The sequence below is a fragment of the Mycobacterium hackensackense genome (assembly GCF_025822555.1).
In the GTDB taxonomy this organism is placed as follows: domain Bacteria; phylum Actinomycetota; class Actinomycetes; order Mycobacteriales; family Mycobacteriaceae; genus Mycobacterium; species Mycobacterium fluoranthenivorans.
In genome coordinates this window covers 281,783-338,049 of the sequence record NZ_JACKUC010000032.1, presented here as the reverse complement: position 1 = coordinate 338,049, position 56,267 = coordinate 281,783, and the positions used below count along the sequence as shown (strand labels likewise).

Below are 56,267 nucleotides of genomic sequence, written 5' to 3'. Positions count from 1 at the left end.
TCGCATCGATGTCGTGATCGCCTACGCCGTCAGAGATGAGGCGAATACCGCGCACCTTGGTGCCGATCTTGACGACCCCACCACCGGCACCCTTCACCTTCAAACTCTTGACGATGGTCACGGTGTCGCCATCGGCGAGCGGGTTGCCCACCGAGTCGACGACCACACCGCCGGACACATCACCCGACACGCTGGCATCGTCGGCGCCTGGTGCCCACTCGTAGGCACACATCGAGCAGACCAGGAGTGCGCCGGACTCGTAGGCGAACTCACTCGCGCACGCCGGACACGGCGGCAGAACGTCAGACATTGAACCGGAACTCCACCACATCCCCGTCGGCCATCACGTAGTCCTTGCCCTCCATCCGGACCTTGCCCGCCGCCTTGGCCGCGGCCATCGAGCCGGCCTCGATCAGGTCGTCGAACGACACGATCTCGGCCTTGATGAAGCCCTTCTCGAAGTCGGTGTGGATCACGCCGGCCGCCTTGGGGGCGGTGTCGCCGCGGTGGATCGTCCACGCCCGCGCCTCTTTCGGCCCGGCGGTCAGGTAGGTCTGCAGATTCAGCGTGTGAAAACCTGCCCGCGCCAACGCATCCAGGCCGCGCTCGGTCTGCCCGATGGACTCCAGCAGTTCGGCGGCGGACTCGTCGTCGAGCTCGATCAGCTCCGACTCGATCTTGGCGTCCAGGAACACCGCATCGGCCGGGGCCACCAACTCACGCAATTCGGCCTGTTTGGCCGCATCGGTGAGCACCGCCTCATCGGCGTTGAAAACGTAGAGGAACGGCTTGGTGGTCATCAGGTTCAGCTCGCGCAGCAACGAGACATCCGAACCGGCCGCGAACAGCGTCTTACCGGAATCCAGCACGGCCTGCGCCGCCACGGCCGCTTCCAGCACGGCCTTGCGGTCCTTGTTGGTGCGCGCTTCCTTCTCCAGCCGCGGGATCGCCTTCTCCAGCGTCTGCATATCCGCCAGGATCAGTTCGGTCTCGATGACCTCGATATCCGAGCGCGGGTCAACCCGGCCGTCGACGTGCACCACGTCGTCGTCGGCGAACGCCCGCACCACCTGACAGATGGCGTCGCACTCGCGGATGTTGGCCAGGAACTTGTTGCCCAGCCCGGCGCCCTCGGAGGCGCCTTTGACGATGCCTGCGATATCGACGAACGTCACCGGCGCGGGCACGGTCTTCTCCGATCCGAACACCTTGGCCAGCGCATCCAGGCGCGGATCGGGCAGCGCCACGACCCCTTCGTTCGGTTCGATCGTCGCGAACGGATAGTTGGCGGCCAGCACGTCATTCCGGGTCAACGCATTGAAGAGCGTCGACTTGCCCACGTTCGGTAGTCCGACGATTCCCAGGTTCAAGCTCACGGACTCCAGAGTCTAGAGGTTGTGACGGGCACGCCAGCGCGTGCTGGCAGCGCACGGGCAGTAACAGCCGGTACGGTCAACATGTGTCAGGTCAGCCCGCAGAGCCGACGGATGCGGTGATCGACCGCTCCGCGCTCCCCCGCATTCCGGGGTTGCCGTGGTGGAGTGCCGTGGTGATCGCGGTGATCTTCACCGCCATCGGTATCGCCTTCGACGCCGGTACAGGCACCAAAGAGCTCGGCGCCGTCTTCGCGACGTGCTACGTGCTCGGTTGTGTGCTGGCGGTGCTCGCGGTGCGCCAGTCCGCGGTGTTCACCGCCGTCATCCAGCCTCCGCTCATTCTGTTCGTCGCCGTTCCCAGCGCCTACTTCCTGTTCCACAGCGCGGAGATCGGCGGTATCAAGGACATCCTGATCAACTGCGGTTACCCGCTGATCGAGCGGTTCCCGCTGATGTTCTTCACCTCGGCAGCTGTGCTGATCATCGGGATGGTGCGCTGGTACCTCAGTGCGTCGAACAAGCGTCTGTGGCCCGATAAACCGGCGGCGCACGTCACGGCCGCGGCGGCGTCGGCCGCTCCCGCACGCCGGGTTGCCCGCCGCTTCGCCCAGACGTCGGTCACCGACGACGCCGAGCCGGCCGACGAGGTCCCGCCGCGACGCGGTTCGGCCCGCCGGCTCAGCCGGGAGGCCCCGCCGTCGTCCACTGCCCGCCGCAGCGGCCGGCCCAGTGCACCGTCACGGTCCCGCCACACCCGGCCGCCCGAGAACGACATCGCCGCCTCGGCGGCAGCCGCGGACCGCCGCGAGCGGATGGCGGCAACCGAACGTCCGGCACGGAGCCGTCGCGACACCGAGCAGCCGGTCGATCCGGCCCGCCAGCCGCGCCGTCCTCGCCCGTCCGGTCGGGATCCGCGCCGCAGCACGCCGAGTCCCTACGAACCGGCCGAGTACTACGAGCGGCCGCGACGCCCGGAACCTCAGGACACCTACGAGCGATACGGACGCGAGCCGCGGGAGGCGCGTTACGACGAGCGCCAGCGCCCGCCTGCGGGCACCAGCCATCACCCGGTGTCACGAGTGCGGTATCGCAGCAGCGATGAGGACCCCCGCCCGCGAAACTCGCACCGGCGTGACGACGAGCCCTGGGAAGACCGCTAGGAACGCGGCGGACGGATCTCGCGCGGCAACGCGAACACCAGCGTCTCGTTCGCGGTGGTGACGGGCTGCACGGTGCCGTAGCCGTACTCGGCCAGCCGGTCCAGCACGCCCCGCACCAGGATCTCGGGTACCGACGCTCCGGAGGTCACACCGATGGTCGTGACACCGGAGAACCACGCGGGGTCGATATCGTCGGCGTAGTCCACCAGGTAGGCGTTCTGCGAGCCGGCGTTCAGCGCCACCTCGACCAGGCGTACCGAGTTCGACGAGTTCTTCGACCCGACCACGATCACCAGTTCGCATTCCGGCGCCATCGCCTTCACCGCGACCTGGCGGTTCTGGGTGGCGTAGCAGATGTCGTCGCTGGGCGGATCCTGCAGCGTCGGGAACTTCTCCCGCAGCCGGCGCACCGTCTCCATGGTCTCGTCGACGCTCAGCGTGGTCTGGGACAGCCAGATGACCTTGTTCGGATCGCGCACCGTGACCTTGTCGACGGCGTCCGGGTTGTCGACCACCTGCACGTGGTCGGGGGCCTCACCGGCGGTGCCGACCACCTCTTCGTGGCCTTCGTGGCCGACCAGCAGGATGTCGTAGTCGTCGCGGGCGAACCGCTTGGCCTCGTTGTGGACCTTGGTGACCAGCGGGCAGGTGGCGTCGATGGTCCTCAGATTGCGCTCGGCGGCCTCGACGTGCACGGTCGGTGCGACGCCGTGCGCGGAGAACACGACGATGGCACCTTCGGGCACCTCATCGGTCTGCTCGACGAAGATCGCGCCGGCCTTGGCCAGCGTGTCGACGACGTAGCGGTTGTGCACGATCTCGTGTCGCACGTAGATAGGCGCACCATGCTTTTCCAGGGCGCGCTCGACGGTTTCGACGGCGCGGTCGACACCCGCGCAGTAGCCACGCGGTTCGGCCAGCAGGACGCGTTTGCCGGCCACACCCGAACTCACCGAGCTCGTGGCGCCCGGGATACCCATGTTGACAGTTGGCGGCATCCTTCAAGGGTACTTACCTGCCGTGGCGCAGGGCCAGCCGTAGGCTGGCACCCATGTCGACAGCACCGTATGGAGTCCGACTGCTGGTGGGTGTAGCGGTGACCGCCCTGGATGAGACCCGCAAGCTCCCGCAGACCATCCTCGCCTACCCGATGACGGTGGCCAGTCAGCTCGCGCATCTGGTGATGAAGGTGCAGCAGGACGTCGCCGATCTGGTGATCCGCGGTGACGAAACGCTCGAGGAGCTGTTCCCGCCGAAGGACGAGCAGCCCGAGTGGGCCACCTTCGACGAGGACCTGCCCGACGACCCCGATGACCCCGTCTACGACGTTCCCGTCACCCGCGCCACGGGGTCACCGGTCGCCAACCGCTCCGAAGGCCGCTTCGCGCTGTACAGCGAAGGCGAGCCCGAACGTCCCGCCGATACACCTGCACCCCGCACACCTGCACCGGGCACCAACGGCTCGGCCCCGTCCGTCGTCACCGAACTCGGTTACGACGCGCTGACGCTGGCGCAGCTGCGCGCGCGGCTGACCTCGCTGAAGGTCGACGATCTGGAGGCTCTGCTGGCCTACGAGGAAACCACCAAGGCCCGCGCCCCGTTCCAGACGCTGCTCGCCAACAGGATCACCCGCGCGACGGCCAAGTGAGCGATCCGGGCCAGTCACCGGAGAATCCCTGGCCGGTTCGCGCCGTGGCCACCCGGGTGGCCAAATGGATCGACCGCCTCGGCATGGTGTGGGTCGAGGGCCAGATCGCCCAGCTGACCATGCGTCCCGGCTCGGGCACCGCCTTCATCGTGCTGCGGGACCCGGCCGCCGACATGTCGCTGACGATCACGTGCCCGCGGGACCTGGTGGCGAACGCGCCGGTGAAACTCGCCGAGGGCACCCAGGTGATCGTCTACGGCAAGCCGGCGTTCTACACCGGGCGCGGCACGTTCTCCCTACGCGTGACCGATATCCGCGCGGTCGGCATCGGTGAGCTGCTGGCCCGCATCGACCGGTTGCGCCGACTACTGGAGGCCGAGGGCCTGTTCGACCCACGCCTGAAACGCCCGATTCCGTTCCTTCCCAGCACCATTGGGCTCATCACCGGCCGCGCCTCGGCCGCCGAGCACGATGTCATCGCGGTGGCATCGGCCCGCTGGCCCGCCGTGCGGTTCGCGGTACGCAACACCGCCGTCCAGGGACCCAATGCGGTGGCCCAGATCGTCGAGGAACTCAAGGCCCTGGATGCCGACCCCGAGGTGGACGTCATCGTGCTGGCTCGCGGCGGTGGCAGCGTCGAGGACCTCCTGCCGTTCTCCGACGAAACCCTGTGCCGCGCCATCTCGGCGTGCACCACCGCGGTGATCAGCGCGGTAGGCCACGAACCGGACAACCCGCTGTGCGATCTGGTGGCCGACCTGCGCGCCGCGACCCCCACCGACGCCGCCAAACGGGTGGTGCCCGACGCCGTCGCCGAACAGGCACTGGTGAACGAGCTGCGCCGGCGCGGTGCCCACTCGCTGCGGCACTGGGTGCACCGCGAACAGCACCTCATCGACCAGCTGCGCACCCGGCCGGTACTGGCCCAGCCCTGGCTGGCCCTGGATGCGCGGACCGAGGAGGTGCAGCGGGCCCGTTCCGCCGCGCGCCGTGACATCAACCGGATGATCACCGGCGAGAGCGACCGCCTCGAGCACCTGGCCGCGCGGCTGTCGACCCTGGGCCCGGCCGCCACCCTGGCCCGCGGGTACGCGGTGGTTCAGGTGGTCGGCTCCGGCGGGCAGGAGCGCAGCGACTCGGGAAATCACACCGGCGGGACGCACGTTCTACGGTCCATCACCGACGCCCCGGCGGGCTCCCGGCTCCGGGTCCGCGTCGCCGACGGCGCAGTCATCACCATCAGCGAGGGATCAGATGAAGCCCATTAGTCAGTTGGGATATGAAGAGGCACGCGACGAACTGGTCGAGGTGGTGCGCACACTCGAGCAGGGCGGGCTCGACCTCGACGCCTCGCTCAAGCTCTGGGAAAGGGGCGAGGAGCTGGCAAAACGGTGCGAGGAGCATCTGGCCGGAGCCCGCAAACGAGTGGAGGACGCGCTCGGCGCGAATGCCCCTGACGAAGAGTGATCACACCCTAGGTCGACCCCGCCGCGAACGGCGGGGTTTAGAATTGGAACACGTTTCATTTATGCTCGGGGCATGGGTGACGCATCACTGACGACTGATCTCGGCCGCGTTCTGGTGACGGGAGGCTCCGGCTTCGTCGGCGCCAACTTGGTGACCACCCTGCTGGAGCGGGGGCACGAGGTGCGCTCGTTCGACCGGGTGTCCTCTCCCCTACCGGATCATCCGAACCTGCAGACCCTCGTCGGCGACATCACCAACACCGATGACGTCGCCACGGCCGTGGCCGGAATCGACACCGTCATCCACACCGCCGCGATCATCGATCTGATGGGCGGCGCGTCGGTCACCGAGGAATACCGGCAGCGCAGCTTCTCGGTGAACGTCGAAGGCACCAAGAACCTGGTGCGCGCCGGACAAGCCGCGGGCGTGCAGCGGTTCGTCTACACCGCGTCCAACAGTGTGGTGATGGGCGGTCAGGACATCGTCGACGGCGACGAAACCCTGCCCTACACGAACAGGTTCAACGACCTGTACACCGAAACCAAGGTGGTGGCCGAGAAGTTCGTGCTCTCGGAGAGCGGGGCGAACGGCGGCATGCTGACCTGCTCCATCCGGCCGAGCGGGATCTGGGGCCGCGGCGACCAGACCATGTTCCGCAAAGTGTTCGAGAATGTGCTCGCCGGACACGTCAAGGTGCTCGTCGGCAACAAGAACATCAAGTTGGACAACTCATACGTACACAACCTGATTCACGGTTTCATCCTGGCCGGCCAGCACCTGGTGCCCGGTGGCAGCGCACCCGGCCAGGCGTATTTCATCAACGACGCCGAGCCGCTCAACATGTTCGAGTTCGCCCGCCCGGTGCTCGCGGCCTGCGGACGCCCCCTGCCCACCTTCCGGGTGTCCGGCAAGCTGGTGCACAAGGCGATGATGGCCTGGCAGTGGTTGCACTTCAAGTTCGGCATTCCCGAGCCGCTGATCGAACCCCTTGCGGTGGAACGGCTTTACCTCAACAACTACTTCTCGGTGGCCAAGGCCGAGCGCGACCTCGGCTACCGGCCGCTGTTCACCACCGAGCAGGCCATGGCCGAGTGCCTGCCGTACTACACCGACCTGTTCCACCAGATGCAGAGCAAGGCCGGCGAGCCCGCCACGGTGTGACCGCCAGAAACTGGACGAGGCCGGCGACGCTGTAGCGTCCCGGCCTCTGGTTTCTCGCTCGGCATCTACAGAACCGGGGAAACTTGTCTCACAGATTACGGTACGGCCCACCGATTCGGCAAAAACCCGGCCTACTTCTGGCGCGCTCGCCCACCGCCGAGAATGGCCCGCAGCGTCTGCACGCTGGGCGGACTGGCTGCGGTGGCGACGGCGGCCAGCACCAGGCGCGCATCGAGCTCCGTGGCAGCCGGTGGCACCACGAACAGCAAAGAGTGCCGGTTGTGGGTGCCCATCAAATAGAGCGTGTCCCGGGCGATCAGCGAGTACGCATCGACGGGCACTGACGTCGAGCCGCGAATGAGCCGGGCCGGCGCCGTGTCCCACCAGATCGGGTCGTAGAGCACTCGGCGCACCGGCCCGATGCGAAGTCCGAGCACCGCCACCAGATCGGCCAATCCCGTACCGAGTTGACGGTCGCACGGCCACCACGCGCCGGCGACGGTACCTTGCAGTCCCGGGTGGTTGGACAGTGCCAGGCGCGCTATGAGCGCGGCGTGCGCATCGTCATCGGCCATCGGCGATGCTCCCGTCTCTGGAGACCGCAGACGGGAGCCGAGAGGGCGGCGCGCGAGGAACCTACGATGACTCCACCCTAGCAAACGGCGCACACTACCGTCGCGATACGTGCAATACGTTGCTGTGCAACATGATTCACCGGCGCCGGAGAGGCTCCGTAACGGAGCGCCAAAGCTGCCGAAACCCTCGATTGCGCGGCGAGATCCCCTAGCATCGACCGCAGGTCGCCAAGCGAAGGAGTCGCGTCATGCCCGACGGAAAGCCGAACATCCTCGTGATCTGGGGTGACGATATCGGGATCTCCAACCTCAGCTGCTACAGCCGGGGAATGATGGGTTACTTCACGCCCAATATCGACCGGATCGCCGACGAGGGCATGCTGTTCACCGACTCCTACGGGGAGCAGAGCTGCACGGCCGGACGCTCGTCGTTCATCACCGGACAGAGCGTCTACCGCACCGGGATGAGCAAGGTCGGTATGCCCGGCGTGGACATCGGCCTGCAGAAGGAGGATCCGACGATTGCCGAACTGCTCAAACCGCTCGGCTACGCCACCGGCCAGTTCGGCAAGAACCATCTGGGCGATCTCAACAAGTTCCTGCCCACCGCCCACGGCTTCGACGAGTTCTTCGGCAACCTGTACCACCTCAACGCGGAGGAGGAGCCCGAGCACGAGGACTACCCCACCGCCGAGGAGGCCCCGATGCTGCGCAAGGCCCTGCTGCCGCGCGGTGTCATCCACTCCTGGGCCACCGAAGAGGACAGCGGCGAGGTCGACGAACGATACGGCCCGGTGGGCAAACAGCGCATCGAGGACACCGGTCCGCTGAGCGCACTCCGGATGGAGACCATCGACGACGAGACCACCGAGGCATGCGCCGACTTCATCAAACGCCAGCACGCCGCGGACACCCCGTTCTTCGTCTGGATGAACATGACGCACATGCACTTCCGGACGCACACCAAACCGGAGAGCCGCGGTCAGGCCGGGCGCTGGCAGTCTCCGTATCACGACACGATGATCGATCACGACCGCAACGTGGGCACGCTGCTGGACCTGCTCGACGAGTTGGGCCTCACCGAGGACACCATCGTCATCTACTCCACGGACAACGGTCCGCACGCCAACAGCTGGCCGGACGGCGCCACCACCCCATTCCGCAGCGAGAAGGCCACCAACTGGGAGGGCGCCTTCCGGATCCCCGAACTGATCCGCTGGCCCGGAAAGATCAAGGCCGGGTCGGTCTCGAATGAGATTGTGCAGCATCATGACTGGCTGCCCACCTTCCTGGCGGCCGCGGGTGACCCGGACATCGTCGACAAGCTCAAGTCGGGGCATACCGCTGGGGACGAGACCTTCAAGGTGCACATCGACGGCTACAACCTGCTGCCGTATCTGACCGGTGAGGTCGACGAGAGCCCGCGGCGCGGTCTGATCTACTTCTCCGATGACGGCGATGTGCTCGGCATCCGGTTCGACAACTGGAAGATCGTCTTCATGGAGCAGCGCTGCCAGGGCACGCTCCAGCTGTGGTTCGAACCGTTCACCAAGCTGCGCGCACCCAAGTTGTTCAACCTGCGCACCGATCCGTTCGAACACGCCGATGTCACCTCGAATACCTACTGGGACTGGGTGATAGACCGGCTGTATCTGATGTTCTACGGCTCGGCGCTGGTCAACCGGTTCCTTGAGACGTTCAAGGAGTTCCCGCCACGGCAGGAGCCGGCGTCGTTCACGATCAACAACGCGGTCGAGGAACTGGAGAAGTTCCTGGCCAACCGCGGCGGATGAGCCTGCCGTCCTGGAACGACGGTCCCACGAAGTCGGCGATCGTCGACTTCGTGGCGCACGCCGTGACCCTGCCGCCCGAGGACCGCGTCGCGGTGTTCGACAACGACGGCACCCTCTGGGTGGAGAAGCCCGCGTACATCCAGCTGGACTTCCTGGTCCGTCGACTGGCCGTGCAAGCGGCCGCCGATCCGGCGCTGGCGGCGAGGCAACCGTATGCGGCGGCAGCCGCCGGCGATCTCGGTTGGTTCGGCGAGGCCGTCACCAAGCACTACAACGGCGACGATTCCGATCTCAAAGTTCTTGCCGGGGGTCTCCTTTCGGCTTATCAGGGACTGACGGTAGAGGAGCACGCGGCGCGCGTCTCGGCGTTCTTCGCCGAGGCCTCACACCCCACACTGGGGCGGCCATACACCGCGTGCGGGTACGCCCCGATGGTCGAGTTGTTGAGGTATCTGGAGGCGAACGGGTTCACCTGCTACATCGTCTCCGGTGGCGGACGCGATTTCATGCGGCCGGTGACCACCGCCCTGTACGGGATCCCACCCGAGCGTGTGGTGGGTAGCTCGGTGGGCGTCACGTTCACCGGCGGCAGCCTGGTGACGACCGGGCAGCCGGAATTCCTCAACGACGGCCCGGTAAAGCCGGTGCGGATCTGGGACCGGATCGGGCGGCGGCCCATCTTTGCCGCGGGCAATTCCAACGGTGACATCGAAATGCTGCAGTACACCAATGGTTTCCGGCTGCTGGTCCGGCACGACGATGCCGAGCGTGAATTCGACTACATCGCTGGTGCGGAGAAGGCGCTGGATCTGGCCGAGACCGAGAGCTGGACGGTGGCCAGCATCCAGAACGACTGGGCGCACGTCTTTGCCTGATGACCTGGTGTGGATTCCGCCGCAGACGGCGGTGCTCGGCTCGAACGATCACGAGCCCGAAGAAGGACCCGCACACGAGGTCAGCACGGACGGGTTCTGGATCCAGCCCCATCAGGTGACCAATGCGCAGTACGCAGAGTTCGTGGCCGACACCGGCTATGTCACCGTCGCCGAACGCCCGGTGGACCCGGCTGACTTCCCCGGGGCCCCGGCGGAGAATCTGGTGCCGGGTTCCCTGGTGTTCAGGCGCACTGCCGGGCCCGTCGACCTCCGCCACCTCAGCCAGTGGTGGCTGTGGACGCCCGGAGCCTGCTGGAACCATCCGCGGGGGCCGCGGTCCACATTGGCGGGCCGGGACCGGCACCCGGTGGTGCACATCGCTTTCGAGGACGCCCAGACCTACGCCGACTGGGCCGGACTGACGCTGCCCACCGAGGCGCAATGGGAGACCGCCGCGCGCGGCGGTCTCTCTGGCGCGACGTACACCTGGGGTGACGAACCCGAACGGCCCGGGCAGCGGCTGGCCAACTACTGGCACGGCGAGTTCCCCTACCTCCCCGAAACCGGCTACGGCACCACCCAGCCGGTGGGGAGCTTCCCGCCCAATGACTACGGGCTGTTCGATATGGCCGGCAATGTCTGGGAATGGACCGCCGACTTCTACGGCCCTGATCGCGCCGGCACCCCATGCTGCGCGGCCGACAGCTACGATCCCCACGAACCACAGTTCCAGATCGCACGCCGGGTCATCAAAGGCGGATCCTTCCTGTGCGCCGACAGCTACTGCATGCGGTACCGGCCCGCCGCGCGACGACCCCAGCAGATCGATACCGGCATGAGCCATATCGGCTTTCGTTGCATCAAGCGCTGGGGAATCTGGGCACGCCCTAATTGAAACCCGGTGCGATGAACCGCTCAAGCAGTCGCTGCTCGGCAGCCTGGTCGCCGGCCGGCCAGAACAACAACGCCAGCACCACCCGGACTATCCAGCCCGCGGCCTCCGCGTCATCCTCGGCGACACCGGCGAACTCGGCGGCGAAACGCATCACCGCATCCGATGAGGTGAGTGAGCGGGACCCCGGCGTCCCGACCACCGTAGCGGCCAGCGGGTCCGCACGAATCTCGCGAAGAGCCACGGCGATGGCCGTCAGCACCCGATCCGCGCCGGTGCGATCGATCACCGCCGCGCGTACCGTCGCGACGATCCGCTGCGCGGACCGGACCAGGACAGCCTCGCGAATCTGCGCTTTGGTGCCCGCATGCCGGTACACCGTGGCGCGCGAACAGTGCACCGCCGCCGCCAGCGCGTCGATATCGATATCGGCGAATCCGCGACGGCCCATCATGTCGGCGGCCGCGGCGTAGATCCGGTCGGCTGCCGCCGCGCGGCGATCACCACCCACCAGCCAGTCCTCACGTCGCGGCGACATGGATCCTTGTTTATCTCAGTTTGAGACGAATTGACAGTGTCTTCTCACAAATGGATGCAGGTCAGATCACCGCTGTGCGACGCCGCGATCGGCTGCGCTCAGCTGCCCGTATCAACTTCGCCGCGCCCCGTTGACGCCACCTCACGCAGGCCCGAGCCTGGGAAAATGGTTGCGGCCCAAGAATTCTTCGCACTCGATGCGCTACACGACCCGTATCCGCTCTACGACCGGCTGCGGGCACGACCCGTGCAGCGGGTCGGCGACAGCGACTTCTTCCTCGCTTCGACCTGGGACGCGGTCCTCGAAGCCACGGGCCGAACCGGTGACTTCTCCTCGAATCTCACCGCGACCATGATCTATCGGCCCGACGGCACCGTGACGCCCTTCGCGATGGGCAATCCCGGCGACCCGGTGCACGTATTGGCCACCGCCGACGAACCGTCACACGCCGCACACCGCAAGCCGGTGCTGGTGAAACTTGCCGTCAAACACCTGCGGGCACTGGAACCGGTGATCGCCGAGATCTTCGACGAACTGTGGACCGGCACCGAGGGGGACTGGATGTCCGCCGTGGCCAACCGGCTTCCCATGATGGTGGTCGCACATCTGCTCGGCCTGCCCCGCGACGATGTCGACCAGCTGGTGCACCGCGCCTACGCCAGTACCGAACTCATGGACGGACTGGTCGACGAGGACCAGCTGAGCGCCGCCGGGATCGCGGCCATGGAGCTCGGCGGCTACCTGATCGACCGGTTCACCCGCGCAGCCGCCTCACCGGCCGATGACCTGATGGGCCAATTGGCACTCGCATGTGCCGCCGGCGATGTGGATACCTCAGCAGCCGCGGTCATCCTGATCCAACTGGTTTCCGCGGGGGCGGAATCGACCGCCTCCCTGTTGGGCAGCGCGGCGTGGCTGCTGGGCACCCGGCCCGAGGTGCAGCGCCTGGTGCGCAGTGACCCGACATCGATACCGGCCTTCATCGAAGAGGTGCTGCGCTACGAATCACCGTTTCGGGGGCACTACCGCCACGTCATGACCGACACGACCCTTGCCGGTACCGAGCTGCCGGCGGGCGCTCATCTCCTGCTGCTGTGGGGTGCGGCCAATCGCGACCCGGATCGGTTCGACGCTCCGCAGGAATTCCGGCTCGGCCGCGCCGGCGCCCCCTCGCACCTGTCGTTCGGGAAGGGCCTGCATTTCTGCGTCGGCGCGGCACTGGCCCGGCTGGAGGCTCGCATCGTGCTCCGGCAGCTCCTGGACCGGACGACCTGGCTGGCGGCGCCCGAGGATCCCGAATGGCTACCCAGCGTGCTGGTGCGCCGCCCAGCCCGGTTGGATCTACGGATGCAGTGAGCCCAACAGCGCCCATTCGCTAGGGTTGGAACACGTTCTTGTTCCCCCGATGGAGGGCCTATGACCGATACCGTGCTGGTAACCGGCGCTTTCGGACTTGTCGGGTCCGCCACCGTGCACCGCCTCGCCGCGGACGGCCGTCGGGTGGTCGCGACCGACCTCGATACGCCCGGTAACCAGAAGGCGGCCGCGGCCCTGCCGGTCGGTGTCACCGTGCGCTGGGCCGACCTGACCGATCCGTCCGCCGTCGGCGCCCTGGTCGCCGATATCGCGCCGTCGGCAATCATCCACCTGGCCGCCGTCATCCCGCCGTTCATCTACCAGCGCCGCGGACTGGCCGAGAAGGTCAACGTCGGCGCCACCGCAAGCCTGGTGGCCGCGGCCGAGAAGTTGCCTACCCCAGCACGTTTCGTTCTCGCGTCCAGCATCGCGGTGTACGGGTCACGCAATCCGCACACCGTCTCGGGCGTACTCACCGCCGATACCCCGGTCAACCCCGCCGATATCTACGGCGACCACAAGGTCAAGGCCGAAGCCCTGGTGCGGTCCTCGGCGCTGGACTGGGTCATCCTGCGGCTCGGCGGGGTGCTCACCGTCAATCCGGGCTCCTACATGAAGATGGACAACTTCTACTTCGAGGGCATGCTGCCCACCGACGGGCGCCTGCAGACCGTCGACGTCCGGGATGTGGCACGGGCGTTCGCCGCCGCCACCACCGCCGACGCCGTCGGCGAGACCCTGTTGATCGGCGGCGACGACAACACCCACCGACTCCCGCAGGGCGACGTGGCACCCGCCATGGCCGCCGCGCTGGGATTGGTCGGCGGACTGCCCACCGGCCTCAAAGGTGATCCCCACGATGACGCCGGCTGGTTCAACACCGACTGGATGGACACCACCCGGTCCCAGGAAGTTCTTGATTTCCAACGTCATTCGTGGCCGCAGATGCTGATCGAAACGGCCGAGAACGCCGGTATCAAACGTCCGCTGCTGCGGTTGGTCGCACCGCTGGCCAAGCAGGTCCTGCAACGCCGAACGGCGTATTACGGCACCGGTCAACGCTATGCCGACCCGTGGCAGGCGATCAAAGCCAAATGGGGCGATCCTCGCCCGGACGGGAGTCAGGCGTGAGCGCGGCGACGGAGAAGGTAGCGATCGTCGTCGGCGGAGCTTCCGGGATCGGCTGGGCGTCGGCCCAGGCGCTGGCCGCCGAGGGGTATCGCGTCGTCATCGCCGACCGCAACGCCGAGGGCGCGCGGTCCCGCGCCGACGAACTCGGGGCGCCGCACACCGGCACGGGCGCCGATGTCACCGACGAAGCTTCCATCGCAACACTTTTCGCGCAGAATGCGGGTGTGCACGCGGTGGTGAACTGCGCCGGATTCTCCAATATCGGGCTCATCGTGGACATGCCGGCCGAAGACTTCCGGGCGGTCATCGACTGTTGCCTCACCGGGTCGTTCATCGTCGCCAAGCATGCCGGCCGGCACCTGGCCGACGGTGGCTCACTCGTGTCGATCTCGTCGCTCAACGGCCGCCAGCCGGCGGCCGGGATGAGCGCCTACTGCGCGGCCAAGGCTGGACTCTCGATGCTGACCCAAGTCGCCGCGCTGGAATTGGCACCGCGCGGCATCCGGGTGAATGCCGTCGCGCCCGGCTTCGTGCACACCCCGCTCACCGAAGGTGCGGCGCTGGTGCCGGGCGTCGTCGAGGAATACGTGGAGAACACCCCGCTGGGCCGGGCCGGCACCCCCGAGGACATCGCCGAGGCCGTCGTGTTCCTCACCAAGGCCTCCTGGCTCACCGGCGAGGTGCTCGATCTCAACGGCGGATCCCACATGAAGCGCTACCCGGATCTGCTCGGTCACATCATGAAACTCGCGGCCCAGTGATCAGTCCTGTGAAATAGCCGCTGTGGAAACCGAGTTCACCCTCAGTCAGAGGCGGGCGCTGGCGATCGCGACGGTCGCCGCGATCGCCTTCGGCGCGTACTTCCTGCGTGGCTATTTCATCCTGATCGTGGTGGCCGCGGTGGTGGCCTACCTGTTCGATCCGATCTACCAGCGTCTGCACAAGAGGTTCGGCACCGGCCTGTCCGCCACCTTCACCTTGCTCGCCGCGCTGGCCATCGTGATCGTGCCGATCGCCGGGGCCGTCGCCATCGGGGTGGTGCAGATCAGCATCATGGTCCGCAGCGTCGCCGACTGGGTGGGCAAGACCGATCTGAGCTCGCTCGGTGACCGATCACTGCGGGCGGTCAACGAACTGCTGGACCGGCTGCCGTTCCTGCAGAGCACGAACATCACCGCGGAGTCCCTGCAGAAATGGGTGGTCAGCTTCGCGCAGCGGGCCGGCCAGTGGGGTCTGGAGTTCTTGCAGGGCGCCGCGGGCGGCCTGTTCGGGGGTCTGACCGCCGCCGTCATCTTTCTCTACGTCTTCATTTCGATTCTGGTCAAAGGCCATGAGCTGCGCGTGCTCATCGGCCGGCTCAACCCGCTGGGCGAGGAGGTCACCGATCTGTACCTGGCCAAGATGGCGGCCATGGTCCGTGGCACCGTCCAGGGCCAGTTCGTCATCGCCGTGGCCCAGGGGGTGGCCGGTGCCATCTCGATCTACATCGCCGGGTTCCACGACGGGTTCTTCATCTTCGCGATCCTGTTGTCCGCTCTGTCGGTCATCCCTCTCGGCGGCGGGATCGTGACCATCCCGTTCGGGATCGGCATGGCGTTGTTCGGCAATGTCGGGGGTGGCATCTTCGTCGTCGCCTTCCACCTGTTGGTGGTGACCAATATCGACAATGTGCTGCGCCCGATCCTGGTGCCCAAGGAAGCCCGGCTGGACTCCGCACTGATGCTGCTGTCGGTCTTCGCCGGCATCACCATGTTCGGCTTCCTCGGCATCGTCATCGGACCCGTGCTGATGATCGTCATCGTCACCACGATCAGCGTCTACCTGTGGGTCTATCAGGGTGTGCCGATGGACGTCGACACCGAGGATGATGCCGAGCCCAAGCCACCCGGACTTCTCACCCGGCTGATCGCGCACGCCCGGGCGGCCACGCGTCGCCGGACCGAGCCCGCCGTTCCGGCGGCTTCACCGGCGACCTCGGACGACTAGATCGGCAGCGGCGCAGCGCTCTGTACCGCCTTCGCCAGCACCCGGAACTCGTCGTTGTCAGCCGACCCGGTGATCGCCAGTTGCGTGGCCCCGGTCTCGCGGCCCGCGCGTGTCACCCCGGGCAGCCGCGTCGTCCACGCGGGCTCACCCTCGCCGGCCTCGTAGACCACCCATTTCACGCCGTCCACATCCTGGGTGCCGGTGGGTACCAGGTCGGTGTCGAGCGAGGAGATGAGGGCGTCTTCGTCGGCATTGCTCTGGGTCAGCGACAGGTACATCCCGGCGGGCGTCAGGTAGCCCACCCGCGAGCTGACCGCGCGGGCCTTCTGGCCCGTCGCCGGATCGACGCGGCCGCCGTCGATCCCGCCGCGTCCTCCGGAGTTCGCAGTCCAGCCCGGCGGGAGGGCGGGTAGCCGGATGGGGATCTTCAGCGCCGCGGCGTCGGCCGCCAAGGCCGCCGGCGCGTCATAGTTGGGCGCGGGCCCCGCGCCGGGGCCGCTGGGCTGGAACGAGCACATGCCCAAGACCCCCGCCAACACCACGCAGGCCAGCACCAACGGGGCCATCGACCAGAACATATCGCGGCCGTCCTGCAGCAGCCGGTTCTTGGCGGGCGCAGGCACCGGCACGACGATCGGCGTGTCGGCTTCCGGTTCCTGCGGGGCACTCATGTCTGCCAGTATCCCAGTTCCCAAACTGGGAGCCGCTAATGGGACAATTTGCCCCATGACGCCATCGCGCCGGGAAGCCCCCGACCGTAACCTCGCACTGGAACTGGTCCGTGTCACCGAAGCCGGGGCGATGGCCGCCGGCCGCTGGGTGGGGCGTGGCGACAAAGAAGGTGGCGACGGCGCTGCCGTCGACGCCATGCGCGAACTGGTGAACTCCGTCTCGATGCGGGGTGTGGTGGTGATCGGCGAGGGCGAGAAGGACAACGCCCCGATGCTCTACAACGGCGAAGAGGTCGGCAACGGCGACGGTCCGGAGTGCGATTTCGCCGTCGACCCGGTGGACGGCACCACGCTGATGAGCAAGGGCATGCCGAATGCCATCTCGGTGCTCGCGGTGGCCGAGCGGGGCGCCATGTTCGACCCGTCCGCGGTGTTCTACATGCACAAGATCGCCGTCGGCCCGGACGCCGCCGACGTCATCGATATCACCGCCCCCATCGCGGAGAACATCAAGCGCGTCGCCAAGGTGAAGAAGTCCAGCGTCGCCGACCTGACCGTCTGCATCCTGGACCGGCCGCGGCACACGCAGCTGATGGCCGACGTACGCGCGGCGGGCGCCCGGATCCGGCTGATCTCCGACGGTGACGTCGCCGGCGCCATCGCCGCCTGCCGCCCCGGGTCGGGTACCGATCTGCTGGTCGGCATCGGTGGCACCCCCGAGGGCATCATCGCCGCCGCGGCCATCCGCTGTATGGGCGGCGCGATCCAGGCCCGGCTGGCCCCGACCGACGACGACGAGCGCCAGAAGGCGATCGACCGGGGTTACGACCTGGACCGGGTGCTGCACACCGAGGATCTGGTCTCCGGCGAGAACGTGTTCTTCTCGGCCACCGGCGTCACCGACGGTGACCTGCTCAAGGGCGTTCAGTACTCCGGCGGCGGCGCGACCACGCAGTCCATCGTGATGCGGTCGAAGTCCGGCACGGTCCGGATGATCGAGGCCTACCACCGCCTGTCCAAGCTCAACGAATACTCCGCGGTGGACTTCACCGGGGACCTGTCCGCAGCACATCCGCTCCCCTGACCCCTCCTTCATCGAGAAAAGGACACAGATGACCGACAGCGTTGTCGAAAAGAAAGCCGGCGAGCCTGAGTACCGCATCGAGCACGACACCATGGGCGAGGTCCGGGTGCCGATCAATGCCCTGTGGCGGGCCCAGACCCAGCGAGCAGTGGAGAACTTCCCGATCTCCTTCCGCGGTCTGGAGCGCACGCAGATCCGCGCCCTGGGTCTGCTGAAAGGCGCCTGCGCGCAGGTGAACAAGGACCTGGGCCTGCTGGCGCCGGAGAAGGCCGACGCGATCATCGCCGCCGCCGGTGAGATCGCCGACGGCCTGCACGACGACCAGTTCCCCATCGACGTGTTCCAGACCGGTTCGGGCACCAGCTCCAACATGAACGCCAACGAGGTCATCGCGTCCATTGCGGCCGGCTTCAACCCGCCGGTGACGGTGCACCCCAACGACGATGTGAACATGTCGCAGAGCTCCAACGACACCTTCCCCACCGCCACGCATATCGCGGCCACCGAAGCTGCTGTGCGCCACCTGATCCCGGCGCTGGAGATCCTGCACGAGTCGCTCGCGGTGAAGGCCAAGCAGTGGCGCACCGTGGTGAAGTCCGGCCGCACCCACCTGATGGATGCGGTGCCGGTCACCCTGGGCCAGGAGTTCGGCGGCTACGCCCGCCAGATCGAGGCCGGGATCGAACGGGTCAAGGCGACACTGCCCCGCCTGGGTGAGCTGGCCATCGGTGGTACCGCCGTCGGCACCGGCCTCAACGCCCCCGACGGTTTCGGCGCCAAGGTGGTCGAGGTGCTGGTGGCCCAGACCGGTATCGCCGAACTGCGCACCGCCAAGGACTCTTTCGAAGCTCAGGCCGCCCGCGACGGGCTGGTCGAGGCGTCCGGCGCGCTCAAGACCATCGCGGCGTCGCTGACCAAGATCGCCAACGATGTGCGCTGGATGGGCTCCGGCCCGCTGACCGGACTGGGCGAGATCCAGCTGCCGGATCTGCAGCCGGGCAGCTCGATCATGCCGGGCAAGGTGAATCCGGTTCTGCCCGAGGCGGTTACCCAGGTGGCCGCGCAGGTCATCGGTAACGATGCGGCCGTCACGGTGGGCGGCCTGTCCGGCGCCTTCGAGCTGAACGTCTACATCCCGATGATGGCGCGCAACGTGCTGGAGTCGTTCACCCTGCTGTCCAACGTGTCGAAGCTGTTCGCCACCAAGTGCATTGACGGCCTGGTGGCCAACGAGGCGCACCTGCGCGAGCTCGCGGAGTCCTCGCCGTCCATCGTGACGCCGCTGAACTCCGCGATCGGTTACGAAGAAGCGGCCAAGGTCGCCAAGGAAGCCCTGAAGGAACGCAAGACGATTCGCCAGACGGTGATCGACCGCGGCCTGATCGGCGACAAGCTCTCCGAGGCCGAACTGGACAAGCGCCTCGACGTGCTGGCGATGGCGAAGGTCAAGCCAGGCGAGTAGTCCTTGTGACGCGCCCACCTCACCCGAGGACGGCATCCCGGCCAGCGCCGGCTTGCCGGCCCTCGGGCGGGGCGGGCCACATCCGACACCAACCGACATCGGGTGTCGGCTGATCGACCGACATCGGTCAATTGTCGCTCCGAACAACGGAATATCGGCTTACCATCGAGCACCTCGGCGATGCGCGCCGTGACCACGCTCCGTCGAGTTCTGCGATCGGCGAACCATCCGCGGCGGGCCGACCCGGACGAGGAGCACGATGATGGTCCCCAACCTCACCAACTCCGCGACAGGTCGAGCCGACGACGATCTCGGCTTCCGGAGACGCGCGGCAGTCAAGTGGTTCAGTCCCCCGACACTCGCCCGTTCGGCCGCCAAGGTGCTCCTCGCCGCGGCCTTCGGTGACTACCTGGACAAGCGAGAGCTGCAGAGCGCACTCCCCAGCGTCGTCCACGAGATCGACCCAGGAGCCGACGGGATCTGGATCGACTTCGTCGCCGACACCGGCGACGGCTTCGACCCGACGTACTCCGTGGCGTGGTGCATGGCGCAGCACAGCATTCATCCCGAGGGGGCGAAAAGCCCACTGCCGCGAGCCGATCTGGTGATATTCGGTGGCGACGAGGTGTACCCGTATGCGACGCCGATGGAGTACCACGACCGATTCGAAGGCCCGATGACCGCGGCGCTGCCCTGGACCCAGCCGAAGACCCGCCCCGCGGCCGCCGCGCCCACCCAGGATGAGCTGACCCCGGTGCACACCACCAACCCGGTGATGCTCGCGATTCCGGGCAACCACGACTGGTATGACGGCTTGACCGGATTCATGCGCCTGTTCGCACAGAACGGTTGGATCGGCGGGCGCAGGCTGATCCAGCGCCGCAGCTATTTCTCGCTGCTTCTTCCTGGGCGAAACTGGCTGTGGGGTATAGATATTCAGAATGATGCCTATGTCGATGCCGTCCAGCTGGACTACTTCAGGCACGCCGCGACCGAGATGGCCGAAGACGACCGACTGATCATCTGCACCGCAAAACCGAGCTGGATCGACGTGCCCGATGATCCCGCCGTCTACCGAAGCGACCCGCCCTCCTATCGCAATCTGAAGAAGATCGAATCCTTGGTGCCCGAACAGGTCCGCGTGGTGCTCATGTTGAGCGGTGACAGCCACCATTACGCCCGGTACGAGGCCGACGTGCCGGACGAGAACGGTGCACACCGGATGAAGATCACCGCGGGCGGTGGCGGAGCGTTCCTGTCGGCGACCCACACGTTGGACGGACAGCTCGACATACCCCGGCGCACGACATCCGCCGACCCGGTATCGGCCACCGAGCAGTTCACTCTCCGGACGCGCTACCCCAGCGAGCCCACCTCCCGGCGCCTGTCCTTGCGGACGCTCGCACTGCCCGTGCGCAATTGGACGTTCATGCCAATTCCCGGGCTGTTCTATCTGTTGTTGTTCGCCGCGACCAACACGCGGCTCACCTCCGCGACCCGGACCATGTCCCTGGACGGTGCACCGCCCGGTTTCGCCGAAGTCCTGCTCACCTTCGTCACCGGGCCCAGCCCCATCCTGATCCTGCTGCTGTTCGGTGCCATCGCCGGGTTCTATGTCATCCCGAAGCGGTACGGGGTGTGGGCGGCACGCATCGCACGGTGCGTGGTCGGCCTGCTGCAGACCCTCTGTCACCTCCTGGCTCAAGCGTGGCTGGCCACACTCATTCTCGGGACCGTTCTTCCCCGCCTTCCCCGAACGCAGCAGTCAGGGCAGACCTCGATTCAGGCCCTGGCCGAGCCACTGTGCGGCGGCGTGTTGATGTTCATCCTGGGTTCGATCGTGGGGTCTGTCATCTTCGCGTTCTTTCTCTGTGCGGTGTTCCTCAGCGCCGGTTGGAACAAGACTGAGGCCTTTTCCGCTTTCCGGCATACCGGGTACAAGAACTTCTTGCGTATGCACGTGAGCGAGGACGGAATCACCGTCTATCCGATAGGTATCGACAAGACCTGCCGCCGTTGGCAACCCACACCACCCGCCGACCGAATCTCACGCGAGGATTCGCTACTCCGGCCGAAGAACCTGACTGCGTCCATCTCGACTCATCTGATCGAGGAGCCCTACCGGGTTCACTAGATCAGGGTGTCGCCAGCCGGTCGGGCGCGACGAATCGGATACCCGGCCAGGCCGTCAGGCTGTGCAGCAGCAGGCTCAGCGTCACGGTGATCACCACCGCTTCGGTGATGACCGAGGTGTTCTGGATGCTGCCGTGGCCGAGTACCAGCAGACCGAGTACCAGCGTGCCGATCCCGCGCGGACCGAACCAACCGATGAACCACCGGCTGCGCATCGGCACATCGGTGCCGAGCAGGGCGAGCTGGACCGCGACCGGCCGCACCAGCGCCAGTGCGGCCACACAGAACAGCACGGTGCGCCAATCGATCTCGCGCCAGCCCGTGAATATCGCGTAGCCGCCGAAGATGGCGAACACGACGAGCTCGAGCACCTGACCGGCGGCATTGGACACCTGGGTGGGTACCGAGGTGTCCGCATGGCGCGCGATTGCGGCGAAGCCCAGCCCGCCCACGAAAGCTGCGACGAATCCGCTGGCGTGGATTCGTTCCGCCACTCCGAAGCACACCAGCGCCAATGCCAGCGTGGCCAATTGTGCCCAGGTGTCGTTCATCCAGCCCCGCCGCCATGACGCGGCGACCACCACCCCGCCGACCAGTCCGATGACCGCACCCACCAGCACCGCGAACAACTCGGTGTGCACCAGGAACCAGCCCCAGCGTCCGAGATCGCCGTCGGAGTGCTCCGATGCCAGCGCCAGGGCGGCGAGCGCCGCCGCGAGCGCGAACCCGTCATAGCAGCCGCTCTCCACCGACAGCGCGTGCCGCACCCGCTCTGGAATGCGGTGGTCCTCCAAGAGGGCGTCGATAAGCGCGACCTCCGTCGGCGCCACGACGGCCGCCAGACACACCGCCTCCCACAGCGGCAGCACAGGCAGCAGCACGAGCGCGGTCACCGTGCCCAGTAGAAGTGCCAGGGGGATCCCGACCACCAGCAGCCGGAAGGTGGCATGGCCACGGCGCACCGCCCGCACCAGATCGAGCGAGGCCGCCTGGTTGAACAGGATGACGGTCAGGGCCAGCTGTGCCAGCGTCGTGAAGGTGTGGCTGTCATCCGCGGCGACCACGTCGAGTCCGAACGGCCCGAGCATCATTCCCATGATCACGAACACCAGCGCCGGTGCCAGGTACCACTTGTTGACCAGACCGGAGATGACGGCGTAGATCAACACCAGCACGGTGAGGGCGAGCGCGGTGCCGGTGTGCATACCGCGGAATCCTAGGGGTAACAGGGCGAGCGAAGCGACGGGGAATCAAATCGCGGGCGAGCGAAGCGACGGGGACGCCAAGGACCCCCTGCGCGCTATTCCTTCGGCGGTGTGTCGTGGATGCCGTGGGCGGCGGTGTTGATGGCGGTACCGCCGATCCCGGCCGCGGCCGTCGCGATGTCGATACCCGCACTGTGCCTGCCGGTCGACCGCTCCGGAGGCGCCGGCGCGGGCGGCGGTGCCGCGGGCAAGTGGTAGTGCCGGGCCAGCTCGTGTTCCTCTTCGGGGGTGATGCCCTCACGCGCGCGCGGATTCGGCGCCTGCTTGACGCTGTCCTTGTCGACGGCCACCGTCACGGCGTTGCGGTCACAATGCGCGCCGGCGAGCGGGACGAAGGACGACGAAAGCCCGAACAGTCCGCGATTGACCGTCACCCACTTCGGTTGGTGGGTGTACGCGTCGACGAATATCTGGCCGATCTTGCCGATCCGGTGACCGGTCACGTCGTACGCGGTCGCGCCGACGAACCGCTGCACGGGGCTGGCCATGTTGTTCTCCTCCGTTGTGGGGATTCACGCTCTCCACGACTCGGGTAGCCGCCCTGCCCGGGTGGCTAAACATCACCGGCTCAGGCCGTCAGGCTCCGTTGTTGGGGCCGCCGGAGTTGGCCCCGGGGATATCGGTGATGGGAAAGTTCGGCATCGGCGGCGGTGACGGCGTGGGCGGCAACGCGGGTATCTCGGCTGGCGGGATATCGGTGAGATCGTTTGCGGGGGCGCCGTTTTCTCGACTGCCATAGCTGGTTCCCGGCTGCCGTTCCCCGAGCATGTGACTGACCGTGACCAGGTGGTAGCCGTTGGCCTTGAGCACCGGGATGAACTGGTACACCAGATCGACTGTGGAGGAATAGGTGTCGTGGAACAGGACCACCGAATTGGGTTTGATCTGCGTCATGAGCATGTAGCGGGTGGCCGCGATGTTGGCGTCGTTGAACCAGTCGAACGGGATGACATCCCAGTTGATGTCGGCCAGCCCTTGTTTGGCCGCCTCGGCCAGCACGGCGTCGTTGATCAAGCCGCCGGCGGTGCGCAGCAGTTTCGGCCGCTGCCCCGTCGCCGCCTCGATGGCGGCGCTGGCCTTGCTGAGTTGGGTGGGAATCGCCTGCGGCGGGATCGCCGTCATGTTGGGGTGTTCCCACGTGTGACTGCCGATCTCCATACCCGCCTCGGCGATGCGCTTGGCGCCGGCGGGGTTGGCCGCGACCTTGTTGCCGATCAGGAAGAACGTCGCCTTGGAATCGGTGTCCTGCAGGATCTTGAGCAACCTGTCGGTATAGGGACCGGGCCCGTCGTCGAACGTCAGCGCGACGCACTTGACCTCGGCACAGTTCACCGCATCGGGATCGTCGCGGCGGATGTGACCGGACAGGCTGCCGACGATCAGGATCGCGACAGCCGCCACGACCCCGAGGACGGTCCACAGCCAGGCATGTCGTGACACCCACGCAGCCTACCGGCTGGCGATTTCGGCGCGCTCACGCTCGCTGAGCGAGCGTGAGCGCGCCGAAATCACTCAGGTCAGGGCAGCGCCTCGGGGCTGATCTCCTCCAGCATCTCGGTGACCAGCGCGGCAATCGGTGACCGCTCGCTGCGCATCAGGGTGATGTGCGCGAACAGCGGGTGACCCTTGAGCTTCTCGATCACCGCGGCCACACCGTCATGCCGGCCGACCCGCAGGTTGTCGCGCTGGGCGACGTCGTGGGTGAGCACCACCCGCGAACCCGCGCCCAACCGGGACAGCACCGTGAGCAGCACGTTGCGCTCCAGCGACTGCGCCTCGTCGACGATGACGAACGAATCGTGCAGCGAGCGGCCACGAATGTGGGTGAGCGGCAACACTTCCAGCATTCCGCGGCTGAGCACCTCTTCGAGCACCGCGGGGCTGGCCAATCCTTCCAGGGTGTCGAAGACGGCCTGGGCCCACGGCCCCATCTTCTCGCTCTCACTGCCCGGCAGATAGCCCAGGTCCTGGCCGCCGACGGCGTAGAGCGGACGGAAGACCACGACCTTGCGCTGGGTGCGGCGCTCGAGCACCGCTTCCAGGCCCGCACACAGCGCCAGCGCCGACTTACCGGTGCCCGCCTTGCCGCCCAGGGACACGATTCCCACCGACTCATCCAGCAGCAGATCGAGGGCGACGCGTTGTTCGGCTGACCTTCCCCGGAGGCCGAACACTTCGCGGTCACCGCGCACCAGCTGCACGCGCTTGTCGGCGTTCACCCGTCCCAGCGCCGACGAGCTGCCGCCCAGCAGCCGAATTCCGGTGTGGCACGGAAGATCCCGTGCCGCCGCCAGGTCCAGCTCACCATCGGCGAACAGTGTGTCGATCTCCTCGGCGGCCACGTCCAGCTCGGACATCCCGGTCCAGCCGGAGGTGATGACGTCCTGGGCGTGGTACTCGTCGGCGGTCAGGCCCACCGCGCCGGCCTTGACCCGCAGCGGGATGTCCTTGCTCACCAGGGTGACGTTCTTGCCCTCGGCGGCCAGGTTGGCCGCACAGGTCAGGATGCGCGCGTCGTTGGTGTCGGTGCGGAAACCGACCGGAAGCACCGTCGGATCGCTGTGGTTGAGCTCGATGTGCAGACGCCCACCGTGGGTACCCACCGGGATCGGCTGATCCAGCCGGCCATGTTCCAGGCGTAGGTCGTCGAACAAGCGCAAGGCTTGTCGGGCGAACCAACCGAGTTCATGGTGGTGCCGTTTGCCTTCCAATTCACTGATGACCACGAGCGGGACCACTACTTCGTGCTCGGCGAACCGTGTGCACGCCCAAGGATCGGACAGCAACACGGAAGTGTCGAGCACATAGGTCCGGATCTGAGAATCAGTCACGAGGCGCTCCTAAGCCCGCGCGGCCCCGCGAAGGCAGTTCGGCGGGCGCTGCGGTACCAGGACCGGGGCCGGTCCCGTTCTTGTCGAAACGATCGGTACCGCCCGGACAGCAAAGCAAGTTGCTAGCCATCCCTTGCGACGCTACTCCCGGTCCGCACGGTGCGCGCGTCAGGCGCGCCGGGTCAACCGGCACAACAGGTTACGCGGACGTGAACTCTCGTAACTCTGGTTCTTCGGCCAGTCCCCACGCGGCGATCCGATCAGCGACGACGGCCGCCAGCGCGGCCTGGTCGAAGATGCCCGCCGACGCCACCGAGGCCACCTTGTCGGCATAGGCATCGATATCGCTACCGACCACACCGAGTTCGGCCGCTCGGGACACGACAGCCGCCACGGTCTCCGCGCGTGCGGTGGTCGCCACATGGGCGACCAGGTTGGAGAAGAACACCGCGTGCCGCTCTTCGTCGGTCGCGATCTTGCCGACCAGGCCCTTCAGCGTGGGATCGGTGATCTGAGCTTCCAGGTTGCGGCAGAACACCGCGTTCGACTGCTCGAAGAACGCGATATTCACCAGCGTCTCGATCTGGGTCAGCTTGTCTGCGCGGTACCCCTTCATCACGTGTTCGACGCGGACGTCCTCATTGGCCGCCGGGTCGACCTCACGGGTGACGACGAGGTAGTTGCGCAGCGCGATCGCGTGCAGGTGCTCCTCGGCCGTCCAGCGACCGATCCAGCGACCCCACTTCTGGTCCAGGATGAAGTGCTCGACGATTTCGCGGTGGTGCGCGGCGAGGTTGTCCTTGGTGATGAGCAGGATCTCAAGGGCATCCGTGACCGGCTTGGGCAGCGTCACGTCGGACGGGTCCCAGTCCTTGCCGCCGAGGAAGGCGAAGTTCTCGCCCTGGTCGAACGGCACGTAGTCGTGTCCGTACCAGGGCTCCTCGGTCGCCAGATGGCGGGTGAGGTTCTCCGCGACGACAGGCTCCAGCTCGAGGGTCAGCGCATTAGCAACCGGAGGCGTTTTCTGTGCCATGAGATAACTGTAACCCTCATACACATGTTTCTCGAAATTGCCCGCTGCGTGTCGCTCTCCGAGGCTCAGAGCGTCAGGCCCGGGTAGAGCGGGTTGGCGGCCAGCAGCTCGGCTGAGGCGGCCTTCACCCGGTCGGCGGTGCCCTCGGCCAGCTTGTACTTGGCTTTGGAGGTGCCTTCGACGGCGGTGTTCTTCAACACCTCGACCACCAACTCGGCGACCCGGTCGAAGTCCTCGCCGCCGAAGCCGCGGGTGGTCAGTGCCGGAGTGCCGAACCGGATGCCGCTGGAGTACCAGGCGCCGTTCGGATCGTTCGGGATGGAGTTGCGGTTGGTGACGATGCCGGCATCCAGCAGTGCGGACTCGGCCTGGCGGCCGGTCAGCCCGAACGAGGTGACGTCGAGCAGCACCAGATGGTTGTCGGTGCCGCCCGTCACCAGCCGTGCGCCGCGGGTGAGGAAACCGTCGGCCAGGGATTTGGCGTTGTCGGCGATGCGCTGCGCGTACTCGCGGAACGCCGGCTGACGGGCCTCGGCCAGCGCCACGGCCTTGGCCGCCATGACGTGGCTCAGCGGACCGCCGAGCACCATCGGGCAGCCCTTGTCGACGGCGGGGGCGTATTCCTCGGTGGCCAGCACCAGGCCGCCACGGGGGCCGCGCAGCGACTTGTGCGTGGTGGTGGTGGTGACGTGCGCGTGCGGCACCGGATCCTCGTCACCGGTGAACACCTTGCCCGCGACCAGTCCGGCGAAATGGGCCATGTCGACCATGAGGGTGGCGCCCACCTCGTCGGCGATCTCACGCATCTTGGCGAAGTTCACCCGGCGCGGGTACGCCGAGTAGCCGGCCACCAGGATGAGCGGCTTGAACTCGCGGGCCGCGGCGGCGACGGCGGCGTAATCGATCAGACCGGTCTCGGGATCGGTGCCGTAGCTGCGCTGGTGGAACATCTTGCCCGAGATGTTGGGTCGGAAGCCGTGGGTCAGGTGCCCACCGGTGTCCAGCGACATGCCCAGCAGGCGCTGGTTGCCCAGCTTGTTGCGCAGCGTCTCCCAGTCCGCCTCGGACAGGTCGTTGACGTGCTTGGCGCCCAGCTCGGCCAGGGCGGGGGCCTCGATCCGGGTGGCCAGGATGGCCCAGAATGCCACCAGGTTGGCGTCGATACCGGAATGCGGCTGCGCGTAGGCGTAGGGGGCGCCGAACAGTTCACGCGCGTGCTCGGCGGCCAGCGCCTCGACGGTGTCGACGTTCTGGCAGGCGGCGTAGAAGCGGTGCCCGACGGTGCCTTCGGCGTACTTGTCGGAGAACCAGGTACCCATGGTCAGCAGCACGGCCGGGGAGGCGTAATTCTCGCTGGCGATCAGCTTCAGCGAATCCCGTTGATCGGCAAGTTCTTTACGGGTGGCGGCGGCGACCCGGGGCTCGACCTGCTCGATGACCTGCAAGGCGGACCGGTAGGCCTCGCTGGCGGTGGCGGCGTAGTCGGCGCCGAGCGCGCTGACGGTCGAATCTGCAGTCATGACCACCAGCCTATCGCCCCACCACGACGCGGTTTCACCGCGCCGAACCTGCCGCTAGGCGGCCCGCAGCGCGGACGGGATCAGCGGTTCGTCCAGCAGCCGGCCGAACCGCTCGGTGAGCGACACCTCGGCCGGGCGGGCGTCCAGCCAGCCACGCAGCAGCCGGTACCCCTCGACGTAGGTGCTGGTGTAGGCCCGCCACAGCGGCGAAGACAGGAACTTCAGCATCTGCCGGGCCCGGGTCTCCGAGGTCAGCAGCCAGGTGGACAGGTAGGCCACCACCTCGTCGACGTCGCGGTGCTCGTCGTGCAGCATCAGCGCCGCGTCCTGACGCACATCGGCCAGCGCGGCGGAGGCCTCGGAGATGGCGGCGGCCCGCTCCCCGTCGAAGCGCAACCCGAGGTCGGCATAGATCTCGGCGGCCCATGGACCCCAGCCCTGCCCATTTCCCGTCGCTCCGCTCGCCCCGTCGCCGACGACCGCATAGAGCGCCAGGTCGGCGAGGCCCTCGGCCATCAGGCACTGCGGGGTGTTGACCAGGAAGATGGTCTGCTCGGCGTGACCGTCGCGGGCCACCAGACCGGCCTCTTTGCGGCAGTGCTCGGTGTGGTGGCCGGGATAGGACTCGTGGGCCACCAGCCGCGGCAGATTCGACATCTGCTGTTTGAGGTCGGCGTTGACGGCGACGGTCGACTTGTAGTCGCCGAGGTAGTAGTTGAATCCCGACCAGGGCTTGTCGGTGACCACCTCGTAGGTGATGGTCTCGGCTTCGGGCAGCGGATAGGTGGCGCGCACCTTGTCCCGTAGCGCCGAGGAGAACGCGTGGATGGCCTCCTCCAGGCGTGCCGGCGGGATCTCCTCGGCGCTGCGGTAGGCGTGCATCCGTTCGGCCAGCGAGCCGGTGCCGCCGACCACCTCGTCGAGCCGGCGGTGCGCATCGCGGTAGCGCTGCGGATCGCCCTTGACGATGTCGACGTCGAAGTACTCGCGCACCTCCTCGACGAAGCCCACCCCCTCGCCGGCGAACTTGCGTCCCGCGCACGCCAACGCCTTCAGATGTGCCGACAGATAGTCCGCGCGGGGACCGTCCAGGCCGCTTCCGGGCACCTGGCCGAGCAGTCGCTGCGCCTGTCGGGCCAGGTCGGCCGGATCGGGAGTGGCCTCATCGGCCACCTGGCGGCGCAGCTGCGGATCGCCGGTGAAGGAGTCCACATAGCCCTCCTCGACCCGGTCGAAGCGCAGACCGAGAAGGAGATACTCGCGAATCAGGGCCTCTGAATCCGTGCCGGCGTCCATGACGTCAACCGTAGATGCAAGACTGACCGCATGCCGCGGCCGAGTGAGCCGAGCCCATATGTGGAGTTCGACAGAGCCCAGTGGCGCGCATTGCGTATGGCCACCCCCCTTGCGTTGTCCGAAGCGGAACTGCGCAGCCTGCGCGGCCTGGGTGAGCAGATCGACCTGCTTGAGGTGGAAGAGGTCTACCTGCCGTTGGCCCGGTTGATCCACCTGCAGGTCGCCGCGCATCAGTTGCTCTTCGCCGCCACCGCCGAGTTCCTCGGCGAGCAGACACCGGAGAACCCGGTGCCCTTCGTCATCGGAGTGGCCGGCAGCGTCGCCGTCGGGAAGTCCACCACCGCCCGCGTGCTCAAGGCGCTGCTGGCCCGGTGGGAGAACCATCCTCGGGTCGACCTGGTGACCACCGACGGCTTCCTGTACCCGAACGCAGAGCTCGCACGCCGGAACATGATGCATCGCAAGGGCTTTCCGGAGAGCTACGACCGCAGAGCGCTGATGCGCTTCGTCACCGCGGTCAAATCCGGGGCGGAGGTGGCCTGCGCCCCGGTGTATTCGCACCTGCTGTACGACATCGTGCCCGGCGAACAGCAGCTGATCCGCCAGCCAGACATCCTCATCCTGGAGGGCCTCAACGTGCTGCAGACCGGGCCGGCACTCATGGTCTCGGACCTGTTCGACTTCTCGCTGTACGTCGACGCCCGCATCGAGGATATCGAGCAGTGGTACATCTCCCGGTTCCTGTCGATGCGGGCCGGCGCCTTCGCCGACCCGGCCTCCCATTTCCACCACTACTCGACGCTGACCGACGAGCAGGCGGTGTTCGCGGCCCGCGATATCTGGCATTCGATCAACCGGCCCAACCTGATCGACAACATCCTGCCGACCCGGCCCCGGGCAACCCTGGTGCTGCGCAAGGACTCCGATCACTCGATCAACCGGCTGCGGCTGCGCAAGCTCTGAAACGGCGAGCGTTCAGATCCGGCGAAGACCGGCGTACTGCACGCTGCCGATCACCGCGGTGTACAGCGCGCCCCCGAACAGCAGGGCGTAACCCCAGGTGCTCAGCGGCCAGATGCCGGCCTCGGCCAGTCCCACGAAGCCGACGGTGAACAGCGCGTTGGCGGTGATGGTGGCGATCGCACCGGGGCGCACCCGATCCCGGCCCGCGAGCCAGTACACGACCACGCCGTAGGCGAGGAAGAACACACCGAGGCCGTACTCGACGGCGACCGGGACCCCGGTCAGCGAGGACAGCCAGTCTGCGGCGGCGACGAACGGGATGCCGGTGATCCCGACGAGCACCGCGTCCAGGCGCATCGCGAAGCGGACCAGCCCATCCCTGGCCCGGGTGGTGGGGGCGGTGAAAGTGGTCATCGAACATTCCTTCCTGTTGGGGGGTGAGGAGAAGCCGGTGCGGGGGCATCACGCCAACCTCTAGCGGGACGACCCCGCACCGGGTCGGAGGGAGTCACGCCAGACGGCGCACTCCGAGGTACTGCCACCACGCGCAGCCGAGCGTGCACAGGACGACGGCCAGTGTCATCACGACGCCCGCGGTGGTGAGCGGCAGGACGCCCGCGATCAGTACGGCAAGCGTCCCGGCCGCGACGAGGAGGTTGGCGGTGACGACGCCGATCCCGATACGCCGCAGCGCCGGTGCGGCGGCCAGCAGATAGAGCATGGCGCCGTAGCACACCAGGGTCGCGCCGGCGATCCACTCCGAGGCGGCCGACAGTCCGGACAGCCGGGACAGCGGATCGGCCGCCACCGCCACCAGCAGTCCGGTGGCGGCGCATACGGTGGCGTCGGCGCGCATGACGAACCGCAGCAGCGAATCCGAACTGTCGGTCAGCGGTGGCCGGGTGAGGGTGGCGGTCATATCGGGCTCCTCTTCGTCGAGGGTGCGGAACACCACCAACATTGCGAGAAATCCACTGCCAGGTCTGCCCCGGTCGCTGCCAGACACTGCCAAGCCCAGCTCAGCCCGTGTGCGCCACCTGCCCGCCGCGCAGGTCGGCGGCGATGACGCGGGCCGCGGCGTTCTGCCAGTTGTGCAGGGACCGCTGCGGCACCTCGGTGACCAGCCACTGCCAGGCCTGTCGGGCCACCGGGTCGAGTCCGGATGCGGTCGCGTTCTGTGCGTAGGCGCGCACGCCCGCGACGTACGGGAAGTACAGCGAGTTGTAGTGCCGCCATTGCTCGCTGGTGCCGAAGTCGCCGCCGTCGCGTGGTTTCAGCGCGGCGATCCGGTCGGCCAACAGCGCCCTGAGTTCGTTGGCCCGCTCCAGCGGCTGATCGGGTGCGCCCCGGGAAGCGAGCCGGACATCGATGATGGGCAGCGCGGTGAGCGGACTGGCCACCAGCTTGGACAGGTCACCGTAGTGGCCCAGTGCACGCCGGGTCAGGCGTGCGAACGCCTCGTCGTCGACCTGGTCCAGTGGGTGCGCCGAGCGCAGCGGCAGGGCGGACTCGGTGCGGCGCAACGCGGCACGGTCGGCCCGCAGTTCCGGGGAGCGCGAGAACGTGACCCGGTCCAGCAGTCCGGCCAGCGGATCGGCCAGCACGTTGATCGCGACGGCGATCGCGACGCTGGTGAACAGCAGTACCGTCAGCGCCGTCCGCGCCGACGGCCCCGCCACGGCGAGGCCGACCAGGGCCTGCCCGCCGAACACCAGGGCCACCACCGCCGTCGCCGTGAACGACCGCAGCATGTCGGCGCGCAGGGCCTGCCCCTCGTCGAAGGCGTCGGACAGCGCGACGGCCACCCCGAGCAGGGCCACGTCGAACCCGGTGGACGCCAACGCAAGCCAACTGGGCACCAGGCCGAGCGGGATGACCAGGATGGCGTTGCCGAGCGCGAAGAACAGGGTGGCCACCACGACGAAGCGCACCACCGGGACCGGCTGGACGGGTCGCAACGTCGTGGTGGCCATCGCCCCCAGCGAGGACACCGACACCGCGGCGAACATCACCCAGTGGCCGGCGCGCAGCGGACCGTCGACGTTGCCCGCCATGGCGGCGCCGGTGAGCGCCACCGCGGCCACCACCGCGACTGCCACGAACTCGCGCGCCCGGCCGGGCGGGTTGTCCTGGGGGCGGGACAGTTCCAGCAACACCGCGAACCAGAAGATGCCGGGCAGCACGACGAGGTAGACCTCGATCTGACTCAGTAGATGCGTACTGCGCTGCAGCCCGCCGGCCGCCACCCGCACCGCGTCCAGTGCGACCACCGCGGCGAAACTCGTCAGCCCGGCCGCGGCCAGCGCCAGCACGGGCTTACGCGGATTCCGGGCGAGCAGATACAGGCCGAGCCACCAGCTGAGTGCGAAGACGACCGCCGACAGCCAGGCCATGATGGTTACAGGCCGTGGCGCCGGTGGCGCCGGGTGTAGTCGCGCAGCGCGCGCAGGAAGTCGACGCGGCGGAAGGCCGGCCAGTGCGCCTCGGTGAACCACATCTCCGAATATGCGCTCTGCCACAACAGGAATCCGGAGAGACGTTGCTCACCCGAGGTGCGGATGACGAGGTCGGGATCGGGCTGCCCAGAGGTGTAGAGATTCTCCGAGATCGCGTCGACGGTGACCGCATCGATGAGTTGTTCGGCGGTGGCACCGTTGGCGAGTTCTTTGCTCAACAGGGCCCGCACGGCATCGACGATCTCCTGGCGACCGCCGTAGCCGACGGCCACATTGACGTGGAAGGAACCGGGACCTCTGGTGGCCGTTCTCGCCGTGCCGTCGACCGCCTCCCGGAGCCGGCGGGCGGGTTCCTCCCCGAGCAGTTCCAGGTCGCCGACCGTCCGCACGCTCCAGTGATTGGCCGGGGCGCAGATCTCCTCGACGACGTCGGTGATGATCTCGATGAGGGCCGACAACTCGTCCGGATCGCGCCCGAGGTTCTCGGTGGACAACAGGTAGACGGTGGTCAGTTCGATTCCCGCGGCCTGGCACCAGCGCAGCATCTCGGCGATCTTGGCCGCACCCTTGCGGTAGCCGTAGCTGACATCGTCGTAGCCGGCGTCGCGTGCCCAGCGCCGGTTGCCGTCGCACAACACGGCGATGTGGCGAGGGAGTTCGGATTTCGAGCGAACCAGTTCGTTGCGCAACCGCATCTCGTACAGCCGGTACGCCGGCTCCTTGAGACGCGGGGGAATGATCTCCACGAAAATCAGACTACTGTGACAACCAGGCTCCCCCATGCCAGTCAGTGGAGGTGACCCAGTCAGTGGAGGTGACGATGACAACTCCGATCGACGCCAGCCGGCCGTACCGGTCGGCGGCAGCCACCACCCAATCCTCCGACGATCCCGGCGACCTGCCTGCCGCCGTCGTCGACGGGGTGGCCCAGTTCCTGGGCAAGCCGCGCGCCCGCGGCTGGATCCACGTCTACTCGGCGATCGTCGCGTTCATCGCGGGTGCGGCGTTGGTGTCGGTGTCGTGGTCGCTGCAGGGCACCCGTGCCGGCGTGTCGACCCTGATCTACACCTTCACCATCGTCGCGATGTTCACCGTCAGCGGCACCTACCATCGGGTCAACTGGACATCGCCGAACGCCCGCAAGTGGATGAAGCGTCTGGACCACTCGACGATCTTCGTGTTCATCGCGGGCAGTTACACGCCGTTCGCCCTGCTGGCCCTGCCCGATTCCAAGGGCATGGTGCTGTTCTGGATCGTGTGGAGCGGTGCCGCCGCCGGGGTGCTGCTCAAGATGTTCTGGCCGTCCGCGCCAGCCTGGGTCGGCGTTCCGCTCTACCTGTTGTTGGGCTGGGTGGCGGCATGGTTCATCGGCCCGATCATGGACGGCGCGGGTGTCGCGGCAGTGGTGCTGCTGATCGTCGGCGGCGCGCTGTACAGCATCGGCGGTGTGCTCTACGGACTGAAGTGGCCCAACCCGTGGCCGACGACCTTCGGTCACCACGAGTTCTTCCACGCCTGCACCGCGGTCGCGGCGATCTGCCACTACATCGCGATGTGGTTCGCGGTTTTCTAGTGGTTGGTGACGTTGTCCGGCCCCCAGTAGGCCTTCATCGACGTGATCTTGGCGTCCGCGTCGAACGTCATGACGCTGATGATCTCGATGCTCATCCCGACGCCGTTGCCGAAGTCCAGCGATAGCTGCCAGTAGAAGGCCGCCTCGTGGCCGAGCGCGCGCAGGGTGTGGATCTCGGTCGTGCCCTTGACGTTCTCGATATTGGCGTAGAAACCGCGGATGGCCTGCCGACCGATGTGCACCTCGCCGCCGACCGGGTCCTCCAACGTGGCATCGGAGGCGTACAGCTCGACGACCTCGTCGGGTGCGCCCTTGGCGACCAGCTCGAGATAACGGTGAACGGTGGCGGTGATCTGCTCGGGAGTGGGCATGCGCCGCACGCTACACGGCGCGACTCAGCGCCGCGGCGAGTTCCTCCGCCGTCGTCACCGGCAGATCGCAGGTCCGGCCGCGGCACACATACGCAGCGTCGCGCCCGGCGATGCGGTCCCTGCCGATCAGCAGTTCGCTGCTGTCCGCCGGGCCGCCGACGACGATCGCTCCACCGGGTGCCAACATCCTTGCCGCGGTGAGCAGTTCGGAGTGGTCCGGATCGCAGGCGACGGCGATCTGGAGGGGGCCGCGGACCGCCGCTTCGGCCACCGCCAGCCAATGCCCACCGGAGCGCGCCGCCTTGCCCAGGATCGGGGTCGCCGTGGCCAGGGCGGCGCCCGCGGCCGTCGCGTAACGCTGCGTGGCGGTCAGGTGCGCGGCCAGTTGCAGCGCCTCGGCGACCAACGACGCCCCCGACGGGGTCGCCCCGTCGAGTGGATCGGCCGGGCGCAGCACCAGGGTCTCGGCGTCGTCGGCGGTGTCGAACCAGCGCCCGTCGGCGTCGGCGAAGTGCGCGAGCGCGGTGTCGAGCAGTCCGGTCGCCTCGGGCAACCACGAGCCGGTGAGCTGATACAGCGTCAGCAGCGCGGTGGCCAGTGCCGCGTAGTCCTCCAGAATTCCCGCGCTGCCACCGACCACCCCACCCATGCTGACCCGGCGCAGCCGGCCGTCGACGAGATGCAGGTTCAGCAACGAACGAGCGCAATGCGTTGCGGCATCCAGATATTCGGGCTCCCCCAGCGCCACCGAGGCCTCGGCGAGCGCGGTGACGGCCAGCCCGTTCCAGGCGGTGACGATCTTGGCGTCCCGCCCGGGCTGGACCCGCTGCGCGCGTGCGGCCAGCAGCATGTCCCGGACCCGCGCGAACCGGGCCGCGTCGTCGGGATCCACCGGCAGCTGCAACACCGACGTCCCGTGCTCGAAGGTCCCCTCCTCGGTCACACCGAAAAGCTGAGCGGCCCAAGGACCATCCTCGGCACCGAGGACCTCCCGCAACTGCTCCGGCGACCACACGTAGGTCAGGCCTTCCACCCCGCCGGAATCCGCGTCCAGGGACGAGATGAACATGCCGCCGTCGCCGAGCTCCTCGATCAGAAACCGGGCGGTCTCGCCGGCGATCCTGCGCGCGAACGGGTTTCCGGTGCGCCGCGCCCAGTGTGCGTACACCCGCAGCAGCAACGCGTTGTCGTACAGCATCTTCTCGAAATGCGGTACCACCCAGGCATTGTCGACGCTGTAGCGAGCGAAGCCGCCGGCCAGCTGATCGTAGATACCTCCGCGGGCCATCGCCTGGCAGGTCCGCTCCACCACCTCGAGGCCGGCTCCGGCCCGCTCCTCATGTCGCAGCAGCGCTTCCAGCAGCGCCGACGGCGGGAACTTGGGCGCCCGCCCGAAACCGCCGTATGCGGGGTCCTCGTCGCGGAGCACGGCGGCCACCGCGTGATCGCACAGCGCAGGCTCCAGCGCGGGACCTCCGGACAGGGCCGTGGTCATCGCGCGCAGTTCGCCCGTGATGGCCTCGGACGCCTGTTCCACCTCGGCCCGGCGCTCCCGCCAGGTCTGCTCGACCGCCGACAGTAATTGCAGGAAACCATCTTTGGGGTAATACGTGCCGGCGAAAAAGGGCCGGCCGTCCGGGGTGAGGAAGCATGTCATCGGCCAGCCACCCTGCCCGGTCAGTGCGATGGTGGCATTCATGTAGACGGCGTCCAGATCGGGGCGTTCCTCGCGGTCGACCTTGATGCAGACGAACGCGGCGTTCGCCGCCGCGGCGACCTCGAGATCCTCGAACGATTCGTGCGCCATCACGTGGCACCAGTGACAGGCCGCGTATCCGATGGACAGCAGGATGGGGACATCCCGCTCGGCGGCCTCGGCCAGCGCCTCGGCGCCCCACTGCTGCCAGTGCACCGGGTTGTCGGCGTGCTGGCGCAGGTACGGGCTGGTGGCCCCGCCGAGCGTGTTACCCCTTGGCGTCATCCTTGAACTCACCCGTCGTGCCCTCGTCGATGGCCTGATCCGGCTCCGGGTGCTCCGGGTCGAACGACTCGGGCAGCTTCTTGAGGTGCCGATTCATCGACCACACCAGGGCGAAGGTGCCGATCAACAGGATGACGACCACGACAAGGCCCAGCGGACTGGCCTTACCGAAATCAGGCCCGGTATCGCGGGGCCCCTCCTCGGCGAGGAGGCCGGCGATCAGGATGAACGTATCGGTCATGTCTCGATTCCCGTGAACAAATCAGTCTCGGGCAATTGCACCCGTACCCGCGAGCGCGCGAGTTCGAACTCCTCGGTCGGCCACAGCCGCTGCTGCCATTCGATGGGCGCGTGGAAGAAATCGCCGGTCGGGTCGATCTGGGTGGCATGGGCGCGCAGCGCGTCATCACGCTGCGAGAAGTACTCCGAGCAGTGCACCCGGGTGGTGACCCGCCCCTCGAAGACGTCGAACTCGGGATCCCAGTGCTCCAGCCACTTGTCGAAGGGTCCGGTGCGGCCGTGCTTGACGAACTCGTCCTGCAGCATCTGCATGCGCCGGCGCAGGAAGCCGTGGTTGTAGTAGAGCTTGGACACGCTCCACGGCTCACCCGCGTCCGGATAGCGCAGATAGTCCGCGGCGGCCTCGTAGGCGGCGACGCTGACCTCGTGGCAGCGAATGTGATCGGGGTGCGGATAGCCACCGTTCTCGTCGTAAGTGGTCAGCACGTGCGGCCGGAACTCCCGGATCACCCGCACCAGCCGTTCGACGGGCTCGGCCAGCGGCACCGCGGCGAAGCAGCCGTCGGGCAGCGGCGGCAGGGGATCGCCCTCGGGCAACCCGGAGTCGACGAAGCCCAGCCAGTGGTGCTCGACGCCGAGGATCTCGGCGGCCTTGGCCATCTCGTCGCGGCGCACCTCGGCGATCCGGCCGTGCACCTCAGGCAGGTCCATGGCCGGATTGAGGATGTCCCCGCGTTCTCCGCCGGTCAGCGTCACCACCATGACGCGGACACCTTCAGCCGCATACCGTGCGGTGGTCGCCGCACCCTTGCTGGATTCATCGTCCGGGTGGGCGTGCACCGCCATCAATCGCAGTTCAGTCATCTCGTCTCATCTAACGGTTTCTTTCCACAACCGCGGCCGCCGCCTCTTCATGCCCACGGTCCTATAGTTCCAGTCCTAGTAGAAGCAACCGACCGACGGGCAGCCAAAACCTTGACCATCGACCGTCCCGCCGCCCGGTATGGGCGTGAGCGATTGTCCCGCAGTACCCGGCGCCGGGTGGCCATCGGGTTGACCGCACTGATTGTGACGGCAGGGGTGGCCCTCGCGCTCGTCGCGTTCAACCGGCTGGGCGCCGGGGACGTCAAGGGTGAGCTCGGCGGGTACAAGCTGATCGACAACCAGACGGTGTCGGTGACCATCACGGTGACCCGTGCCGATCCGGAGCGACCGGTGGTGTGCATCGTGCGGGCACGGTCCAAGGACGGCGGCGAGGTGGGCCGGCGCGAAATCCTGGTCCCACCCTCGACCGAGACATCGGTGCAGGTCACCACCGAGGTGAAGACGACCAAGCCGCCCGCTGTCGGCGATATCTACGGCTGCGGCACCGACGTGCCCGCATATCTGCGAACCCCCTAGCCGCGCTCCCGCGGGACCGCTGCGGGCGTCGGCACAACCAACGCCGAACAGCGAAATCATGAAAATCCGCTGACCCGACGGTGGTAGACTGGCCCGATACACGGTTCCGGCTGGAGCCGTGTATTGCTGCTTTAGTACGCGATCTGCGGCTGCGAATGCGGCATCACGCCACAGCACTCACGCGGCGCAGCGCAAGAACAAACAACGACAGGAGCGCGAGGATATGACCGATACCCAGGTCACCTGGCTGACCCAAGAAGCACACGACCGGCTGAAGGTCGAGCTGGACCAGTTGATCGCCAACCGGCCCGTCATCGCCGCCGAGATCAACGACCGTCGCGAAGAGGGCGACCTGCGCGAGAACGGTGGCTATCACGCCGCCCGCGAGCAGCAGGGCCAAGAAGAAGCGCGCATCCGGCAGCTGCAGGAACTCCTGAACAGCGCCAAGGTCGGCGAAGCTCCCAAGCAGTCCGGCGTCGCGCTGCCCGGTTCCGTGGTGAAGGTGCAGTACGGCGACGACAAGAGCGACACCGAGACCTTCCTGATCGCCACCCGCCAAGAGGGCGTCAGCGACGGCAAGCTGGAGGTCTACTCGCCGAAGTCACCGCTGGGTGAGGCGCTGCTCGACGCCAAGGTCGGCGATACCCGCAGCTACACGATTCCCAACGGCAACACCGTCACGGTTACCCTGCTCAGCGCGGAGCCGTATCACGCCTGAGGCTGCCGTCCTCGGCGACCGCTAGGGTTGATCCCCGATGGCCCAGATCGCCGAGGACCTGCTTCTGCTCCTGCTCGACAATTCGTCGGCCCTTCCCGGCCTTGAACGACGACGGCGTCAGCGCGTCGTCGGCGCGGCCGTACTGCTGGACCTCGCCCTTGTCTGCCGGGTCCGGCCCGCGGTCGACGGTGAACGCGTTGCCCCGGGGCATCTGGTCGCGCTGACCGGGACCGGTCCCCTGGACCCGGTGACCGGTCCCGCATTCGAGCTCCTGCAACGCCGCCCCCTGCGGCCCGCGACCGCGTTGACCAAGCTGCGCAAGCACAGCGAGGACCACCTGGTGGGCTGGCTGGAGCACATCGGGCAGATCCGCCGGATGGCACAGCCCGACGCATTGCCCCTCGTCCGCCGAGATCGCGTCGACGCGGCCCGCGCGGCCTTGCTGGCGGCACTGTTCGACCGACACCCGCCCCCACCGCCGACCGCAGCCATCATCTCGCTGCTGCACGCGGTGGACGGGCTCGGTGCGCTGCTGAGCCTCAACGACCGCGGCTGGCGCTGGGTACATGCCCGCGCCGGCGAGATCGCGCTGGGCAGCTGGGTCGACGAACAACCGACGGGGCTGGCGGAGGTCAACCTCGCGGTGACCGCGTCGGCGTTGCGGCAGGCGCTGGCCGGCTAACCGAGTGCGTGCTCGAGGTCGCCGAGCAGATCGGCGGATTCCTCGATACCGACCGACAACCGGACCAGATCGTCGGGCACCTCCAGCTGCGATCCCGCAGTGGAGGCATGCGTCATGGCACCGGGATGCTCGATCAGCGACTCCACTCCGCCCAAAGATTCAGCGAGAATGAAAATCTCTGTGCGCGCGCACAATTCGTGGGCCGCGGCCCGTCCGCCCTTGAGCCGCACCGACACCATGCCACCGAAGCCGGTCATCTGTTTGGCCGCGACGGCATGCCCGGGATGGCTGTCCAGCCCCGGATACAACACCGACGCCACGGCTGGATGCTCGGCCAGGAACTCGGCGACCTTCGCCGCATTCTCGCTGTGCCGCTGCATCCGCAGCACCAGGGTCTTGAGGCCCCGCATGGTCAAGTAGGCGTCGAACGGGCCGGGTACCGCGCCCGCCCCGTTCTGCAGAAAACCGAACGCCGCGTCCAGTTCCTCGTCGCTGGTCAACAGGGCACCACCCACCACATCGGAGTGCCCGCCGATGTACTTCGTGGTCGAATGCAGCACGATATCCGCCCCCAGGGTCAACGGCTGCTGCAACGCGGGTGAGGCAAAGGTGTTGTCCACCAGAAGTTTCGCGCCACGCGCCCGGGCGACGGTGGCCAGCGCGGCGATATCGGCGATGTTGAGCAGCGGGTTGGTCGGTGTCTCGACCCAGATCAGCTTCGTCTGCGCGGTGATGGCCGCGGCGACGGCATCGATATCCGACAGCGGCACGGGCGTGTGGGTGATACCCCACTGGGTGAAGACCTTGTCGATCAGGCGGAAGGTGCCACCGTAGGCGTCATCGGGGATGACGACGTGGTCGCCTGGGCGCAGCACCGCGCGTAATGCGCAATCGGTGGCGGCCATCCCGGAGCTGAACGCACGCCCGTAGTCGGCCTGCTCGACGGCGGCCAGCGACGCCTCCAGCGCGGCCCGGGTCGGGTTACCGGTGCGGGCGTACTCGAACCCGCCCCGCAGGCCGCCCACACCGTCCTGGGCGAAGGTCGAACTGGCGTAGATGGGGGCGTTGACGGCGCCGGTGGCCGGATCCGGCCGGTAGCCCGCGTGGATCGCCCGGGTCGCCAGACCCTGCCACCGGTGTGCGTCCGAGGAACTCTTCTGCTCGCTCATACCCCTCAGGCTAGTGGTGCGCGCCGAACGCGAAACGGGGTGGACCGGATTGCGGTCCACCCCGTTTCGGCTCGAACGGTTTACGGCGTCAGCGCGGCGACCGGACCACCGGAGAGCTTCCGGTAGGCGTAGACGGTGATCAGCGACACCACCGGATAGGCGACGATGAGGCCGACCAGGCACGCCAGCGTGCCGACGATGAAGATGCCGATCGTCGTCAGCCACGTCAGCGCCACCGGACCGAAATTGGCCTTGGCGATGTTGAAGCTGGTCGTGATGGCGTCGATACCGGACACGTTGCGATCCAGCACGATCACCGTGGTGAAGAACAGCATGATGGTCGCGATGATGCCGGGCACGATGCACAGCACGACCCCGATGGCGACGATGATGCCGGACACGACCGACGCGATGATCACGTTGCCCACGTTGCGCGGCTTGAAGAACGAACCGATCTCAACCTGTTGCCCATTGGCGATGTCGAGCATGCCGCCGACATAGGCGGACTGCACCACCGCCGCGACGACCAGCATGACGATGCTGCCGATGATCGAGACGACGATGCCGCCGACACCCATCGAGACGCTCGCCGCGTAGCCACCGTCGTAGCTGGTGTAGCTGTTCGTGGTGGTGAACAGGCTCGAGATGAACTGGATGATGCCCTGCAGGACCGCGTACACCACGCCGAACACCAGCGTCGGCACGAGGATTGCGGCCGCGTTCTTGGTGAACTTGTTCCACGCCCAGGAGAACGCCTCGCCGACGCTGTATCCCTGACCGGGGCCGCCGAACGCCGGTGCACCCGGGTATCCGGGCGGCGGCGGTGCGTAACCACCCTGCGGTGGCGGCGGCGGGGGGTAACCCCCGGCCGGCGGCGGCGGGTAATTCCCTTGCGGCGGCGGATAGTTACCGGCCGGCGGGGGCGGGTACGCACCCGGTGCGGGCGGCGGCGGGTAACCGCCGGGGGCCGGTGGCGGCGGATAGCCACCCGGCGCGGGCGGCGGGTAGCCACCGGCGGGTGGGACGTTCTCCGGTGGCGGATATCCACCCGGCGGGTAGTTGCCGGGCGGAGGTGGTGGCTGAGTCATAACACCCTCTCGTCAGTCGGTCGTTACGGTGAAACGCCGGTCCGCGCAGTGATTTCGCGGACCGGCGCTTCGGTTGAGCCTAGGTCAGAGCGGCAGACACACTGTCTTCATGATCTTGTCGGCCAGTGTCTGCCGCTTTGCGTCCCACAGCGGGAACAGGTACCCGATGTAGCAGATGAGGCCATCGACGATGTGCGCGAGCTGGCGCACGATCGACAGACCGAAACCGATTGGCTGGCCGGTACTCTCGCTGACCACCTTGAATTTCAGTATGCCCTTGCCGATGCTCGACCCGGTGGTGCCCTGCCGGTACCCGTAGTTCCATATCACATACGCCAGCACCACCAATCCGGCGATGAAGACGGAGGCCTGACCGAGCGTCGAGGCTCCGGTGGCGCAGAAGTCGCCCAGGTCGTACTCGGAGGTATCGGTGACACACACGGTCTCCCGGGTGCCGAGGAGCAGTGCGTAACCGATGCCCTCGAGGATGAACACCGGGATGAAGTCGATCAACCAGGCCAGCACACGGGTCAACCACGGCGTGTACGCGTCCTGCGGCAACCCACCGCCGGGAGCCGGTCCCCCGAATCCCGCACCGAAACCCGGACCTGATCCCCCGCCCGGCGGCGGAGGCGGCGGGAAGCCACCCTGCGGCGGAGGCGGATAGCCACCACCGGGAGGCGGTGGGGGCGGCGGATAATTTCCAGGCGGCGGTGGCGGAGGTGTGGTCATGGACGCCTTCCAAGGTGAGGAAATTAGCTGACTATGAGCGGTGTCACCCTACCTGAGAATTCGCCCGAAATGGATACCATAGCCATTTCTTCATCGCCCCGACATAACAACCGTGGCACGCCAATCATTAGCGTAAGTAATTGAATTCGCAGCTATCAAACTGCGGCGAACGCCGCGTCTACCGGGGGAAACCGCCGTCGGAAAGCGATCCGAGAAGATCATGGCGGGTGAGCACACCGATCGGTTTGCCATCCTCGACAACCATCAGTGCGTCGTAATCGCGCAAAGTCTTGGCCGCGGTGCTGAGCAGTTCACCGGAACCGATCAGTGGCAGCGGCGCGCCCATATGGTCGCCGACCGCGTCGGCCAACTTCGCCCGTCCCTCGAACACGGCGGAGAGCAGGTCCCGCTCGGACACGCTGCCGGCCACCTCGCCGGCCATCACGGGCGGTTCCGCACCGACGACGGGCATCTGCGACACCCCGTACTCACGCAGGATGTTGATCGCGTCACGGACGGTTTCCGACGGATGGGTGTGCACGAGATCCGGCAGCTCACCGGACTTGCGCCGCAAGATATGCCCGACCGTGACCTCTTCGATGGACCCATCCAGCCTGCTGCGCAGGAAGCCGTACGACGACATCCACGCATCGTTGAAAACCTTTGACAGGTAACCGCGCCCACCATCGGGCAGCAACACCACCACCACGGCGTCGGGACCTTCCCGCTCGGCCACCCGCAGCGCCGCCACGACGGCCATCCCGCACGAACCACCGACCAGCAGGGCCTCCTCGCGGGCGAGCCGGCGGGTCATCTCGAAGGAATCCGCATCCGAGACCGCGATGATCTCGTCGGGCACGGTTGGGTCGTACGCACTGGGCCAGAAGTCCTCACCGACACCCTCGACCAGGTACGGGCGCCCGGTGCCGCCCGAGTACACCGAGCCCTCCGGGTCGGCTCCGATGACCTTGACCCGTCCGCCGGACACCTCTTTGAGGTAACGGCCGGTCCCGGTGATGGTGCCGCCGGTGCCGACGCCCGCCACGAAATGCGTGATCTTGCCGTCGGTGTCGGCCCAGATCTCCGGACCGGTGGTCTCGTAGTGGCTGGCCGGCCCGTTCGGGTTGGAGTACTGGTCGGGCTTCCACGCCCCGGGAACCTCCTCGACCAGCCGGTTGGAGACGCTGTAGTAGCTGTCCGGGTGGTCCGGCGGCACCGCCGTCGGGCACACCACGACCTCGGCGCCGTACGCGCGCAACACGTTCTGCTTGTCCTCGCTGACCTTGTCCGGGCAGACGAAGATGCACTTGTAGCCGCGCTGCTGCGCCACCAGCGCCAGACCGACTCCGGTATTGCCGGAGGTCGGCTCCACGATGGTGCCACCAGGCTTGAGGGCGCCGCTCGCCTCGGCCGCGTCGATCATCTTCACGGCGATCCGGTCCTTGGAACTGCCGCCCGGGTTCAGGTACTCGATCTTGGCGGCGACCAGTCCGGCGCCGTGCGGCACAACCGAGTTCAGCTGAACCAGCGGGGTGTTACCGATGAGGTCACTGATGTGCCTGGCGATGCGCATACATCCATCGTGTCAGGCCGCGCCATCAGTCACCAAGCGGGAGTCACCAGGTGGCTTCGCGAATGTACTCACCGATCTGGCGCAATGAGCGCGTCGCCTCGTTCACCAACGGCGAACACAACTGGAAGACGTGCATCTGGCCTGGCCAGACCCGTACCTCGACCGGTACGCCCTCGGCGGCCAGCATTCGGGCGGCCTTTCGCGCATCGTTGAGCAGAACCTCCGAACCCGACACGTGAATGAGCGTGCGGGGCAGGCCCGGCTCGATGTAGTCCAGGGGTTCGTACACCTCTTCCCCGGTCTTGTCCGCGGCCCTGCCGATCAGTTCGGCGAGTGCACCGAACGCGTGCGGCGGGAACATCGCGTCACCGTCGAGATTCGGATGCTGTTCGCGGCCGGCGTTGTCGATCTCGAACAGGGGCGACAGCGTCACCATGGCGGCGGGTTCTTCACCTTCGGCCAACAGCCGCTGAGCGAGCGCCAGCGAGAGGTAGCCACCGGCCGAATCGCCGGCCAGCACGATGTGCTCGGGCGCATAACCGGTCAGCCGCAGCCACCGGTAGGCGTCGTAGCAGTCATCGAGTGCCTCGCCGATGGAATGTTTGGGCAGCTTGCGGTAGTTCACGACGAACATCGGGCTGTCGGCGAACTTCGACAGGCTCTCCACCAGCCTGCCGTGCGTGTTCACACCGCACGACAGGAAGGCCCCGCCGTGCAGGTAGAGCACGACGCTGCGGTTACCGTCCGCCGGCAGCACCCCGTCGGCGCGGACCAGCTGCGCCGTGCAGTTCGGCAACGCGATGGTGGCACGCACGGTGCCGGCCGACGGCCGCAGGATTCGCGCGGCGAAGTCCACGATCCCGAACGGCCAGGGCAGCGTAGGAGCGTGGCAACCGATTGCCAGAACCGGCTTGATGGTCATCCGAGCGGCCAGTGAAGCGAGTCGGCCGGCGATGCTCGGACCGTCTTCGACGACCTCGACCGGGGCCCAGTCACTGACCGGGAATCGACGTACTCGATGGGCTCTAGCTGCACTGATAGCAGCACGAGAGGAGCCTGAGATCTCACTTGGTGCCGTCATCGCCACCACTTCCTACGCCGTTGTAGTGCCCGGATAAGTCTGGTTACTTAGCCAACCGGGGTAACTTAGCTTGCCACCGTCAATTTGTTCAACAAATCAAAGTGCCGATTTGGTGCCGCACTCGATACCGCAACGTGACCGTTCGGACAGCTCGAGCTCACTGACATCCGTGCCGAGGTCACTAAAATCAACCGGGTGGGCACACCGCGTCGGTCAACCATCGCTCTGGCGGCCGCGGCCGTCGCGTCAACGGGTTCGGCCTATGTCGGGGCTCGCACCCTCCTGACCGGACAAGCCGCCAAGACGCGGCAGGTCATCCCCAAATCCTGGGACGTGCCACCCCGCGCCGACGGCGTCTACCACCCCGGCGGCGGACCGGTTGAACGTTTTCAGCGCGGTGTCACCTTCGATCTCCACCTGATGGTGTTCGGCGATTCGACCGCCACCGGCTACGGCTCACAATCGGCCGAGGAGGTGCCGGGTGTGCGGATCGCCCGGGGGCTGGCAGAGCTGTCCGGTAAGCGGGTCCGGTTGAGCACGAAGGCGATTGTCGGGGCGACGTCCAAAGGGCTGTCCGGTCAGATCGACGCCATGTACGTGGCGGGTCCGCCGCCGGACGCGGCGGTCATCATGATCGGCGCCAACGACATCACCGCCGTCAACGGCATCGGTCCGTCGGCGCGCCGACTGGAGTCCGCGGTGCGTCGCCTGCGTAACAGCGGCGCCGTCGTCGTCGTGGGCACCTGCCCGGATTTCGGTGTCATCTCCGCGATCCCGCAACCACTGCGCTGGTACACCCGCAGCCGCGGGCTGAGCCTGGCCCGCGCCCAGGCCGCGGCCGTACGCGCGGCCGGTGGGGTGCCGGTGCCGTTCTCGGATCTGCTGGCACCGCATTTCCAGCAGGCACCCGACCGGCTGTTCTCGCCGGACGGCTACCACCCGTCCGGCGAGGGGTACGCCCTGGCGGCCGAACAGTTGCTGCCGGCGCTCTGCGACGCACTGGGTGAACACGATCCCGAGTCGCCGCTGCAGTCGGCGAACTCGATGTTCGGCCGGGTCAGCGGCCTGACCCGGCTGTGGCGGCGCACCACGGGCGTACCCGCACCGATCGTCGCTCCTGTCACGGGTTAGGTTCTGGGGGAAGCAACCCCTCCACCTCGGGAGCCAGAGGAGCCATCATGCCCGAAGCCGTCATCGTTGCCACTGCCCGTTCACCGATCGGCCGCGCCGTAAAGGGATCGCTGGCCACCATGCGTCCCGACGACCTGGCCGCCCAGATGGTGCGCGCGGTACTCGACAAGGTGCCCTCGCTGGACCCCCGGGACATCGACGACCTGATGATGGGCTGCGCGCAGCCCGCCGGTGAGGCCGGCTACAACATCGCGCGTGCGGTGGCCGTCGAACTCGGCTACGACTTCCTGCCGGGCACCACCGTGAACCGGTACTGCTCGTCCTCGCTGCAGACCACCCGGATGGCCTTCCACGCCATCAAGGCCGGCGAGGGTGACGTGTTCATCTCCGCCGGTGTCGAGACGGTGTCCCGCTTCGGCGTCGGCGCCGCCGACGGTGCGCCCAACAGCAAGAACGCCGCGTTCGACGAGGCGCAGGCGCGCACGGCCAAGCAGGCCGAGGGCGCCACCGAGTGGCACGACCCCCGCGCAGACGGCCTCATCCCCGACGTCTACATCGCCATGGGCCAGACCGCCGAGAACGTCGCGAACTACACCGGCATCAGCCGCGAGGACCAGGACCACTGGGGCGTGCGGTCGCAGAATCGCGCGGAGGAGGCCATCAAGAACGGCTTCTTCGAGCGCGAGATCGTTCCGGTGACGCTGCCCGACGGCACCGTCGTGTCCACCGATGACGGTCCGCGCGCCGGCACCTCCTACGACAAGATCAGCCAGCTCAAGCCGGTGTTCCGGCCCAACGGCACGATCACCGCGGGCAACGCCTGTCCGCTCAACGACGGCGCCGCCGCCGTGGTCATCATGAGCGACACCAAGGCCAAGGAGCTGGGTCTGACCCCGCTGGCGCGGATCGTCTCCACCGGGGTGTCCGGGCTGTCGCCGGAGATCATGGGCCTGGGCCCGATCGAGGCCATCACGCGGGCATTGGCCAAGGCCGGCAAGACGATCTCCGATATCGACCTGGTCGAGATCAACGAGGCCTTCGCGGTGCAGGTGATCGGCTCCGCCCGCGAGCTCGGCATCGACGAGGACAAGCTGAACGTGTCCGGTGGCGCCATCGCCTTGGGGCACCCGTTCGGTATGACCGGCGCCCGCATCACCGCGACGCTGCTGAACAACCTGGCGACCTACGACAAGACCTTCGGTATCGAGTCGATGTGCGTCGGCGGCGGCCAGGGTATGGCGATGGTCGTGGAGCGACTGTCCTGATTTCACCGTGCACTGGGGGCGCGAGCATGCGAAATGTTCGCGCCCCCAGCGCATCACAGACACCCGAGGAACCATGACCACTCTCGGAACACCGCTGTCGGCGCACGCCACCCGGGTGATGCTGCTGGGCTCGGGTGAACTGGGCCGCGAAGTACTGATCGCCTTGCAGCGCCTCGGCGTCGAGACCATCGCCGTCGATCGCTACGACCACGCGCCCGGCCAACAGATCGCGCATCACGCGCGCACCATCTCGATGACCGATCCCGATCAACTCCGGGCCCTCATCGAAGCCGAGAAGCCCGACCTCGTGGTGCCCGAGATCGAGGCGATCGCGACCCCGACGCTGGAGGCGCTGGAGGCCGACGGCGTGGTGCGGGTGATCCCGACGGCGCGGGCGGCGCGGCTGACCATGGACCGCGAGGGTATTCGCCGGCTGGCCGCCGAAACCCTGGGGCTGCCGACCAGTCCGTACCGATTCTGCGATTCGCAGGACGAACTGCAGGCCGCGATCGACGAGAGCATCGGCTATCCGTGCGTCGTCAAGCCGGTGATGAGCAGTTCGGGTAAGGGCCAGAGCAAGATCGACGGCCCGGATGACGTGGCGGCGGCGTGGGCCTACGCCATGTCCGGCAGCCGGGTGAGCAACACCCGCATCATCGTCGAGGGATTCGTCGATTTCGACTACGAGATCACGCTGCTGACGGTGCGGGCAATCGATGGCACCCAGTTCTGCGAACCGATCGGGCACAAACAGGTCAGCGGCGACTATGTCGAGAGCTGGCAGCCCCACCCGATGTCGACCACCGCCCTCGAGCGTGCGCAGCACATCGCGCGCACGGTGACAGAGGATCTGGGCGGGCAGGGCATCTTCGGTGTCGAGCTGTTCGTCAAGGGTGATCAGGTGTGGTTCAGCGAGGTCAGCCCGCGGCCGCACGACACCGGCATGGTGACCATGGTGACGCAGTGGCAGAACGAGTTCGAACTGCACGCCCGGGCCATCCTGGGCCTGCCGGTCGACACCTCGCTCAGGACCCCGGGGGCGAGCGCGGTGATCTACGGCGGCGTGGATGCCGAGGGCATCGTCTTCGACGGGGTGGACGACGCACTGCGGGTGCCGCGCACCGACATTCGGCTGTTCGGCAAGCCGGAGAGTTTCGTGAAGCGTCGGATGGGTGTGGCGCTGGCCTACGACGCCGACGTGGACACCGCCCGCGCCAACGCCGTCCAGGCGGCAAGCCGGGTCACGCCCCGGGTGCCCTGAGTCGCGGGCCGCAACCCGGCCACATCAACGCATGAAAAAGGGCGCCCACGCTGTGGACGCCCTTTCTCTCGCCGTCGTACTAGTCGTTGTTGAAGTAACTCAGCAGGCGCAGGATCTCGATGTACAGCCAGACCAGGGTGACGGTCAGGCCCAGGGCGATGCCCCACGCGGCCTTCTCCGGCGCACCGGCGCGGATCAGCTGGTCCGCGGAATCGAAGTCCACGAGGAACATGAACGCGGCCAAGCCGATGCAGACCAGGGAGAACACGATCGCGAGCGGGCCACCGCTACGCAGGCCGAAACCCTCGCCGCCGCCGACACCGAAGAGCGCGAGCACCATGTTCAGCAGCGCGATCGCCACGACACCGAACATCGCGGCCACCAGCATCCGGGTGAACTTGGGCGTCACCCGGATCGCTCCGGTCTTGTAGACCACGAGCATGCCGACGAAAACGCCCACCGTGCCGAAGACCGCCTGCGCGATCATGCCGGGGCCGCCGGTGGAGACGAGGTTGGCGAACAGGAAGGACGCCGCGCCGAGGAACAGACCTTCCAGTGCGGCGTAGCTCAGCACGATGGCCGGGTTGTCCTGCTTGCGACCGAACGTCGCGATCATCACCAGCGCAAAGCCACCGAGACCGCCGATGGCCACGAACGGCATCATCAGTCCGTAGTTCTGCGACACGAGGAAGTACGACAGGACGCCGACGACCGTCACCACAGCCAGGGTGATGCCCGTCTTGGTGACGACATCATCGATGGTCAGCGGTCGCGAGACGCCGCGCTGCTGGTCCGGGTACTGCGTGACATAAGGTTCCGCATCACGCACTTGCTGCGCACCGAAGCTCGCGGCTCCGGTACCGAATTGCGCGTATCCGCCCTGCTCTTTCGGCAGGGAGCGGAATACCGGGTTGCTGCTCTCGCGCACCGTAGGTCCTCTCCTGTGCTGTAGGTCCGGCGTTCCCGGACGTACGATCAACGATCAAGTCCTGCGACAGGTTCCCGAGACGCTGATAAGACTCTCAGGAAACGTCCAGGATTGATCTTGGTCAAACCCTACCCGTCGCCGCATCCGCTGGGGCGACGAACTAGATTGCAATCGTGACCGAAAACGAGGACATCCTAGTAAGTGTCCGCAATGGTGTCGGCATCCTGACCTTGAACCGGCCCAGAGCGATCAACTCCCTCAACGACGTCATGGTCGCCGGTATCGCGCGGGCATTGACCGACTGGGAACACGACGATGCCATCACCGCCGTCCTGCTCACCGGGGCCGGCGAACGGGGGCTGTGCGCAGGCGGCGACGTGGTCGCCCTCTATCACTCCGCCTTGGCGGGCGGCGCCGCGGCGCGCTCGTTCTGGTGGGACGAGTACCTGCTCAACGCGCACATCGGCCGGTTCGCCAAACCGTATGTCGCCCTGATGGACGGCATCGTGATGGGCGGCGGCGTAGGCGTCGCCGCGCACGGCAACGTCCGGGTGGTCACCGAGAAGACCAAGATGGGCATGCCGGAGGTCGGCATCGGCTTCATCCCCGATGTCGGCGGCACCTACCTGTTGTCCCGCGCTCCCGGCCGGCTCGGCCTGCATGCCGCGCTGACCGGTGCACCGTTCTCCGGCGCGGATGCCATCGCGATGGGCTTCGCCGACCATTTCGTCCCGCATGATCGCCTCGCCGACTTCGCCGAGGCCGTCATCGCCGACGGGCACGAAGATGCACTGCACTCTTACGCCGAGGAGCCGCCGGCCAGTGAGTTGCTCGCCCAGCGGGATTGGATCGACAGTTGCTACGCCGGCGATACGGTCGCCGAGATCCTCACCGACCTGCGCGGCCACGATGAGCAGGCCGCCCGGGACGCGGCCGACCTCATCGCCACCCGTTCGCCCATCGCACTGTCGGTCACGCTGACCGCCGTGCGCCGCGCCGCGCACCTGCACTCGCTGGAAGAGGTGCTGCAACAGGAGTACCGGGTCTCGGTGGCCTCGGCGGCCTCCCATGATTTCGTCGAGGGCATCCGCGCCCAACTCGTCGACAAGGACCGCAACCCGACATGGTCGCCGGCCACCCTGGAACTCTGCGACGATGCGGCGATCGACGCGTATTTCGCCGCCGCCCATCCTGATCTGACGTTCTGAACCAAGGAGATCTGATGACTGACTACGAGACCATCCTGGTGACCCGCGCGGACCGCGTCGGCACCATCACGCTGAACCGTCCCAAGGCGCTCAACGCCCTCAACAGCCAGGTGATGCACGAAGTCACCACGGCCGCAGCCGAATTCGATGCCGATGCGGGTATCGGCGCGATCATCGTGACCGGCAGCGAGAAGGCGTTCGCCGCCGGTGCCGATATCAAGGAGATGGCCGACCTGTCCTTCGCCGACGTCTACTCGTCGGATTTCTTCGCCCTGTGGGGCAAGTTCGCCGCGACCCGCACGCCCACCATCGCCGCGGTCGCCGGTTACGCGCTCGGCGGCGGCTGCGAGCTGGCCATGATGTGCGACCTGCTGATCGCCGCCGACACCGCGAAGTTCGGCCAGCCGGAGATCAAGCTCGGCGTGCTGCCGGGGATGGGCGGCAGCCAGCGCCTCACCCGCGCCATCGGCAAGGCCAAGGCGATGGATCTGATCCTCACCGGCCGCACCATCGACGCCGCCGAGGCCGAGCGCAGCGGACTGGTGTCCCGGGTGGTGCCCGCCGACACCCTGCTCGAGGAGGCCAACGCCACCGCGGCGACCATCGCCGGGATGTCGCTGTCGGCGGCGCGGATGGCCAAGGAAGCGGTCAACCGAGCCTTCGAATCGACGCTCGCCGAGGGCCTGCTCTACGAGCGCCGGTTGTTCCATTCGGCCTTCGCCACCGACGACCAGACCGAAGGTATGAACGCGTTCACGGAGAAGCGCGCACCGAATTTCACGCATCGCTAAAGTCAAGCGGTGACCGCCACCGCCCTCGAAGCCCCGCCAGCACCTGCAGCCAAGCGGGCCTGGTGGATTCGGCACTACACCTTCTTCGGCACGGCCACCGGTCTGGTGTTCATCTGGCTGTCGATGACACCGTCGCTGCTGCCGCGCGGCCCGCTGTTCCAGGGGCTGGTCAGCGGTGCGGCCGGCGCGATCGGCTACCTGTTCGGCGTCTTCGGTGTCTGGCTGGTTCGGTACATGCGGTCCAGGGACACCAGCCCACCGGCCCCGAGCTGGGCGTGGAAGGTGCTCATCGTGGTCGGCATCCTCGGCCAGATCGCGGCCATCGTCTGGTTCCACGTGTGGCAGGACGACGTTCGCGATCTGTTCGGGGTGCCGCGGCTGACCTTCTGGGACCACCCGCTCACGGCGGTGCTGTCCATCGTCTTCCTGTTCGCATTCGTCGAACTCGGCCAGCTGGTCGACAAGCTGGTGCACTTCCTGGTGCGCCAGCTGGAACGGATCGCGCCACCACGGGTGTCCGCGATGGTGGCGGTGGGTCTGCTGCTGGCACTGTTCATCGCACTGCTCAACGGTGTGGTGGTGCGTTTCGCGATGTCCACCATCAACAACACCTTCGAGTCGGTGAACAACGAGGCTGATCCCAACAATGCCGCTCCCACAACACCATTGCGCTCAGGCGGCCCGCAGTCACTGGTCAGCTGGTCATCGCTGGGCCATCAGGGCCGAGTCTTCGTGTCCGGCGGCCCGTCGGTCGAGGATCTGTCGAAGTTCAACGGCGCCAAGGCGACCGAGCCCATCCGGGCCTACGCCGGGCTGAATTCGGCCGAGGGGATCAAGGCGATCGCGAAGAAGGCCGCCGAGGAACTCCGGCGCGCCGGCGGCCTGGACCGCAAGATCATCGCGGTGGCCACCACCACCGGGACCGGCTGGATCAACGAGGCCGAGGCCACGGCACTGGAGTACATGTACAACGGCGACACCGCGATCGTGTCGATGCAGTATTCGTTCCTGCCCAGCTGGATCTCGTTCCTGGTGGACAAGGAGAACGCCCGCCAAGCCGGCCAGGCGCTGTTCGAAGAGGTCGACGCGATGGTGCGCGAACTACCCGAGAACAAGCGACCCAAACTCGTGGTGTTCGGCGAGAGCCTGGGCTCCTTCGGCGGTGAAGCACCGTTCCTGGCATTGAACAACCTGATCGCCCGCACCGACGGTGCGCTGTTCTCCGGCCCGACGTTCAACAACACCATCTGGACCGACCTGACCATCAACCGCGACGAGGGATCACCGCAGTGGCTGCCGATCTACGACAAGGGTGAGAACGCCCGGTTCGCTGCCCGGCCGGACAATCTGAACCGGCCCGCCGATCCATGGGGGCACCCGCGTGTGGTGTACCTGCAGCACGCGTCCGATCCGATCGCCTGGTGGAATCCCGATCTGCTGTTCGCCAAACCCGATTGGCTCAGAGAACCTCGCGGCTATGACGTTTCGCCTCGGATGGAGTGGATCCCGGTGGTGACGTTCCTGCAGGTGTCAGCCGATATGGCGGTCGCGGTCGACGTACCGGACGGGCACGGCCATGTCTATGTGCGCGATGTCGCCAACGCGTGGGCGGCCGTGCTGCAACCACCCGGCTGGACCCCGGCCAAGACCGAGCAGCTACGGCCGCTGCTGCGCTCCGACGAGTGAGGCGGCCGCCAGGGCGTGATAGCCGCCGATGACGTCGGTGGCCCGGTGCAGCCCCAGATCCTGCAGGGCGGCGGCGGCCAGGCTGGAGGTGTAGCCCTCCGAGCACAGCACCACCCACTCGACATCGTCGTCGACCGCCTGCGGCAGCCGGGCGTCACTGGTCGGGTCGGCGCGCCACTCCAGCACATTGCGCTCGATCACCAGAGCGCCTGCCACCTCGCCCTCGGCGGCGCGCTGGGCGGCGGGCCGGATGTCGACGAGCACGGCGCCGCGTTCCAGCGCCGCGGGCACCTCGTCGGCGGGCAGGCGGTGCAGTCGCGACCGGGCGGCGGCGAGTACCTCATCGATCCGGCTCATGTCATCCTTCGGGTGCGTCGGTCAGTTCGGTCCGGTTGCGGCGCAGGGTCTGCTTGTCGGTGACCTCGTAGTAGGACATCGCCGTCAGCGGCGGCGAGTAGGCGTGCACGCTGAGCGTGACCGGAGCGGCAGGAACCGGTGTCGGCGCCCACACCACATCGTGCACCCACCCGAGTGGAAAGGCCGCCTGGTCCCCCGCGCGCAACCGCCTGCGCTTGAAGGTCTGACCGTCCCACCGGGTCTCGTTCAGTGCACCCGACACCACCGTCAGCGCGCCCAGCGAGCCGCCGTGATCATGCAGTTCGGTGGAGCGGTCCGGGACCCAGCTGATCAACCAGATATCGAGTTCGTCATCGCCATGGAGGCGGCTGTACCAGCGCTCGTCGGTCGGTGGACCGCCCACGGGCAGCAACCGGTCATACCGGCCGGACAGCACATCGTCGGCGTAGCGGTCGGTCGCGTTGAGCAGATCCGGCAGCCGCAGGCGGGTGGGCGCGGAGACCGCGGGCGGGGCGACGAGTGCTGCGGCAGAGGCAGAAACCATGGGTGACTCCAAAAAGGGAACGGTTGATGGGCGTGCGTGCTGGTGCTGTCAGACAGCAAGCGCGCAACAACAGCCCCGAAAACCGGTCCCCTCCGTCACGGCCGCGAGTGTTGCATAGATTGGAAACATGCGCAGCTACCCGATTCTGGTGTTCGCGGCCGCAACAGTCGCCCTGGCCGGTTGTTCATCGCACCCCGAGGCCCCGACCGCGTCGAGCCCGGCCACCGCCACGCCGATCTCGGAGCCGCCGCCGTTACCGCAGGAAGCGCCACTGCACGCGGGGGCCGTCGCGGTCTCGCCCGGCGGGGTCACCACCGCCGTCGACGTGCCCTCCGATGCCACGGAATCCCAGTACGGGCAGGCCTGCCACGCTGCCAAGCTCTGGCTCGACGAGCAGCGTGCCGAACCGCGCACCCTGGTCGAGGACTATCTGAAGACCTTGCAAGCACCCGAGGCCAACGGTCCGGGCAGCTTCAACACCCCGTGGGTGCAGCTCACCCCGGCGCAGCAGGCCGGCGTCATCATGGCGGCAAACGCCGCCGCCAACGGTGAGTGCGGCTGAGGTTCGAATCAGGCCGAGCCGAAAGCCCGTTGCGCGTTCCGTTCCCGGCGCCGCGCCGGTGTGACGGCCGCCCACCTGCCTGGGTTTGCACCCGCTGCCGCGATCTGCCCGAATACGGCAGGATGACGGTGTGGACTTCCGTAATCGCACTGCACTGATCACCGGCGCCAGCGGCGGAATCGGTGAAGAGTTCGCTCACCAGCTCGCCGGTCTCGGAGCCGACCTGGTGCTCGTCGCACGCCGGGCGGACAAGCTTGAGGAGCTGCGGGCAACGCTGTCGCGCAGCACGCCGGGCATTCGGATCGACGTGCTCGCCGCAGATCTGTCCCTGCCGGGGTCGGGGGCACAGCTGGCCGCGCAGGTCGAGGCCCTCGACCGGAAGGTCGACGTGCTGATCAACAATGCCGGTGTCGGGTCGCACGGCGAGTTCGTCAAGCTGGACCCGGATGCGCTGGCCGCGCAAATTCAGCTGAACTGCGGCACCCTGGTCGATCTGACGGCGCGGTTCCTGCCGTCGATGGTGCGGACGGGCAGCGGATTGGTGATCAACGTCGCGTCCACCGCGGCGTTCCAGCCGACCCCCACCATGGCCGTCTACGGCGCCACCAAGGCGTTCGTGCTGTCCTTCACCGAGGCGCTGTGGCAGGAGACCAAGGGCAGCGGGGTGCGGGTGCTGGCGCTGTGCCCGGGTGCCACCGAGACCGAGTTCTTCGCCCGCACCGGAAAGCAATTCATGACCCGTGGGCGCCAGACTTCCCGGCAGGTCGTCGACACGGCGCTGGCCGCCGTCGACAAATCGGGTCCCACCGTCATCTCGGGCCTGGCCAACACGGTGCTGGCGGCCAGCGCGCGGCTGTTGCCGGGCCGGCTGCTGGCACCGGTGGCGCAGCGGATCATGAAGGAGTCCTGAGCGCCGATGCGGATCGCCCTTGCGCTCGGCAGCGGCGGTGCCCGCGGCTACGCGCACATCGGGGTCATCAACGAGCTGCAGGACCGCGGGTACGAGATCGTCGGGATCGCCGGGTCGTCGATGGGCGCCCTCGTCGGCGGCCTGTATGCAGCCGACAAGCTTGACGAATTCGCCACCTGGGCAAGCTCTTTGACGCAGCGGGCGGTGCTGCGGCTGCTGGACCCCTCGATCAGCTCACCCGGGGTGCTACGGGCGGAGAAGATCCTCGACGCGGTGCGCGAGATCCTCGGCGACGTCACCATCGAGGAGCTGCCGATCCCGTACACCGCGGTATCCACCGATC

The 56,267-nt window shown here is 67.4% G+C and carries 58 protein-coding genes (2 of these 58 running past the window's edge); 29 read left to right on the top strand and 29 right to left on the bottom strand.

Annotated features, from left to right (window positions below):
• On the bottom strand, positions 1-310 hold the 5' portion of the coding sequence (locus H7J86_RS25965) for a zinc ribbon domain-containing protein YjdM (RefSeq protein ID WP_187096676.1). It extends 59 nt beyond the left edge of the window; 310 of the gene's 369 nt are visible here — the first part of the coding sequence; it begins with the start codon at positions 308-310; its stop codon lies off the left edge, out of view.
• Positions 303-1,376 (bottom strand): redox-regulated ATPase YchF, encoded by a 1,074-nt coding sequence (gene ychF, locus H7J86_RS25960; protein ID WP_090362735.1) that lies wholly within the window; start codon positions 1,374-1,376, stop codon positions 303-305. Before ychF ends, H7J86_RS25965 begins: the two co-directional genes overlap by 8 nt.
• A gap of 83 nt (positions 1,377-1,459) precedes the next feature.
• On the opposite strand from ychF, the gene H7J86_RS25955 reads away from it, so the two are divergent.
• A complete protein-coding gene (locus H7J86_RS25955) occupies positions 1,460-2,536 on the top strand; it encodes a DUF6542 domain-containing protein (RefSeq protein ID WP_267294444.1) in 1,077 nt (358 codons plus the stop codon).
• On the opposite strand, the gene H7J86_RS25950 is transcribed toward H7J86_RS25955, so the two are convergent.
• The gene (locus tag H7J86_RS25950; RefSeq protein ID WP_267294442.1) at positions 2,533-3,534 is read right to left on the bottom strand and encodes a 4-hydroxy-3-methylbut-2-enyl diphosphate reductase; all 1,002 of its coding nucleotides are present in this window, start codon (positions 3,532-3,534) and stop codon (positions 2,533-2,535) included. The two genes, H7J86_RS25955 and H7J86_RS25950, sit on opposite strands and share 4 nt — an antisense overlap.
• A 53-nt stretch (positions 3,535-3,587) precedes the next feature.
• On the opposite strand from H7J86_RS25950, the gene H7J86_RS25945 reads away from it, so the two are divergent.
• The 4 genes from H7J86_RS25945 (at position 3,588) to H7J86_RS25930 (ending at position 6,812) form a co-directional block, all read left to right on the top strand.
• Positions 3,588-4,184: a lipid droplet-associated protein gene (locus tag H7J86_RS25945; protein ID WP_267294440.1), complete on the top strand. Its 597-nt coding sequence runs from the start codon at positions 3,588-3,590 to the stop codon at positions 4,182-4,184.
• Positions 4,181-5,452: an exodeoxyribonuclease VII large subunit gene (gene xseA / locus H7J86_RS25940; RefSeq protein ID WP_267294438.1), complete on the top strand. Its 1,272-nt coding sequence runs from the start codon at positions 4,181-4,183 to the stop codon at positions 5,450-5,452. Before H7J86_RS25945 ends, xseA begins: the two co-directional genes overlap by 4 nt.
• Entirely contained in the window at positions 5,439-5,651 is a 213-nt protein-coding gene (locus H7J86_RS25935) for an exodeoxyribonuclease VII small subunit (protein ID WP_090362722.1), read from the top strand. The genes xseA and H7J86_RS25935 overlap by 14 nt, the downstream gene beginning before the upstream one ends.
• A gap of 72 nt (positions 5,652-5,723) precedes the next feature.
• Entirely contained in the window at positions 5,724-6,812 is a 1,089-nt protein-coding gene (locus H7J86_RS25930; protein WP_267294437.1) for a 3-beta-hydroxysteroid dehydrogenase, read from the top strand.
• A 131-nt stretch (positions 6,813-6,943) separates the two neighbouring features.
• Here the strand turns inward: H7J86_RS25930 and H7J86_RS25925 are convergent, their stop codons facing one another.
• Positions 6,944-7,387 (bottom strand): DUF5994 family protein, encoded by a 444-nt coding sequence (locus H7J86_RS25925; RefSeq protein ID WP_090362716.1) that lies wholly within the window; start codon positions 7,385-7,387, stop codon positions 6,944-6,946.
• 248 nt (positions 7,388-7,635) lie between these two features.
• On the opposite strand from H7J86_RS25925, the gene H7J86_RS25920 reads away from it, so the two are divergent.
• The 3 genes from H7J86_RS25920 to H7J86_RS25910 are packed head-to-tail and all read left to right on the top strand — an operon-like array spanning position 7,636 to position 10,950.
• On the top strand, positions 7,636-9,180 hold the full coding sequence (locus H7J86_RS25920; RefSeq protein WP_267294436.1) for an arylsulfatase: 1,545 nt from the start codon (positions 7,636-7,638) through the stop codon (positions 9,178-9,180).
• The gene (locus tag H7J86_RS25915; protein WP_267294435.1) at positions 9,177-10,055 is read left to right on the top strand and encodes an HAD family hydrolase; all 879 of its coding nucleotides are present in this window, start codon (positions 9,177-9,179) and stop codon (positions 10,053-10,055) included. The genes H7J86_RS25920 and H7J86_RS25915 overlap by 4 nt, the downstream gene beginning before the upstream one ends.
• The gene (locus H7J86_RS25910; RefSeq protein WP_267294433.1) at positions 10,048-10,950 is read left to right on the top strand and encodes a formylglycine-generating enzyme family protein; all 903 of its coding nucleotides are present in this window, start codon (positions 10,048-10,050) and stop codon (positions 10,948-10,950) included. The genes H7J86_RS25915 and H7J86_RS25910 overlap by 8 nt, the downstream gene beginning before the upstream one ends.
• Here the strand turns inward: H7J86_RS25910 and H7J86_RS25905 are convergent.
• Entirely contained in the window at positions 10,943-11,485 is a 543-nt protein-coding gene (locus H7J86_RS25905; protein WP_090362702.1) for a TetR/AcrR family transcriptional regulator, read from the bottom strand. The two genes, H7J86_RS25910 and H7J86_RS25905, sit on opposite strands and share 8 nt — an antisense overlap.
• Before the next feature lie 165 nt (positions 11,486-11,650).
• Between H7J86_RS25905 and H7J86_RS25900 the strand changes: the two genes are divergently transcribed.
• From H7J86_RS25900 to H7J86_RS25885, 4 genes are read left to right on the top strand one after another with little or no spacing between them, the layout of a single operon-like run.
• Entirely contained in the window at positions 11,651-12,841 is a 1,191-nt protein-coding gene (locus H7J86_RS25900; RefSeq protein ID WP_267294431.1) for a cytochrome P450, read from the top strand.
• A 60-nt stretch (positions 12,842-12,901) separates the two neighbouring features.
• On the top strand, positions 12,902-13,972 hold the full coding sequence (locus H7J86_RS25895; RefSeq protein ID WP_187096683.1) for an NAD-dependent epimerase/dehydratase family protein: 1,071 nt from the start codon (positions 12,902-12,904) through the stop codon (positions 13,970-13,972).
• Positions 13,969-14,733 (top strand): SDR family NAD(P)-dependent oxidoreductase, encoded by a 765-nt coding sequence (locus H7J86_RS25890; RefSeq protein ID WP_222622189.1) that lies wholly within the window; start codon positions 13,969-13,971, stop codon positions 14,731-14,733. The genes H7J86_RS25895 and H7J86_RS25890 overlap by 4 nt, the downstream gene beginning before the upstream one ends.
• Positions 14,734-14,755: 22 nt before the next feature.
• Complete coding sequence (locus H7J86_RS25885; protein ID WP_267294429.1) at positions 14,756-15,958, top strand: AI-2E family transporter; 1,203 nt, start codon at positions 14,756-14,758, stop codon at positions 15,956-15,958.
• Here the strand turns inward: H7J86_RS25885 and H7J86_RS25880 are convergent.
• A complete protein-coding gene (locus H7J86_RS25880) occupies positions 15,955-16,629 on the bottom strand; it encodes a DUF4245 domain-containing protein (RefSeq protein ID WP_267294427.1) in 675 nt (224 codons plus the stop codon). The genes H7J86_RS25885 and H7J86_RS25880 overlap by 4 nt on opposite strands.
• 55 nt (positions 16,630-16,684) lie before the next feature.
• Here H7J86_RS25880 and glpX point away from each other — a divergent pair, with 55 nt between their 5' ends.
• The 3 genes from glpX (at position 16,685) to H7J86_RS25865 (ending at position 21,309) form a co-directional block, all read left to right on the top strand.
• Positions 16,685-17,713 carry a class II fructose-bisphosphatase gene (glpX, locus tag H7J86_RS25875; protein ID WP_090362685.1) on the top strand — a complete coding sequence of 343 codons (1,029 nt, stop codon included), beginning with the start codon at positions 16,685-16,687 and terminating at the stop codon, positions 17,711-17,713.
• Between the two features lie 28 nt (positions 17,714-17,741).
• Positions 17,742-19,175, top strand: coding sequence for a class II fumarate hydratase (locus H7J86_RS25870; protein ID WP_090362683.1), 1,434 nt, complete (start codon positions 17,742-17,744; stop codon positions 19,173-19,175).
• 259 nt (positions 19,176-19,434) lie between these two features.
• The gene (locus H7J86_RS25865) at positions 19,435-21,309 is read left to right on the top strand and encodes a metallophosphoesterase (protein ID WP_267294425.1); all 1,875 of its coding nucleotides are present in this window, start codon (positions 19,435-19,437) and stop codon (positions 21,307-21,309) included.
• Position 21,310: 1 nt separating this feature from the next.
• On the opposite strand, the gene H7J86_RS25860 is transcribed toward H7J86_RS25865, so the two are convergent.
• From H7J86_RS25860 to H7J86_RS25830, 7 genes are all read right to left on the bottom strand, one after another.
• Entirely contained in the window at positions 21,311-22,513 is a 1,203-nt protein-coding gene (locus tag H7J86_RS25860) for a cation:proton antiporter domain-containing protein (protein ID WP_090362677.1), read from the bottom strand.
• Between the two features lie 95 nt (positions 22,514-22,608).
• Complete coding sequence (locus tag H7J86_RS25855; protein WP_090362675.1) at positions 22,609-23,061, bottom strand: PRC-barrel domain-containing protein; 453 nt, start codon at positions 23,059-23,061, stop codon at positions 22,609-22,611.
• 88 nt (positions 23,062-23,149) lie between these two features.
• Positions 23,150-24,013: a polysaccharide deacetylase family protein gene (locus H7J86_RS25850; RefSeq protein ID WP_090362672.1), complete on the bottom strand. Its 864-nt coding sequence runs from the start codon at positions 24,011-24,013 to the stop codon at positions 23,150-23,152.
• Between the two features lie 77 nt (positions 24,014-24,090).
• Positions 24,091-25,404 (bottom strand): RNA 5'-3' helicase PhoH2, encoded by a 1,314-nt coding sequence (phoH2, locus tag H7J86_RS25845; RefSeq protein WP_090362668.1) that lies wholly within the window; start codon positions 25,402-25,404, stop codon positions 24,091-24,093.
• A 199-nt stretch (positions 25,405-25,603) separates the two neighbouring features.
• Entirely contained in the window at positions 25,604-26,437 is an 834-nt protein-coding gene (locus H7J86_RS25840) for an acyl-ACP desaturase (RefSeq protein WP_267294423.1), read from the bottom strand.
• 65 nt (positions 26,438-26,502) lie between these two features.
• The gene (locus H7J86_RS25835; protein ID WP_267294421.1) at positions 26,503-27,957 is read right to left on the bottom strand and encodes a glycine hydroxymethyltransferase; all 1,455 of its coding nucleotides are present in this window, start codon (positions 27,955-27,957) and stop codon (positions 26,503-26,505) included.
• A 54-nt stretch (positions 27,958-28,011) separates the two neighbouring features.
• Positions 28,012-29,253, bottom strand: coding sequence for a DUF885 domain-containing protein (locus H7J86_RS25830; protein ID WP_267294419.1), 1,242 nt, complete (start codon positions 29,251-29,253; stop codon positions 28,012-28,014).
• Between the two features lie 30 nt (positions 29,254-29,283).
• Between H7J86_RS25830 and coaA the strand changes: the two genes are divergently transcribed.
• Positions 29,284-30,216 carry a type I pantothenate kinase gene (gene coaA / locus H7J86_RS25825; protein ID WP_090362660.1) on the top strand — a complete coding sequence of 311 codons (933 nt, stop codon included), beginning with the start codon at positions 29,284-29,286 and terminating at the stop codon, positions 30,214-30,216.
• A 12-nt stretch (positions 30,217-30,228) separates the two neighbouring features.
• Here coaA and H7J86_RS25820 read toward each other — a convergent pair whose 3' ends face one another.
• The 4 genes from H7J86_RS25820 to H7J86_RS25805 all read right to left on the bottom strand — a co-directional run bounded on the left by H7J86_RS25820 (position 30,229) and on the right by H7J86_RS25805 (position 33,418).
• On the bottom strand, positions 30,229-30,630 hold the full coding sequence (locus tag H7J86_RS25820; protein ID WP_267294417.1) for a hypothetical protein: 402 nt from the start codon (positions 30,628-30,630) through the stop codon (positions 30,229-30,231).
• A 94-nt stretch (positions 30,631-30,724) separates the two neighbouring features.
• Positions 30,725-31,135 (bottom strand): hypothetical protein, encoded by a 411-nt coding sequence (locus tag H7J86_RS25815; RefSeq protein WP_267294471.1) that lies wholly within the window; start codon positions 31,133-31,135, stop codon positions 30,725-30,727.
• Positions 31,136-31,235: 100 nt separating this feature from the next.
• Complete coding sequence (locus tag H7J86_RS25810) at positions 31,236-32,609, bottom strand: hypothetical protein (protein WP_187096692.1); 1,374 nt, start codon at positions 32,607-32,609, stop codon at positions 31,236-31,238.
• 5 nt (positions 32,610-32,614) lie between these two features.
• Complete coding sequence (locus H7J86_RS25805) at positions 32,615-33,418, bottom strand: (2Z,6E)-farnesyl diphosphate synthase (protein WP_090362652.1); 804 nt, start codon at positions 33,416-33,418, stop codon at positions 32,615-32,617.
• Between the two features lie 74 nt (positions 33,419-33,492).
• Between H7J86_RS25805 and trhA the strand changes: the two genes are divergently transcribed.
• On the top strand, positions 33,493-34,245 hold the full coding sequence (trhA, locus tag H7J86_RS25800) for a PAQR family membrane homeostasis protein TrhA (RefSeq protein WP_090362784.1): 753 nt from the start codon (positions 33,493-33,495) through the stop codon (positions 34,243-34,245).
• On the opposite strand, the gene H7J86_RS25795 is transcribed toward trhA, so the two are convergent.
• From H7J86_RS25795 to mca, 4 genes are read right to left on the bottom strand one after another with little or no spacing between them, the layout of a single operon-like run.
• Positions 34,242-34,616 (bottom strand): nuclear transport factor 2 family protein, encoded by a 375-nt coding sequence (locus tag H7J86_RS25795; protein ID WP_090362782.1) that lies wholly within the window; start codon positions 34,614-34,616, stop codon positions 34,242-34,244. The two genes, trhA and H7J86_RS25795, sit on opposite strands and share 4 nt — an antisense overlap.
• Positions 34,617-34,626: 10 nt before the next feature.
• Positions 34,627-36,597 carry a thioredoxin domain-containing protein gene (locus tag H7J86_RS25790; RefSeq protein ID WP_267294415.1) on the bottom strand — a complete coding sequence of 657 codons (1,971 nt, stop codon included), beginning with the start codon at positions 36,595-36,597 and terminating at the stop codon, positions 34,627-34,629.
• Complete coding sequence (locus tag H7J86_RS25785; protein WP_090362646.1) at positions 36,581-36,838, bottom strand: hypothetical protein; 258 nt, start codon at positions 36,836-36,838, stop codon at positions 36,581-36,583. The genes H7J86_RS25790 and H7J86_RS25785 overlap by 17 nt, the downstream gene beginning before the upstream one ends.
• Positions 36,835-37,701 carry a mycothiol conjugate amidase Mca gene (mca, locus tag H7J86_RS25780; RefSeq protein ID WP_090362643.1) on the bottom strand — a complete coding sequence of 289 codons (867 nt, stop codon included), beginning with the start codon at positions 37,699-37,701 and terminating at the stop codon, positions 36,835-36,837. The genes H7J86_RS25785 and mca overlap by 4 nt, the downstream gene beginning before the upstream one ends.
• A 111-nt stretch (positions 37,702-37,812) precedes the next feature.
• On the opposite strand from mca, the gene H7J86_RS25775 reads away from it, so the two are divergent.
• From H7J86_RS25775 to H7J86_RS25765, 3 genes are all read left to right on the top strand, one after another.
• Positions 37,813-38,238, top strand: coding sequence for a DUF4307 domain-containing protein (locus H7J86_RS25775; protein WP_267294413.1), 426 nt, complete (start codon positions 37,813-37,815; stop codon positions 38,236-38,238).
• Between the two features lie 223 nt (positions 38,239-38,461).
• A complete protein-coding gene (gene greA / locus H7J86_RS25770) occupies positions 38,462-38,956 on the top strand; it encodes a transcription elongation factor GreA (RefSeq protein ID WP_090362636.1) in 495 nt (164 codons plus the stop codon).
• Positions 38,957-38,993: 37 nt separating this feature from the next.
• The gene (locus H7J86_RS25765) at positions 38,994-39,638 is read left to right on the top strand and encodes a GPP34 family phosphoprotein (protein WP_267294411.1); all 645 of its coding nucleotides are present in this window, start codon (positions 38,994-38,996) and stop codon (positions 39,636-39,638) included.
• Here the strand turns inward: H7J86_RS25765 and H7J86_RS25760 are convergent.
• From H7J86_RS25760 to H7J86_RS25740, 5 genes are all read right to left on the bottom strand, one after another.
• Positions 39,635-40,807, bottom strand: coding sequence for a cystathionine gamma-synthase (locus H7J86_RS25760; protein ID WP_090362630.1), 1,173 nt, complete (start codon positions 40,805-40,807; stop codon positions 39,635-39,637). The two genes, H7J86_RS25765 and H7J86_RS25760, sit on opposite strands and share 4 nt — an antisense overlap.
• Before the next feature lie 80 nt (positions 40,808-40,887).
• The gene (locus tag H7J86_RS25755) at positions 40,888-41,895 is read right to left on the bottom strand and encodes a DUF2189 domain-containing protein (RefSeq protein ID WP_187096696.1); all 1,008 of its coding nucleotides are present in this window, start codon (positions 41,893-41,895) and stop codon (positions 40,888-40,890) included.
• Positions 41,896-41,979: 84 nt separating this feature from the next.
• Positions 41,980-42,627 (bottom strand): RDD family protein, encoded by a 648-nt coding sequence (locus H7J86_RS25750; protein ID WP_090362624.1) that lies wholly within the window; start codon positions 42,625-42,627, stop codon positions 41,980-41,982.
• A gap of 178 nt (positions 42,628-42,805) precedes the next feature.
• Positions 42,806-44,200 carry a cystathionine beta-synthase gene (locus H7J86_RS25745; protein WP_090362621.1) on the bottom strand — a complete coding sequence of 465 codons (1,395 nt, stop codon included), beginning with the start codon at positions 44,198-44,200 and terminating at the stop codon, positions 42,806-42,808.
• Between the two features lie 43 nt (positions 44,201-44,243).
• Complete coding sequence (locus H7J86_RS25740) at positions 44,244-45,281, bottom strand: alpha/beta hydrolase fold domain-containing protein (RefSeq protein WP_090362780.1); 1,038 nt, start codon at positions 45,279-45,281, stop codon at positions 44,244-44,246.
• A 195-nt stretch (positions 45,282-45,476) separates the two neighbouring features.
• Here H7J86_RS25740 and H7J86_RS25735 point away from each other — a divergent pair, with 195 nt between their 5' ends.
• The 3 genes from H7J86_RS25735 (at position 45,477) to purT (ending at position 48,938) form a co-directional block, all read left to right on the top strand.
• Positions 45,477-46,412 (top strand): SGNH/GDSL hydrolase family protein, encoded by a 936-nt coding sequence (locus H7J86_RS25735; RefSeq protein WP_090362618.1) that lies wholly within the window; start codon positions 45,477-45,479, stop codon positions 46,410-46,412.
• A gap of 47 nt (positions 46,413-46,459) precedes the next feature.
• The gene (locus H7J86_RS25730) at positions 46,460-47,677 is read left to right on the top strand and encodes an acetyl-CoA C-acetyltransferase (RefSeq protein ID WP_187096698.1); all 1,218 of its coding nucleotides are present in this window, start codon (positions 46,460-46,462) and stop codon (positions 47,675-47,677) included.
• Between the two features lie 73 nt (positions 47,678-47,750).
• Entirely contained in the window at positions 47,751-48,938 is a 1,188-nt protein-coding gene (purT, locus tag H7J86_RS25725; RefSeq protein ID WP_187096699.1) for a formate-dependent phosphoribosylglycinamide formyltransferase, read from the top strand.
• A gap of 79 nt (positions 48,939-49,017) precedes the next feature.
• Here the strand turns inward: purT and H7J86_RS25720 are convergent, their stop codons facing one another.
• Positions 49,018-49,866 carry a Bax inhibitor-1/YccA family protein gene (locus H7J86_RS25720; RefSeq protein WP_090362609.1) on the bottom strand — a complete coding sequence of 283 codons (849 nt, stop codon included), beginning with the start codon at positions 49,864-49,866 and terminating at the stop codon, positions 49,018-49,020.
• A 173-nt stretch (positions 49,867-50,039) separates the two neighbouring features.
• Here H7J86_RS25720 and H7J86_RS25715 point away from each other — a divergent pair, with 173 nt between their 5' ends.
• The 3 genes from H7J86_RS25715 to H7J86_RS25705 are packed head-to-tail and all read left to right on the top strand — an operon-like array spanning position 50,040 to position 53,551.
• On the top strand, positions 50,040-51,074 hold the full coding sequence (locus tag H7J86_RS25715; RefSeq protein WP_267294409.1) for an enoyl-CoA hydratase/isomerase family protein: 1,035 nt from the start codon (positions 50,040-50,042) through the stop codon (positions 51,072-51,074).
• Between the two features lie 14 nt (positions 51,075-51,088).
• Positions 51,089-51,865, top strand: a complete 777-nt coding sequence (locus H7J86_RS25710) for an enoyl-CoA hydratase (protein ID WP_267294407.1) — start codon at positions 51,089-51,091, stop codon at positions 51,863-51,865.
• A gap of 9 nt (positions 51,866-51,874) precedes the next feature.
• A complete protein-coding gene (locus H7J86_RS25705; RefSeq protein ID WP_267294405.1) occupies positions 51,875-53,551 on the top strand; it encodes an alpha/beta hydrolase in 1,677 nt (558 codons plus the stop codon).
• Here the strand turns inward: H7J86_RS25705 and H7J86_RS25700 are convergent.
• Together H7J86_RS25700 and H7J86_RS25695 are read right to left on the bottom strand one after the other, a co-directional pair.
• Positions 53,522-53,908, bottom strand: coding sequence for a rhodanese-like domain-containing protein (locus tag H7J86_RS25700; protein ID WP_267294403.1), 387 nt, complete (start codon positions 53,906-53,908; stop codon positions 53,522-53,524). The two genes, H7J86_RS25705 and H7J86_RS25700, sit on opposite strands and share 30 nt — an antisense overlap.
• 1 nt (position 53,909) lies before the next feature.
• Positions 53,910-54,452, bottom strand: a complete 543-nt coding sequence (locus tag H7J86_RS25695; RefSeq protein ID WP_267294401.1) for a cysteine dioxygenase — start codon at positions 54,450-54,452, stop codon at positions 53,910-53,912.
• A 127-nt stretch (positions 54,453-54,579) separates the two neighbouring features.
• Between H7J86_RS25695 and H7J86_RS25690 the strand changes: the two genes are divergently transcribed.
• From H7J86_RS25690 to H7J86_RS25680, 3 genes are all read left to right on the top strand, one after another.
• Positions 54,580-55,014, top strand: a complete 435-nt coding sequence (locus H7J86_RS25690) for a lipoprotein LpqV (protein ID WP_187096704.1) — start codon at positions 54,580-54,582, stop codon at positions 55,012-55,014.
• Positions 55,015-55,144: 130 nt separating this feature from the next.
• Positions 55,145-55,924 carry an SDR family NAD(P)-dependent oxidoreductase gene (locus H7J86_RS25685; RefSeq protein WP_267294399.1) on the top strand — a complete coding sequence of 260 codons (780 nt, stop codon included), beginning with the start codon at positions 55,145-55,147 and terminating at the stop codon, positions 55,922-55,924.
• Positions 55,925-55,930: 6 nt separating this feature from the next.
• A protein-coding gene (locus H7J86_RS25680; RefSeq protein WP_090362585.1) for a patatin-like phospholipase family protein crosses the window boundary here: on the top strand, positions 55,931-56,267 show its 5' end (the start). The gene runs 602 nt beyond the window's last position; the window shows 337 of its 939 coding nt (coding positions 1-337); its start codon is at positions 55,931-55,933; its stop codon lies beyond the right edge, outside the window.

Coding starts and splice junctions, on each gene's coding strand:
- H7J86_RS25950 (WP_267294442.1), bottom strand. CDS start 3,534: ATGCCGCCAACTGTCAACATGGGTATCCCGGGCGCCACGAGCTCGGTG.
- H7J86_RS25945 (WP_267294440.1), top strand. CDS start 3,588: ATGTCGACAGCACCGTATGGAGTCCGACTGCTGGTGGGTGTAGCGGTG.
- H7J86_RS25935 (WP_090362722.1), top strand. CDS start 5,439: ATGAAGCCCATTAGTCAGTTGGGATATGAAGAGGCACGCGACGAACTG.
- H7J86_RS25930 (WP_267294437.1), top strand. CDS start 5,724: ATGGGTGACGCATCACTGACGACTGATCTCGGCCGCGTTCTGGTGACG.
- H7J86_RS25925 (WP_090362716.1), bottom strand. CDS start 7,387: ATGGCCGATGACGATGCGCACGCCGCGCTCATAGCGCGCCTGGCACTG.
- H7J86_RS25920 (WP_267294436.1), top strand. CDS start 7,636: ATGCCCGACGGAAAGCCGAACATCCTCGTGATCTGGGGTGACGATATC.
- H7J86_RS25915 (WP_267294435.1), top strand. CDS start 9,177: ATGAGCCTGCCGTCCTGGAACGACGGTCCCACGAAGTCGGCGATCGTC.
- H7J86_RS25905 (WP_090362702.1), bottom strand. CDS start 11,485: ATGTCGCCGCGACGTGAGGACTGGCTGGTGGGTGGTGATCGCCGCGCG.
- H7J86_RS25900 (WP_267294431.1), top strand. CDS start 11,651: ATGGTTGCGGCCCAAGAATTCTTCGCACTCGATGCGCTACACGACCCG.
- H7J86_RS25895 (WP_187096683.1), top strand. CDS start 12,902: ATGACCGATACCGTGCTGGTAACCGGCGCTTTCGGACTTGTCGGGTCC.
- H7J86_RS25880 (WP_267294427.1), bottom strand. CDS start 16,629: ATGAGTGCCCCGCAGGAACCGGAAGCCGACACGCCGATCGTCGTGCCG.
- glpX (WP_090362685.1), top strand. CDS start 16,685: ATGACGCCATCGCGCCGGGAAGCCCCCGACCGTAACCTCGCACTGGAA.
- H7J86_RS25870 (WP_090362683.1), top strand. CDS start 17,742: ATGACCGACAGCGTTGTCGAAAAGAAAGCCGGCGAGCCTGAGTACCGC.
- H7J86_RS25865 (WP_267294425.1), top strand. CDS start 19,435: ATGATGGTCCCCAACCTCACCAACTCCGCGACAGGTCGAGCCGACGAC.
- H7J86_RS25860 (WP_090362677.1), bottom strand. CDS start 22,513: ATGCACACCGGCACCGCGCTCGCCCTCACCGTGCTGGTGTTGATCTAC.
- H7J86_RS25855 (WP_090362675.1), bottom strand. CDS start 23,061: ATGGCCAGCCCCGTGCAGCGGTTCGTCGGCGCGACCGCGTACGACGTG.
- H7J86_RS25840 (WP_267294423.1), bottom strand. CDS start 26,437: ATGGCACAGAAAACGCCTCCGGTTGCTAATGCGCTGACCCTCGAGCTG.
- H7J86_RS25835 (WP_267294421.1), bottom strand. CDS start 27,957: ATGACTGCAGATTCGACCGTCAGCGCGCTCGGCGCCGACTACGCCGCC.
- H7J86_RS25830 (WP_267294419.1), bottom strand. CDS start 29,253: ATGGACGCCGGCACGGATTCAGAGGCCCTGATTCGCGAGTATCTCCTT.
- coaA (WP_090362660.1), top strand. CDS start 29,284: ATGCCGCGGCCGAGTGAGCCGAGCCCATATGTGGAGTTCGACAGAGCC.
- H7J86_RS25820 (WP_267294417.1), bottom strand. CDS start 30,630: ATGACCACTTTCACCGCCCCCACCACCCGGGCCAGGGATGGGCTGGTC.
- H7J86_RS25815 (WP_267294471.1), bottom strand. CDS start 31,135: ATGACCGCCACCCTCACCCGGCCACCGCTGACCGACAGTTCGGATTCG.
- H7J86_RS25810 (WP_187096692.1), bottom strand. CDS start 32,609: ATGGCCTGGCTGTCGGCGGTCGTCTTCGCACTCAGCTGGTGGCTCGGC.
- trhA (WP_090362784.1), top strand. CDS start 33,493: ATGACAACTCCGATCGACGCCAGCCGGCCGTACCGGTCGGCGGCAGCC.
- H7J86_RS25795 (WP_090362782.1), bottom strand. CDS start 34,616: ATGCCCACTCCCGAGCAGATCACCGCCACCGTTCACCGTTATCTCGAG.
- H7J86_RS25790 (WP_267294415.1), bottom strand. CDS start 36,597: ATGACGCCAAGGGGTAACACGCTCGGCGGGGCCACCAGCCCGTACCTG.
- H7J86_RS25785 (WP_090362646.1), bottom strand. CDS start 36,838: ATGACCGATACGTTCATCCTGATCGCCGGCCTCCTCGCCGAGGAGGGG.
- mca (WP_090362643.1), bottom strand. CDS start 37,701: ATGACTGAACTGCGATTGATGGCGGTGCACGCCCACCCGGACGATGAA.
- greA (WP_090362636.1), top strand. CDS start 38,462: ATGACCGATACCCAGGTCACCTGGCTGACCCAAGAAGCACACGACCGG.
- H7J86_RS25765 (WP_267294411.1), top strand. CDS start 38,994: ATGGCCCAGATCGCCGAGGACCTGCTTCTGCTCCTGCTCGACAATTCG.
- H7J86_RS25760 (WP_090362630.1), bottom strand. CDS start 40,807: ATGAGCGAGCAGAAGAGTTCCTCGGACGCACACCGGTGGCAGGGTCTG.
- H7J86_RS25755 (WP_187096696.1), bottom strand. CDS start 41,895: ATGACTCAGCCACCACCTCCGCCCGGCAACTACCCGCCGGGTGGATAT.
- H7J86_RS25750 (WP_090362624.1), bottom strand. CDS start 42,627: ATGACCACACCTCCGCCACCGCCGCCTGGAAATTATCCGCCGCCCCCA.
- H7J86_RS25745 (WP_090362621.1), bottom strand. CDS start 44,200: ATGCGCATCGCCAGGCACATCAGTGACCTCATCGGTAACACCCCGCTG.
- H7J86_RS25740 (WP_090362780.1), bottom strand. CDS start 45,281: ATGACGGCACCAAGTGAGATCTCAGGCTCCTCTCGTGCTGCTATCAGT.
- H7J86_RS25730 (WP_187096698.1), top strand. CDS start 46,460: ATGCCCGAAGCCGTCATCGTTGCCACTGCCCGTTCACCGATCGGCCGC.
- purT (WP_187096699.1), top strand. CDS start 47,751: ATGACCACTCTCGGAACACCGCTGTCGGCGCACGCCACCCGGGTGATG.
- H7J86_RS25710 (WP_267294407.1), top strand. CDS start 51,089: ATGACTGACTACGAGACCATCCTGGTGACCCGCGCGGACCGCGTCGGC.
- H7J86_RS25700 (WP_267294403.1), bottom strand. CDS start 53,908: ATGAGCCGGATCGATGAGGTACTCGCCGCCGCCCGGTCGCGACTGCAC.
- H7J86_RS25695 (WP_267294401.1), bottom strand. CDS start 54,452: ATGGTTTCTGCCTCTGCCGCAGCACTCGTCGCCCCGCCCGCGGTCTCC.
- H7J86_RS25690 (WP_187096704.1), top strand. CDS start 54,580: ATGCGCAGCTACCCGATTCTGGTGTTCGCGGCCGCAACAGTCGCCCTG.